The 40,641-nt window shown below is 72.1% G+C and carries 38 protein-coding genes; 21 read left to right on the top strand and 17 right to left on the bottom strand.

What is annotated here, in order from left to right; all coding sequences use genetic code 11:
• The first annotated feature begins 521 nt into the window (after positions 1–521).
• From AB0M52_RS03320 to mshC, 4 genes are all read left to right on the top strand, one after another.
• Positions 522–1,235 (top strand): MSMEG_4193 family putative phosphomutase, encoded by a 714-nt coding sequence (locus AB0M52_RS03320; RefSeq protein WP_363948232.1) that lies wholly within the window; start codon positions 522–524, stop codon positions 1,233–1,235.
• Positions 1,236–1,416: 181 nt separating this feature from the next.
• The gene (locus tag AB0M52_RS03315; protein ID WP_363948230.1) at positions 1,417–1,992 is read left to right on the top strand and encodes a DUF3090 domain-containing protein; all 576 of its coding nucleotides are present in this window, start codon (positions 1,417–1,419) and stop codon (positions 1,990–1,992) included.
• Positions 1,989–2,807 carry an SCO1664 family protein gene (locus AB0M52_RS03310; RefSeq protein WP_363948227.1) on the top strand — a complete coding sequence of 273 codons (819 nt, stop codon included), beginning with the start codon at positions 1,989–1,991 and terminating at the stop codon, positions 2,805–2,807. Before AB0M52_RS03315 ends, AB0M52_RS03310 begins: the two co-directional genes overlap by 4 nt.
• Before the next feature lie 65 nt (positions 2,808–2,872).
• A complete protein-coding gene (mshC, locus tag AB0M52_RS03305) occupies positions 2,873–4,111 on the top strand; it encodes a cysteine--1-D-myo-inosityl 2-amino-2-deoxy-alpha-D-glucopyranoside ligase (protein ID WP_363948224.1) in 1,239 nt (412 codons plus the stop codon).
• A 176-nt stretch (positions 4,112–4,287) separates the two neighbouring features.
• Here the strand turns inward: mshC and AB0M52_RS03300 are convergent, their stop codons facing one another.
• Both AB0M52_RS03300 and AB0M52_RS03295 read right to left on the bottom strand, forming a co-directional pair.
• Entirely contained in the window at positions 4,288–5,079 is a 792-nt protein-coding gene (locus AB0M52_RS03300; RefSeq protein WP_363948222.1) for a GntR family transcriptional regulator, read from the bottom strand.
• Positions 5,080–5,322: 243 nt separating this feature from the next.
• Positions 5,323–6,192, bottom strand: coding sequence for a PAC2 family protein (locus tag AB0M52_RS03295; RefSeq protein ID WP_363948219.1), 870 nt, complete (start codon positions 6,190–6,192; stop codon positions 5,323–5,325).
• A 306-nt stretch (positions 6,193–6,498) separates the two neighbouring features.
• Here AB0M52_RS03295 and metH point away from each other — a divergent pair, with 306 nt between their 5' ends.
• On the top strand, positions 6,499–10,014 hold the full coding sequence (gene metH, locus AB0M52_RS03290; RefSeq protein WP_363948216.1) for a methionine synthase: 3,516 nt from the start codon (positions 6,499–6,501) through the stop codon (positions 10,012–10,014).
• Between the two features lie 550 nt (positions 10,015–10,564).
• On the opposite strand, the gene AB0M52_RS03285 is transcribed toward metH, so the two are convergent.
• The gene (locus AB0M52_RS03285) at positions 10,565–10,861 is read right to left on the bottom strand and encodes a hypothetical protein (protein ID WP_363948213.1); all 297 of its coding nucleotides are present in this window, start codon (positions 10,859–10,861) and stop codon (positions 10,565–10,567) included.
• A 615-nt stretch (positions 10,862–11,476) separates the two neighbouring features.
• On the opposite strand from AB0M52_RS03285, the gene AB0M52_RS03280 reads away from it, so the two are divergent.
• A complete protein-coding gene (locus tag AB0M52_RS03280) occupies positions 11,477–11,707 on the top strand; it encodes a hypothetical protein (protein WP_363948211.1) in 231 nt (76 codons plus the stop codon).
• Positions 11,708–11,756: 49 nt separating this feature from the next.
• On the opposite strand, the gene AB0M52_RS03275 is transcribed toward AB0M52_RS03280, so the two are convergent.
• A complete protein-coding gene (locus AB0M52_RS03275; RefSeq protein ID WP_363948208.1) occupies positions 11,757–12,185 on the bottom strand; it encodes a DUF4362 domain-containing protein in 429 nt (142 codons plus the stop codon).
• 95 nt (positions 12,186–12,280) lie between these two features.
• Complete coding sequence (locus AB0M52_RS03270) at positions 12,281–13,879, bottom strand: phospholipid carrier-dependent glycosyltransferase (RefSeq protein ID WP_363948248.1); 1,599 nt, start codon at positions 13,877–13,879, stop codon at positions 12,281–12,283.
• Positions 13,880–14,018: 139 nt separating this feature from the next.
• On the opposite strand from AB0M52_RS03270, the gene AB0M52_RS03265 reads away from it, so the two are divergent.
• From AB0M52_RS03265 to AB0M52_RS03255, 3 genes are all read left to right on the top strand, one after another.
• Positions 14,019–15,116 carry an ionic transporter y4hA gene (locus AB0M52_RS03265; RefSeq protein WP_363948205.1) on the top strand — a complete coding sequence of 366 codons (1,098 nt, stop codon included), beginning with the start codon at positions 14,019–14,021 and terminating at the stop codon, positions 15,114–15,116.
• A gap of 144 nt (positions 15,117–15,260) precedes the next feature.
• Positions 15,261–15,998, top strand: a complete 738-nt coding sequence (locus AB0M52_RS03260; RefSeq protein WP_363948202.1) for a neutral zinc metallopeptidase — start codon at positions 15,261–15,263, stop codon at positions 15,996–15,998.
• Positions 15,999–16,099: 101 nt separating this feature from the next.
• Positions 16,100–16,747: an HAD family phosphatase gene (locus tag AB0M52_RS03255; protein ID WP_363948245.1), complete on the top strand. Its 648-nt coding sequence runs from the start codon at positions 16,100–16,102 to the stop codon at positions 16,745–16,747.
• A gap of 52 nt (positions 16,748–16,799) precedes the next feature.
• Here AB0M52_RS03255 and AB0M52_RS03250 read toward each other — a convergent pair whose 3' ends face one another.
• The 5 genes from AB0M52_RS03250 to AB0M52_RS03230 all read right to left on the bottom strand — a co-directional run bounded on the left by AB0M52_RS03250 (position 16,800) and on the right by AB0M52_RS03230 (position 23,358).
• On the bottom strand, positions 16,800–19,352 hold the full coding sequence (locus tag AB0M52_RS03250) for an ABC transporter permease (protein ID WP_363948199.1): 2,553 nt from the start codon (positions 19,350–19,352) through the stop codon (positions 16,800–16,802).
• Positions 19,352–20,119 carry an ABC transporter ATP-binding protein gene (locus AB0M52_RS03245; RefSeq protein ID WP_363948196.1) on the bottom strand — a complete coding sequence of 256 codons (768 nt, stop codon included), beginning with the start codon at positions 20,117–20,119 and terminating at the stop codon, positions 19,352–19,354. The genes AB0M52_RS03250 and AB0M52_RS03245 overlap by 1 nt, the downstream gene beginning before the upstream one ends.
• A 282-nt stretch (positions 20,120–20,401) precedes the next feature.
• Positions 20,402–21,088: a response regulator transcription factor gene (locus AB0M52_RS03240; RefSeq protein ID WP_363948242.1), complete on the bottom strand. Its 687-nt coding sequence runs from the start codon at positions 21,086–21,088 to the stop codon at positions 20,402–20,404.
• A 79-nt stretch (positions 21,089–21,167) separates the two neighbouring features.
• Positions 21,168–22,367 carry a sensor histidine kinase gene (locus AB0M52_RS03235; protein WP_363948193.1) on the bottom strand — a complete coding sequence of 400 codons (1,200 nt, stop codon included), beginning with the start codon at positions 22,365–22,367 and terminating at the stop codon, positions 21,168–21,170.
• Between the two features lie 76 nt (positions 22,368–22,443).
• Positions 22,444–23,358, bottom strand: coding sequence for a PD-(D/E)XK nuclease family protein (locus AB0M52_RS03230; RefSeq protein WP_363948190.1), 915 nt, complete (start codon positions 23,356–23,358; stop codon positions 22,444–22,446).
• A 95-nt stretch (positions 23,359–23,453) separates the two neighbouring features.
• Here AB0M52_RS03230 and AB0M52_RS03225 point away from each other — a divergent pair, with 95 nt between their 5' ends.
• From AB0M52_RS03225 to AB0M52_RS03215, 3 genes are all read left to right on the top strand, one after another.
• Complete coding sequence (locus AB0M52_RS03225; RefSeq protein ID WP_363948240.1) at positions 23,454–24,647, top strand: M50 family metallopeptidase; 1,194 nt, start codon at positions 23,454–23,456, stop codon at positions 24,645–24,647.
• Positions 24,648–24,706: 59 nt separating this feature from the next.
• On the top strand, positions 24,707–25,657 hold the full coding sequence (locus AB0M52_RS03220) for a tRNA (adenine-N1)-methyltransferase (protein WP_363948237.1): 951 nt from the start codon (positions 24,707–24,709) through the stop codon (positions 25,655–25,657).
• Between the two features lie 62 nt (positions 25,658–25,719).
• Positions 25,720–26,292, top strand: coding sequence for a hypothetical protein (locus tag AB0M52_RS03215; RefSeq protein WP_363948187.1), 573 nt, complete (start codon positions 25,720–25,722; stop codon positions 26,290–26,292).
• Positions 26,293–26,348: 56 nt separating this feature from the next.
• On the opposite strand, the gene AB0M52_RS03210 is transcribed toward AB0M52_RS03215, so the two are convergent.
• Positions 26,349–26,645: a ferredoxin gene (locus tag AB0M52_RS03210; protein ID WP_363948234.1), complete on the bottom strand. Its 297-nt coding sequence runs from the start codon at positions 26,643–26,645 to the stop codon at positions 26,349–26,351.
• Between the two features lie 178 nt (positions 26,646–26,823).
• On the opposite strand from AB0M52_RS03210, the gene arc reads away from it, so the two are divergent.
• The 9 genes from arc (at position 26,824) to AB0M52_RS03165 (ending at position 35,913) form a co-directional block, all read left to right on the top strand.
• Positions 26,824–28,605: a proteasome ATPase gene (arc, locus tag AB0M52_RS03205; RefSeq protein WP_111218211.1), complete on the top strand. Its 1,782-nt coding sequence runs from the start codon at positions 26,824–26,826 to the stop codon at positions 28,603–28,605.
• 128 nt (positions 28,606–28,733) lie between these two features.
• Positions 28,734–30,713: a hypothetical protein gene (locus AB0M52_RS03200; RefSeq protein WP_363948185.1), complete on the top strand. Its 1,980-nt coding sequence runs from the start codon at positions 28,734–28,736 to the stop codon at positions 30,711–30,713.
• Between the two features lie 110 nt (positions 30,714–30,823).
• The gene (dop, locus tag AB0M52_RS03195; RefSeq protein ID WP_363948182.1) at positions 30,824–32,341 is read left to right on the top strand and encodes a depupylase/deamidase Dop; all 1,518 of its coding nucleotides are present in this window, start codon (positions 30,824–30,826) and stop codon (positions 32,339–32,341) included.
• A 140-nt stretch (positions 32,342–32,481) separates the two neighbouring features.
• The gene (locus tag AB0M52_RS03190; RefSeq protein WP_363948179.1) at positions 32,482–32,697 is read left to right on the top strand and encodes a ubiquitin-like protein Pup; all 216 of its coding nucleotides are present in this window, start codon (positions 32,482–32,484) and stop codon (positions 32,695–32,697) included.
• Positions 32,698–32,853: 156 nt separating this feature from the next.
• Positions 32,854–33,063, top strand: coding sequence for an endonuclease domain-containing protein (locus tag AB0M52_RS03185; protein WP_363948176.1), 210 nt, complete (start codon positions 32,854–32,856; stop codon positions 33,061–33,063).
• The gene (gene prcB, locus AB0M52_RS03180; protein WP_363948173.1) at positions 32,982–33,821 is read left to right on the top strand and encodes a proteasome subunit beta; all 840 of its coding nucleotides are present in this window, start codon (positions 32,982–32,984) and stop codon (positions 33,819–33,821) included. The genes AB0M52_RS03185 and prcB overlap by 82 nt, the downstream gene beginning before the upstream one ends.
• Positions 33,822–33,882: 61 nt before the next feature.
• Positions 33,883–34,722, top strand: a complete 840-nt coding sequence (gene prcA / locus AB0M52_RS03175) for a proteasome subunit alpha (protein WP_363948171.1) — start codon at positions 33,883–33,885, stop codon at positions 34,720–34,722.
• Between the two features lie 188 nt (positions 34,723–34,910).
• Positions 34,911–35,339 (top strand): hypothetical protein, encoded by a 429-nt coding sequence (locus AB0M52_RS03170; RefSeq protein WP_363948168.1) that lies wholly within the window; start codon positions 34,911–34,913, stop codon positions 35,337–35,339.
• A 1-nt stretch (position 35,340) separates the two neighbouring features.
• Positions 35,341–35,913: a WHG domain-containing protein gene (locus tag AB0M52_RS03165; RefSeq protein WP_363948165.1), complete on the top strand. Its 573-nt coding sequence runs from the start codon at positions 35,341–35,343 to the stop codon at positions 35,911–35,913.
• 11 nt (positions 35,914–35,924) lie between these two features.
• On the opposite strand, the gene AB0M52_RS03160 is transcribed toward AB0M52_RS03165, so the two are convergent.
• From AB0M52_RS03160 to AB0M52_RS03135, 6 genes are all read right to left on the bottom strand, one after another.
• Positions 35,925–36,950, bottom strand: coding sequence for a glycosyltransferase family 2 protein (locus tag AB0M52_RS03160; protein ID WP_363948162.1), 1,026 nt, complete (start codon positions 36,948–36,950; stop codon positions 35,925–35,927).
• Entirely contained in the window at positions 36,947–38,248 is a 1,302-nt protein-coding gene (locus AB0M52_RS03155) for a polysaccharide biosynthesis protein (RefSeq protein WP_363948160.1), read from the bottom strand. Before AB0M52_RS03155 ends, AB0M52_RS03160 begins: the two co-directional genes overlap by 4 nt.
• Complete coding sequence (locus AB0M52_RS03150) at positions 38,248–38,949, bottom strand: glycosyltransferase family 2 protein (RefSeq protein WP_363948157.1); 702 nt, start codon at positions 38,947–38,949, stop codon at positions 38,248–38,250. Before AB0M52_RS03150 ends, AB0M52_RS03155 begins: the two co-directional genes overlap by 1 nt.
• The gene (locus AB0M52_RS03145) at positions 38,942–39,322 is read right to left on the bottom strand and encodes a DUF2304 domain-containing protein (protein WP_363948155.1); all 381 of its coding nucleotides are present in this window, start codon (positions 39,320–39,322) and stop codon (positions 38,942–38,944) included. The genes AB0M52_RS03150 and AB0M52_RS03145 overlap by 8 nt, the downstream gene beginning before the upstream one ends.
• Positions 39,319–40,203 carry a dTDP-4-dehydrorhamnose reductase gene (gene rfbD, locus AB0M52_RS03140; RefSeq protein WP_363948153.1) on the bottom strand — a complete coding sequence of 295 codons (885 nt, stop codon included), beginning with the start codon at positions 40,201–40,203 and terminating at the stop codon, positions 39,319–39,321. Before rfbD ends, AB0M52_RS03145 begins: the two co-directional genes overlap by 4 nt.
• The coding region (locus tag AB0M52_RS03135; RefSeq protein ID WP_363948150.1) for a GDP-mannose 4,6-dehydratase at positions 40,200–40,641 on the bottom strand (442 nt) is incomplete at its 5' end. The genes AB0M52_RS03135 and rfbD, both read right to left, overlap by 4 nt.

Here is a 40,641-nt window from a genome sequence, read left to right as displayed (position 1 = left end):
GGGAGGGCCCTTCGCGGCGCCGGGACCATGTACAACGACCGACCGGCCCGGATCATTCCGCCGAACCGCCGGCCACACCCACACCCACGGAGGGCGGGCGGCCCTGCTCGATCAGCCACCCGATACAACGCCGCCCGCCCACCCGAGATTCCGCCAGCGGGCCGCGGCTGACTCGACATGCCGGACAAATGACCCAGTCCGGGCGCTATCTCCGGATGGCGGGGTCCGTTGTTCGCCCGGTCTGGGTACGTTTCTTGTTGCCCGCGCAGCAAGAAACGTACCCACAACTCCAGCCCGGGTCAGCGGCCTCCTCCGGTCTGGGTCGCCAGCCACGGCCTGGGCGGTCGCTCGCCGCGACCCAGACCGGGGTCGAACGGGATTATCCGGGCGTGGTGCCGATTGGTGTCCGCGACCGGCCGAGCCGGGGCACCCCGCCGGCCGATCCAGGTCGCGCGGCGGGGCGTGCCGTGATGGCGGGATCCGTGGTGGGACGGCCGAGATGGGCGGTACGAGGGCCTAGGGTGGTCCGCGTGGCGACACTTCTGCTCCTGCGGCACGGACGTACCACCGCCAACGCCGATGGCGGCCTGGCCGGCCGGCAACCGGTCGAGCTGGACGAGACCGGCCGGGGCCAGGCCGCCGCAGTGGGTGAGCGGCTGCGCGCCGTGCCGCTGGCGGCCGTCGTGACCAGCCCGCTGATCCGCTGCCGGCAGACCCTCGAACTGGCCCTGCCGCAGGCGTCGCCGGTGGTCGAGGAGGGGCTGATCGAGTGCGGGTACGGCAGCTGGGAGGGGCAGCCGCTGAAGAAGCTGGCCAAGGAGCCGCTCTGGTCGGTGGTGCAACAGCATCCCAGCGCGGTGGTCTTCCCCGAGGGCGAGGCGATGGCGCAGATGGCGGCCCGCGCGGTCGCGGCGGTACGCGCCTGGGACGCCCGGGTCACCGCCGAGCACGGGCCCGAGGCGGTCTGGCTGGCATGCAGCCACGGCGACGTGATCAAGGCGATCGTCGCGGACGCGCTCGGCGTACACCTGGATCTCTTTCAGCGGATCGTGGTGGACCCGGCGTCGGTGACCGCGATCCGCTACACCCCGTTGCGTCCCTTCCTGGTCCGGCTCAACGACATCGGGGGCGACCTGAGTGGGCTGGTCCCGCCGCCGCGCAAGCGGCGTCGGCGGGCCAGCCGGCCGGCCGACTCGGACGCTGCGGTCGGCGGCGGCGCGGGGGCGTCCCGGTGAGGCACCCGGACCCGGCCGGCGGATGGGCCGCCACCCCGGCGGGCGGATGGGCCGCCACCCCGGCGGGCGGATGGGCCGCCACCCCGGCGGGCGGATGGGCCGCCACCCCGGCCGGCGGGCGGGCCGCGATTCGGGTCGGTGGGGTGCGCGGTGCGTGGGGCCGCCGGATAGGGTCGTGGGTATGACCCACCAGGTGCACGCCTTCGAGCCGCCGGAGCGGTTCGTTGCCGGGACCGTCGGGCCGCCGGGGGAGCGCACGTTCTTTCTCCAGGCGCGCGGCGGCGGCCGGCTGGTCAGCGTCGCGCTGGAGAAGGTCCAGGTCTCCCTGCTCGCCGAGAAGCTGGAGGAACTGCTCACCGAGGCGCAGCGCCGGTTCGGTGTGGACCTGCCCGAGGCCCCCGTCTCGCTCGGTGACAACGAGCCGCTGGACACGCCGGTCGACGAGGAGTTTCGGGTCGGCACGCTGGGCCTGGCCTTCGACGCGGACACCGCGACCGTGGTGATCGAGGCGATCGCGGTCGGCGAGGCGGAGACGGAGATCGAGCTGGGCGAGTCGGAGGACGACGAGGCCGACGACGTCGAACCCGACGAGGACCTTGACCGGCTCCGGGTGCGACTGACACCCGAGGCGACCCGCGCGTTCATCGAGCGGGCCCGGCGAGTGGTCAACGCCGGCCGTCCCCCCTGCCCACTGTGCGGCCAGCCGCTCGACCCGGCCGGTCACCTCTGCCCCCGGCACAACGGCTACCACCGGTGACCTCGTCCGGCCTGGCACCCCGGCAGGACGGTGGTGCCGCGCTGCGCCTGTTGCACGACGGCGAACTGACCGTCGAGGGGCGGCTGGTCGACGCGTCGAACACCACCCTGCGCGGCATCCTCACCCTGGACGGGGCGGCCGCGCGGTGTGTGTACAAGCCGGTCCGGGGGGAGCGGCCGTTGTGGGATTTCCCGGACGGCACCCTGGCCGGCCGCGAGGTCGCCGCCTACCTGGTTTCCGCGGCCACCGGCTGGGACCTGGTACCGCCGACGGTGCTGCGCGAGGGACCGTTCGGCCCGGGCTCGTGCCAGCTGTGGATCGACGAGCCGGAGGACGCCGAACCGCTGGTCGGGTTCGTGCCGGCAGACGCGTTGCCGCCCCGGTGGTTTCCGGTCGCGGCGGCGCGCGACGACGACGGCACCCCGTACGCCCTGGCGCACGCCGACGACCCGCGGCTGGCCCGGCTCGCGGTGCTCGACGCGGTGATCAACAACGCCGACCGCAAGGGCGGCCACGTCCTGCTCGGCCCGGACGACCGGGTCCACGGGGTCGACCACGGGGTGAGCTTCCACGTGGAGGAGAAGCTGCGGACGGTGCTCTGGGGCTGGGCCGGCCGGCCGCTGCCCGCCGACGCCGTCGAGACGCTCGACTGCCTCGCCCGTCAGGTCGCCGGCCCGCTCGGCGAGGAACTGGCCGAGCACCTCACCCTCGGCGAGATCACCGAGCTGGCGGCCCGGATCGACCGGCTGCGCGAGGGCGGCCGCTTCCCGCAGCCGTCGCGGGACTGGCCGGCCGTGCCGTGGCCGCCCCTGTGAGCCTGTCGCGTTGATCACCCCCGGCTCGCCCTGCCGGCGACCCGGTGCTGGTTAGGCTGATCGTCATGGACTCTTGGATGGGGCACGAGGTGCCGCGGCTGCCGGGCAGGAGCGGGCCGCTGAGGTTGTTCGACTCGGCGCGGCAGGATGTGCACCCGTCCGACCCGTCCGGCCCGGCGACCATGTACGTCTGCGGCATCACCCCCTACGACGCCACCCACCTGGGCCACGCCGCCACCATGATCACGTTTGACCTGGTGCAGCGGATGTGGCGCGACGCGGGCCACGAGGTGCGGTACGTGCAGAACGTCACCGACATCGACGATCCGCTGCTGGAACGGGCCGACCGCGACGGCGAGGACTGGAAGGTCCTGGCGATGCGGGAGACGGCGCTGTTCCGGGAGGACATGGAGGCGCTGCGGATCATCCCGCCGGCGCACTACGTCGGTGCGGTCGAGTCGATCCCGGACATCGCCGAGAAGGTGCTGGTGCTGCTCAAGGACGGTGCCGCGTACCGTCTGGAGGACGGCACCGGGGACGTCTACTTCGACATCTCGACCGCGCCGCGGTTCGGCTACGAGTCCAACCTCTCCCGGGACGAGATGCTGGAGATCTTCCCCGAGCGGGGTGGCGACCCGGACCGGGCCGGCAAACGCGACCCGCTGGACCCGCTGCTGTGGCGGGGCGCCCGCGATGGCGAGCCGTCCTGGCCCGGCGGCGAACTCGGCCCGGGCCGGCCGGGCTGGCACATCGAGTGCGCGGTGATCGCGCTGGGCCTGCTCGGGTCCACCATCGACGTGCAGGGCGGCGGCAACGACCTGCTCTTCCCGCACCACGAGTGTTCCGCCGCGCACGCCGAGCGGCTGACCGGTGCGGCGCCCTTCGCCGAGCACTACGTGCACGCCGGGATGATCGGCCTGGACGGCGAGAAGATGTCCAAGTCCCGGGGCAACCTGGTCTTCGTCTCCCGGCTGCGCGCCGACCGGGTGGACCCGATGGCGGTCCGGCTGGCGCTCCTCTCGGGCCACTACCGCGCCGACCGGTCCTGGACCGAGGACCTGCTGACCGCCGCCGAGGAGCGCCTGCGCCGCTGGCGCCGGGCCGCCGTCGCGCCCGCCGGGCCGTCCGGGCCGGCGTTCCTGGCCGGCGTACGCGACCGCCTCAACGACGACCTCGACTCGCCGGGCGCCCTGCGGCTGGCGGACGAGTGGGCCGAGCAGACCCTCGCCGGCACCGGCGACGACCCGACCGCACCGGCCCTGTTCGCCGACGCCCTCGACGCCCTCCTCGGCATCCGCCTCTGACGCCCCAGCGCCGGGGCGATCCGGCCTGCCCACCTCCGGCACTGCCGGCCCGGGGTCTGCCGGCTTCCGGGTCTGCCCGGCGTCGGGCCGCCTCACCGGCCCCGGAGCGGTGGCGCGGCGGGGTCAGTCGCGCGGCGGGGAATGGCGATCGGCCCCGGGGGCGGGGCGAGGTGCGGTCAGCCGAGGACCAGGCCGGGGTCGGGGTGGGGGGCCTCGGCGGGAGCGGGGATCTTGTACTCCTCGGTGAGGGTGGTGACCGGGCCGGGCCAGGTGGCCTGAGCGACCTCGATCGGCTTGCGGTGCGGGTCGTACGCCACGTGCAGCAGGTGCAGCACGGGGGTGTCCGGACGGATCTGGAGGGTCTCCGCCTCCTCCCGGCTGGGCTGGCGTGCGGTGATCGTGTCGGTGGCCGTCGCGTACCGCCGACCGATGGCCTCCTCGGCCTCCTGGTAGAGCGGACGGCCGAACGCCTCGGCGCGCTCCAGCGAGGTTCCGGCGGTGTCGGCGGGCAGGAACCAGGAAGCCCCCACCTCCACCGGTGAGTCCTCGGTACGCACCAGGTGCCGGCGGCAGAGCAACTCGGTGCCGTCCGGTACGCCGAACGCGTCGGCCACCTCGGGCGGCGCGGGGGAGCGGCCGACGGCGACGAGCTGCTGACGGTACCGGGCGGCCAGGTCGGTGTGGTAGCCGCGGAAGCCGCCGTAGCGGCCCCGGGAGAGCCGGTTGAGCCGCCGGCGGGTGCCTCGCACGTACGTACCGGAGCCGGGTTTGGTGATCAGTACGCCCTCGACCCGCAGCTGGTCGACGGCGCGCTGCACGGTCTGCTTCGCCACCCCGAACATCTCGGCGATGGCCGGGATCGACGGCAGCCGCTCGCCAGGACCCCAGTCGCCGCGGCGGATCTGCGCCTTGAGCTGCGTGGCGATCTGCCGGTGCGGAAACTCTGCCGCGCCCGGATTGATCTGCATACCACCCTCCCATCAGCTAGGTTCCTAGGATGCCGTAGGCGGGGTGATCCGCGCCACCCCGACACGCGCCGAACCCCGCTCGCATCGGCGCGGGGAGGCGCACCCGCGTCGACCCGGGCAGCGCTGCCATGCGCGCGACCGGCCGTCGCCGGCCACCGGCCGCCCCAGCATGCAGCGGCCCGGGAGACGGCCGAGGCCCGGGGCGGCTACGCGCCCGGGGCCTCGGAAGGAGCGGGGGTGGGGTTACCAGGAACCGGCGGTGGGGCCGGCGGAGCCGCCGCGGCGGCGCAGGTACTTCTCGAACTCCTGGGCGATCTCGTCCCCGGTCAACGGGGTGATGCCCGCGTCGCCGACGCGCTCCTCCAACTCCCGAACGTACTCGCCGAGTTCGGCGTCCTGCTCGGCGGCGCTGCGTACCCGCTGCTCCCACTCGGCCGCCTCCTCGGCCAGGTCGGCCATCGGCACCGGCAGGTCGAGCACCTCCTCGACCCGGTGCAGCAGGGCGAGGGTCGCCTTCGGGCAGGGCGGGTTGTTGGCGTAGTGCGGTACGTGCACCCAGAACGAGACGGCGTCGACCTCGGCGCGGGTGCAGGCGTCGTGCAGTACGCCGACGATGCCGGTCGGCCCGTCGTAGCGGGTGGGGGTGAGCTGGTAGCGCTTGGCCGCGTCGGCGTCCGAGGCGCTGCCGCTGATCGGCAGCGGCCGGGTGTACGGCACGTCGGCCAGCAGTGCGCCGAGCAGCACCACCCGCTCGACCTCCAGGCTGTGGCAGATCTCCAGCACCTGTTCGCAGAAGGTGCGCCAGCGCATGCTCGGCTCGATGCCGCGGATCAGCACCACGTCCCGGTCGGTGCCGGCCGGGCTGGCCACGGTGAACCGGGTGGTCGGCCACTCGACCCGTCGGGTGGCGCCGTCGGACATGGCGATGGTGGGCCGGCTGACCTGGAAGTCGTAGAAGTCCTCCGGGTCCAGCTCGGTGATCGGCCGGGCCTGCCACACCTGTTCCAGGTGCTCGACGGCGGCGGTCGAGGCGTCGGCGGCGTCGTTCCAGCCCTCGAAGGCGGCGATGGCGACCGGGGACCGCAGCACCGGCAGCCCGTCGAACTCGGTCACGCCGTCACCTCACCCTGCTCGTCACCGGCGACCCCGGGGTCGGCCCCGGTCGTCCGCCCGCCGTGCATGGTGGTGTCGCTGTAGTCCCTCACATCAGCCAGCCTACGTGCCGCGCCCGGACAGGGCCCGTCGGCCGCGCCGGTTCGGGCGGGTGCCGGTGACGGCTTCCCGGCCGACCACCGACGTGCGGCAACACCAGACAACCGGCATAACTGGTGAAAGCGGTCAGCGTGATCCCGGCGACACAATGTGGGAAGGGGCGGCGCGCGGGGATGCGGGACCACCGCACCGCACTAACCTGAGACCGTGCGGACTTCGTTGCTCGATGCGCTGGCAGACCGGATCCTCGTCACCGACGGGGCGATGGGGACGATGCTGCAGGCCGCGGACCTGACCATCGACGACTTCGACGGTCTGGAGGGGTGCAACGAGATTCTCAACGTCACCCGCCCGGACGTCGTACGTGGGGTGCACGAGGCGTACCTCGCCGCCGGCGCCGACTGCGTGGAGACGAACACCTTCGGCGCCAACCTGCCGAACCTCGCCGAGTACGGCATCGCCGACCGGATCTGGGAACTGTCCGAGGTGGGGGCGCGGCTGGCCCGCGAGGCCGCCGACGCGTACGAGACGCCGGAGCGGCCCCGCTGGGTGCTCGGCTCGATCGGCCCCGGCACGAAGCTGCCGACCCTCGGCCACGCCGACTACGCCAGTCTGCGGGACGCGTCCCAGCGCAACGCCGGCGGCCTGATCGCCGGCGGGGTGGACGCGCTGATCATCGAGACCTGCCAGGATCTGCTCCAGGTCAAGGCCGCGGTGGTCGGGTCGCAGCGGGCGATGGCCGAGGCGGGCCGCCAGGTGCCGATCATCGTCCACGTGGCGGTCGAGACCACCGGCACGATGCTGCTGGGCAGCGAGATCGGTGCGGCGCTGACCGCGATCGAGCCGCTGGGCGTCGATCTGATCGGCCTCAACTGTTCGACCGGCCCGGCCGAGATGGGCGAGCACCTGCGCTACCTGTCCCAGCACTCCCGTATCCCGGTGTCGGTGATGCCCAACGCCGGGCTGCCCGTGCTCACCCCGGACGGGGCGTACTTCCCGCTGAGCCCGGTGGAGCTGGCCGACGCCCTGGAACGGTTCGTCCTCGACTACGGTGTCGCGCTGGTCGGCGGCTGTTGCGGCACCACTCCCGAGCACATCCGGGTGCTCGCCGAGCGGCTGCGCGACGTCCGGCCGGTGACCCGTGCGCCCCGTACCGACCCGGGTGTCTCCTCGATCTACCACCACGTGCCGTTCGCCCAGGACGCCAGCGTGCTGATGGTGGGGGAGCGGACCAACGCCAACGGCTCCAAGGCGTTCCGGGAGGCGATGCTCGCCGCCGACTGGCAGTCCTGCGTGGAGATCGCCCGCGGGCAGGCCCGCGACGGCTCGCACCTGCTGGACCTCTGCGTCGACTACGTCGGCCGGGATGGCACCACCGACATGCGCGAGCTGGCCGGTCGGTTCGCCACCGCCTCCACCCTGCCGATCATGCTCGACTCGACCGAGCCCGCGGTCATCGAGGCCGGGCTGGAGATGCTCGGCGGCCGGTGCGTGGTCAACTCGGTGAACTTCGAGGACGGCGACGGCCCCGAGTCCCGGTACGCGCGGGTGATGCCGGTGGTCGCCGAGCACGGCGCCGCCGTGGTCGCGCTGCTCATCGACGAGGAGGGCCAGGCGCGTACGGCGGAATGGAAGGTACGCGTCGCCGAGCGGCTGATCGAAGACCTCACCGGCCAGTGGGGGATGCACCGCTCCGACATCCTCATCGACGCGCTGACCTTCCCGATCGCCACCGGCCAGGAGGAGACCCGCCGCGACGGCATCGAGACCATCGAGGCGATCCGCGAGATCGCCCGCCGCTGGCCGGGGGTGAACTTCACTCTGGGCATCTCGAACGTCTCCTTCGGGCTCAACCCGGCGGCCCGGCAGGTGCTCAACTCGGTCTTCCTGCACGAGTGCGTGCAGGCCGGGCTCACCTCGGCGATCGTGCACGCCAGCAAGATCCTGCCGATGTCGAAGATCCCCGACGAGCAGCGTGAGATCGCCCTCGACCTGGTCTACGACCGCCGCCGCGAGGGCTACGACCCGGTGCAGCGGTTCATCGAGATCTTCGAGGGCGTCGACGCGGCCTCCGCGCGGGCCACCCGCGCCGAGGAACTGGCCGCGCTGCCGCTCAACGAGCGGCTCAAGCGGCGGATCATCGACGGCGAGCGCAACGGCCTGGAGGCCGACCTCGACACGGCGATGGCCGCCGGCACGGCACCGCTGGTCATCATCAACGACATCCTGCTGGACGGGATGAAGGTCGTCGGTGAGCTGTTCGGCTCCGGGCAGATGCAGCTGCCGTTCGTGCTCCAGTCCGCCGAGGTGATGAAGACCGCGGTGGCGCACCTCGAACCGCACATGGAGAAGGCCGACGACGGCGGCAAGGGCCGCATCGTGCTCGCCACGGTCAAGGGCGACGTGCACGACATCGGCAAGAACCTGGTCGACATCATCCTGTCCAACAACGGCTACGAGGTGGTGAACATCGGCATCAAGCAGCCGATCTCCGCCATCCTGGACGCCGCCGAGCAGCACCGCGCCGACGCCATCGGCATGTCCGGCCTGCTGGTCAAGAGCACGGTCATCATGAAGGAGAACCTCGCCGAGATGGCTTCGCGCGGGGTCGCGGAGCGCTGGCCGGTCCTGCTCGGCGGCGCGGCGCTGACCCGGGCGTACGTCGAGGACGACCTGCGGTCGATGTTCCCCGGGCAGGTGCACTACGCCCGGGACGCCTTCGAGGGGCTGTCCCTGATGGACCGGGTGATGACCGCCAAGCGCGGTGGTGCGCCGGTGATCGACGCCGAGCGGGAGGCGGCCCTGGCGGCCCGGCGGGCTCGCCGCGAACGGCAGCGCGCGGTGGTCGCCGAGTCCCTCCCGGAGCTGGACGACGCCTCGGTGCGCTCCGACGTGGCCACCGACGTGCTGGTGCCGGCCGCGCCGTTCCACGGCACCCGGGTGGTCAAGGGTGTGCCGCTGGCCGACTACGCGGCGCTGCTGGACGAGCGGGCCACCTTCATGGGCCAGTGGGGGCTGCGCGGTGCGCGCGGCGGCAAGGGCCCGTCGTACGAGGAACTGGTGGAGACCGAGGGCCGGCCCCGGCTGCGCTACTGGCTGGACCGGTTGATCGCCGACCAGGTGCTGGAGGCTGCCGTGGTGTACGGCTACTTCCCGGCCTACTCCGAGGGCAACGACCTGGTGGTGCTGGACGAGAACGGCCACGCCGAGCGGGCCCGGTTCTCCTTCCCCCGGCAGCGGCAGGAGCGGCGGCTGTGCCTGGCCGACTTCTTCCGGCCGCGCGGCGAGGAACTCGACGTGGTCGCGTTGCAGCTGGTCACCGTCGGCCAGCCGGTCAGCGAGTACGCGGCCAAGCTGTTCGCCCGCAACGAGTACCGCGACTACCTGGAGGTGCACGGCCTGTCCGTGCAGCTGACCGAGGCGCTCGCCGAATACTGGCACCAGCGGGTCCGGGCTGAGCTGACCCTGCCCGACGGGCGTACCGTCGCCGACGACGACCCGGCCGACCTGGCCGGCCTGCTGCGCACCGACTACCGGGGCTGCCGGTACGCGTTCGGCTACCCGGCCTGCCCCGACCTGGAGGACCGGGCGAAGATCGTGGAGTTGCTCGGCGCCGAGCGGATCGGCGTGCAGCTGTCCGAGGAGTTCCAGCTCATGCCCGAGCAGGCCACCGACGCCATCGTCGTCCACCACCCCGAGGCCAGCTACTTCAACGCCAAATAGTCGGGGCAAGTGCTCTGACCTGTACTGTTGCCCACAATGTCTCGGAGCCGTCCCACCCTGATCACTGGTGGCTTCATGGTGATCGCGGCGACCGTGGTTGGGTGCTGCGTTCCTGTCGTCCTGCAACCGCAACCTCCTTGGGAGGATGTTGTCGCTCAACAGGCGGCCTGGGACAGGGTCATGGGTTGGCTTGTCGTCGTCGCCAGCGGCCTCTTGCTCGGCGCGTTTCCCTTCCTGGCTTACGGTCTCGTTCGATGGCGGATGGAGCGCCGTGTGGCGCGGGCCCAGGCAGCCGCAGGGCGTGCCAGATCCGTGCCAGGTCGACAGGTAGCGGCGGGAGATTGACGGGGACTGGCGGCGGGGAGAGTGACCGCTTGGCCGCAGGTCCATGCCTCGCCGTGTCAATCAAGGTCGTAGGGATCGGTTCCCGCGAACACCCGCACATCTCGAAACCCTCGTAGCGCAGCCCCGCCCCGAGAACCGCCGCAACCGCCGCCCACCCGGAGTCGTTCCGCCAGCGCGGTGCCGCGAAGTCGTGCCCGGCAAAGGTCTAGGCGGCCATCCGCACCGGCAGAAGTACAAGGACAACGGTCGCAACGACGGCGAGCAGAACGCGCAGCGTGCGAAGACCTCGCCACCACGGGATAACCCAGAGCAGCAACCAGATGGCGCCTGAGATCACCACATGCCCGCCGATCACCCCGAGGGTGGTCTCCTCGCACATGTTGTCGGCCACGGCCTTCGCGCACAGAGCCGGCGTGCGAGTGGCGTTGTTACCGAGGCTTGCCAACACCCCAGCGATGCAGGCCAACACTGGAGCCGCCACCAGGGTGAACAGCGGCGTCACCAACCAACCGGCGATGTCCCGGCGCCGGTCCACTAGCCGTCCCACGGGCTGGAGGCTACCGCCGGACATCGACACTTCCCAAACAACAGCGGTCAACTCCTGACGTGGGTGGCTGGCCAGGCGGCGTAGGTCAGGCCGACAACCCATTCCGCTTCACCGTCTGACACCCGGGCTGGGTGACCAACTGGGGGACGACCGTGCCGGCCGATGACCGACACCCACGGACGACGGCTAAGTACCACGCGCTGGTAGCCTGACGCGTCTCGCGCGAGAGGTGGCGTCTGCCCGGTGCTCAGGATGGTGCTGCGTAGGTTAGTCGCGGTGGTGGCCGTCTGCCTGGTGACCGGGTGCGGTTCTTCAACGGCTCATCCAACGGATCGGTCAGTCGGCGAGACGATCCCCTCCACGGCGCAGGCGACGGGCTCGGCCCCAGCTACGACGCCAGCTTCCCCAGCAGTTCCGGCGACCGGCGGATCCGGCTACTCCGCGACGCTGTCCGCACGCTTGCTGTCCACGGACTCAGTGCCGCCCGGATTCACTGTGGAGATCGCGACAGTCATGCCGCGGGATGCTGGGGATCAACCCTTAGGTGTCGACCTATCCTGTTCGGACAGCATGATCCCGCTGCTGTCGGCCGCGCGGCTAACCGGAACTCCGACAGCGATGGCCGCCGCCACCCTCAGCTATGACGCGGATCCCGATTGGCTCTGGGTGGGAAGCGAGGTCCTCAGGACCTACACCAATGACGGCGCACAACAAGCATTGACCGACCTGCGAACCTTCATCGGCCGTTGCCCCACCGTCGTCGTGTCGTCCGGCCTTGGCGTCGGCGACCGGGTGCCCTGACCTGAACTGCGCGTCCGGCCGTTGCGGCGGTTGCAGGGTGGCGGGTGCCTCAGACCAGCTTCGGGCTGGAGCAGGTGGCGAAGCCTAGCCAGCGGTCGTCCTGTACGGCCGGCTCGGTGCAGGTCTGGCGTTCCACTTTTCCGGAGCCGAGCCGGTCAGCCCGGGCGTCGGTGGTGACCTCCACGCGCCCGTCGCCCGCGACCGCATAGCTGGTGGTGATGGGATCGCCTTCCACCGTGGGATTTGTGACGACCAGTCGGGCCGACTGCCGGGCCCCGGCGGCCTGGATGAGGCACTGCATTACATCGACCGGCACCCCCTGGCCCTGGCCGAGGATGAACGTGCCGCAGTCTCGCGTGCCCGGCTCCACCGAGGGTTCGGACGGCGGGGGCGGAGGTCCAGCCGCAGGCGTCGGCTGGGCCGCGCAGCCGGCCAGAAGCAGTGTGACGGCCAGCGCCGCGATTCCTCGTCTTCTCATGGTGGGTCGGACGTTGGCCTGGCCGGCGCGGTTCCGCAGACCGTTCGGCCAGCTCAAACGCCAAGAGTAACCGGGCAGTGAGGCGAGATCCGGACTCAGATCCAGCGGCTGCCCAACCACATCCGGGCGGCCCATTCGGTGTACGGCAGGGCCTTGCCGACGTAGAGCGGATAGAAGTACGCGAAGCAAGCGGCGACCAGCAGCACGTACGCCCCGGCGACGACGGCGCCGATCAGGCGTCGGTCGTGATCGGACAGTGTGCTGCCGGTGGTGGTTGACGGGAACGGACGAGCCGAGGCCATGATCGCGCCGAGGACGTAGACGACGGCGAGGACCAGGAACGGCTCCGCGGGAAGGGCGTAGAAGTAGAACATCGTCCGCTGGTCGGCGGCGGCGAAGTAGAACCAGGGCAGCAGACCGGCGAGTACGCCGGCCCAGATGGGGACGGCCCGCCAGTCCCGCCTCGCGATCCCGAACCAGGTCAACGCGGCCAGCGCCGGGATGAAGGACCACCACAGTACGGGCGTCCCCAGCAGCAGCACCTCTCGGACGGCGGTTGATCCGCCGCAGGTTCCGTCGCACCACCAGTCGAAGGCGACCGGCCGGCCGAGCAGCAGCCACTGCCACGGCCAGGACTGGTACGGATGCCCTTTTGCCAGCGTGGTGTGGAACCGCAACGCCTCCACGTGGTAGTGCCAGAGGTTTTGCAGCGCGCCCACCACCGGCAGTTCGTCGTGGCCGGTGTCGCGCAGCCAGTGCCGCAGGTATCCGCCGTCGGTGAGCAGCCACCCCGACCAGCTCGCCAGGTAGACCACGAGGAGGAGCGCGCCGCCGAGGGCCAGCCAGCCGATGTCACCGACCAGACCGGCCCGCCATGGTCGCGGTACGCCTGCGGAGCGGCGTGCCTGGATCTCCCAGTAGAGCATCAGCACCGTGAGGACGAGCACGTACCAGACGCCGCTCCATTTGACCGCGCACGCACAGCCGAGCAGCACGAAGGTGGCCAGACGCCACCAGGGCACCGCGAACGGCGGGCGGCCGGCCGGTCCCGGCGCGGTGGGGTCGAGGCCGGCTTCGAGCGCCCGTAGCCAGCGTCGCCGGCGGTCGTCGCGGTCGAGCAGCAGGGTGCCGAACGCGGCGAGGATGAAGAACATCAGGAAGATGTCGAGCAGCGCTACCCGGGACATCACCAGGTGCATGCCGTCCAGCGCCATCAGCAGCCCCGCCGCGCAGCCCAACACGGTGGACCGGAACATCCGCCGCGCCACGCGTACCAGGATCAGCACCGACAGGGTGCCGACGACCGCGGCGGAGACGCGCCAGCCGATCTCGTGGTAGCCGAAGACCAGCTCGCCGAGCCCGATCATCCACTTGCCCAGCGGCGGGTGGACGACGTACGCGGCGGTGTTGTTCTTCTCGTCCCACTCGAAGCCGCGCTGCAATAGATGGTGCGCCTCGGTGGCGTAGTAACGCTCGTCGAAGATCTTGCCGGGTGGACTGCCCAGATTGACCAGCCGCAACACGCCGGCGATGGCGACGACCAGCATGGTGGCCAACCAGGAGTAGACGCTGCCGCTCGCCTCGAACGGTGACAGGCGTCGCCGGACGATTTCCGGGGCTTCGTGGCGGAGGGTGCCGGAGGAATCGGCGACGGCTGCCGTACCGGCGGCTTGTTCTTCCCTGTGGGTCGCCATCACCGGCAGATCGTAGGTGAGTGACTCCGCTTCTCGCAGGCCCACCGGGCCGTGCCGATGCCGGCGAGCGGGCAGCGCCGATGGGGGACTCCTGGGCGGGATCGCCGCTCATGATCATGTCTGCTGGCAGGATGAGGCCATGCTCGCGTTGCGCCGGACCATGACCACCTGGACTGTCTCCGTGCCGATCGCGGCGCTCGTGGTGTTGGCGCTGACCTGGAACCGGAAACTCAGCGGCGTCATGGTGATCGTGGTCGGCCTGTTCCTGGCCGGGGCGGTGCTCGCCGCCGTCCACCACGCCGAGGTCGTGGCCCACAAGGTCGGCGAGCCGTACGGATCACTCGTCCTCGCGGTCGCGGTCACCGTCATCGAGGTCGCCCTGATCGTCACCCTGATGATCAGCGGCGGGCCGAAAACCCAGTCACTGGCCCGGGACACCGTCTTCGCCGCCGTGATGATCACCTGCAACGGCATCCTCGGCCTGTCCCTGCTGATCGGCGCGCTACGCCGACGCCTGGCCGTGTTCAACCCCGAAGGCACCGGCGGCGCCCTGGCCACCGTGGCCACCCTCGCCACCCTGAGCCTGGTCGTGCCGACCTTCACCATCGGCCGGGCCGGCCCGGAGTTCAGCCCCGCCCAGCTCACCTTCGCCGCGGTCGTCTCACTGGCCCTGTACCTCCTGTTCGTCATGGTCCAGACCGGACGCCACCGCGACTACTTCCTCCCCGTCAACCGCAAGGGCGAGATCCTCCCGGAAGAGGTGCACGCGGACCCACCCACCACCCGACGCGCGCTGATCAGCCTCGGTCTGCTCCTCGTGGCCCTCGTCGCCGTCGTCGGCGACGCCAAGTCGGTCTCCCCGGCCATCGAATCCGGCGTGGCCGCGGTGAACCTGCCCCCGGCGTTCGTCGGCGTCATCATCGCCCTGCTCGTCCTCCTGCCCGAAACCCTCGCCGCGGCTCGCGCCGCCCGTCGCGACCGGGTGCAGATCAGCCTCAACCTCTCCCTCGGCTCCGCCATGGCCAGCATCGGCCTCACCATCCCGGCCATCGCGATCGCCTCCATCTGGCTGGAGGGGCCGCTGCTGCTCGGCCTCGGCGGCACCCAGGTCACCCTGCTCGCGCTGACCGTCATCACCGGCGTGCTGACCGTGGTGCCGGGCCGGGCCACCCTGTTGCAGGGCGGCGTACACCTCGTCCTGCTCGCCGCCTTCGTCTTCCTCGCCGCCAGTCCCTGACCAAGAGTGCGGTGCCCCCCGGTTGGTGATCTGAGGCGCGCCGACTGAACCGGATGGGCAGGGCAGGCGTAACAGACGGCGACGGGCGTGCCGGTCGTACCGTCGGGGTACTGGAACCGGCATCACCGAGGTGGGAGGGATGCGGTGGCGGAAGGTGGGCGAGGGCAGCGCCGGGGAAGGCTCGCCGGCCTGGCGGTGGCGTTGGTGGCGGCGGCCGCGTGCATGGTGGAACCGGTGGGCGAGCCGGAGCAGCCGACCGGGCCACGGGAGCCGGCGTCGCCGAGCGCCGAGGTGACCCGGGCCGACGGCACCGACACGGTCGAGGAGTTCGAGCAGGACCTGGCCGCCGCCCAGCACGTCGCCGAGCAGTACTGGGCCGAGCAGTTCCAGGCCTCGGGGCAGTCGTTCCGGCCGATCCGGAGGATCATCCCGTACCAGCGCGACGGTGAGGTCTCCTGCGGCGGGCAGGAGGTGCCCCGCAACAACGCGGTCTACTGCACGGTCAGTGACTTCATCGCGTACGACATCAACTGGTCCTTCGGCGCGTTCCGGCAGATCGGCGACGCGTTCGTGTTCTACCTGCTCGGCCACGAGTACGCGCACGGCATCCAGACCCGGCTGGGAATCCGCTACGACTTCACCATCCAGCAGGAGTTGCAGGCCGACTGCATGGCCGGGGCGTACCTCGGTGACTCTGTGCGCGCCGGCCGGCTCACCCTCGAAGACGGTGACCTCGACGAGTTCAACGAGGGACTGCTGGCCGTCGGCGACGACCCGGGCCAGCCGTGGTTCGCCGAGGGGTCGCACGGCACCCCGGAGCAGCGGGCCGAGGCGTTCTTCCGCGGGTACGAACGGTCGCTGTCCGTCTGCGATCTGGGTTGAGAAAGGTCACTGTCTCGGGCGCGCCGCGGCGGCGGGCTGACAGGATCCACCGGGTACCCGCACCAGAGGAGGATCCGGTGACCAGCCGCCACCCCGCCGCCGTGCTCTTCGACATGGACGGCACCCTGGTCGACAGCGAGCGGCTGTGGGACGTCGCGTTGCAGGAACTCGCGCAGACGTACGGCGGCACCCTCTCCGTCGCGGCCCGTCGCGCCATCGTCGGCACCGGCATGGCCGACTCGATGCGCATCCTGCACGACGACCTGGGCCAGCCGCACCGGGACCCGGCGGCCAGCGCGGCGTGGATCAACGCCCGGATCCTGGAGTTGTTCCGCACCGGCCTGCAGTGGCGGCCGGGGGCGCTGGCGTTGCTGGCGGCGGTCCGCGCGGCGCGGATCCCGACCGCCCTGGTCACTTCGAGTGGCCGGGCCCTCGTCGAGATCGCCCTGGACACCCTCGGCCGGGACAGCTTCGACGTGGTGGTCTGCGGCGACGAGGTCGACTCGACCAAGCCGCACCCGGAGCCCTACCTGACGGCCGCGCGGCTGCTCGGCGTGCCGATCGCCCGTTGCGTGGCGATCGAGGACTCGGCGACCGGGGTGGCCAGCGCGGTCGCCGCCGGGGCGGCGGTGCTGGCCGTGCCGGCGGAGGTGCCGCTGACGCCCCGCGACGGCGTGCACCAGCTGGAGAGCCTGCTCGCGGCGGACCTGGAACTGCTCGCCGCGCTGCTCACCCGCTCCGCGCGTTAAGAAGGGCCCCCTGTACAACGCCAGGCGTTAACAGGGGGCCCTTCCTTGCATCTCAGTCGTGGGCGATGGCGCCCAGGACGTTGATCCGGGCGGCCCGGATCGAGGGCAGGACCGCGGCGACCACACCGATGATCGCGGCCAGGCCGAGGAAGACGCCCATCTGGCCCCAGGGCAGGACCAGCTTGGTGATCCCCTCGTCGCGGAGCGCCTCCACCACCGCGGCGCCGAGGCCGGCGCCGACGGCCACGCCGAGCAGCGCGCCGAACACCGAGATCACCACCGCCTCTACGGTGATCATGCCCATGGTCTGCGACCGGCGCAGGCCGATGGCGCGCAGCAGGCCCAGCTCGCGGGTCCGCTCCAGCACCGACAGGGCCAAGGTGTTGACGATGCCGAGTACGGCGATCACGATGGCCAGCGCCAGCAGGATCTGGATCATCTGGAGCAGCCCGTCGAGTTGGCTGGCCTGCTGGTCGATGAACCCGTCGAGGTCGATCACCGAGACCTCCGGGCTGTTCGCGAGCAGCGCCTCGACGCGCGGCTGCACGTCCGCCACCCGGGTGCCGGGTTCGAGCTGGATGAAGCCCTGGATCGGTTGCTGGATGCTGAAGTCGCGGGCCGCCTCGGTCGGCAGCACCGCCTGCGTGCCGAACAGTGGCGTGCTCTGGAAGACGCCGCTGATCGTGTACGTCCGCTCCGCACCGCGTGCCAACTGCACCGCCAGCGTCGAGCCGACCGACAGGCCGCGCGACTCCGCCGCGTCCGAGCTGACCAGCATCTGGTCCGGCGCCAGCCGGTCGATGTCACCGGCGGTGGCCGTCACCCCGTAGACCTGCCGCAGCGCCGACGGTTCCGTCAGGGCTCCCACCCAGGTCTGCTCGCCGCCGATCTCGGCCATGTCGCCGTAGAGGCCGTCGGCGATTCGCACCCCGGGAATCGCCTTCGCCTCGGCCAGCACCGCCGGGTCGAAGCTGGGCGGGCGGGGGCCGCTCTGCGCCCCGGCGATCACCAGCTCGGCCTTGATGGTGTCCTGGGCGAGGCCGCTGATGCTGCTCTTGGCCGAGTCGAGGATCACCGTGATGCCGGTGACCAGGGCGATGCCGACCATCAGCGCGGCGGCGGTGATGGCCGTCCGGCGCGGGTTGCGCCCGGAGTTGAGCCGGCCCAGCTTGCCCGGAGTCCAGCCGGAGAAGACCGCGCCGAGCGCGGCCACCACCGGCCGGCTGATCAGCGGCGTGAGCAGGGCCACGCCGATGAAGGCGAACAGCACGCCGCCGAGGATGGTGGCCAGGGTGTTGCCGCCCGCGTGGCCGCCCAGCCCGAGGAAGAGCAGGGTGGCGCCGAGGGCGGTCACCACCGCCCCGGCCACGGTCACCTTGGTCAGCGGCCGGTCCGGGGTGGCGACATCCTGCATCGCCGCGATCGGGGGGATCCGCGCGGCGCGCAGCGCCGGCAGCAGCGCCGCCAGCACGGTGATCACCAGGCCGACCGCGAACGCGCCGATCACCGCCGCCGCGGGCATGCCCAGCGTGGCCAGGGTCAGCCCACCGGCGACGTTGCTGAATGCGTACGCCAGCAGCGCGCCGACACCGAAGCCGGCGGCCAGGCCGAGCACCGAGGCGACCAGACCGATGGCGATGGCCTCCAGCACCACCGAGCCGATGATCTGCTTGCCGCTGGCACCGACGGCCCGCAGCAACGCCAGTTCCCGGGTGCGCTGCGCCACGATGATCGAGAAGGTGTTCAGGATCAGGAACGTGCCGACCAGCAGCGCCACCGCGGCGAAGCCGAGCAGGATCCGGTTGAAGAAGGTCAGTCCTTCCTTCAGTCCGGCGGCGGCGTCGGCGGAGAGCTGTTCACCGGTCTTGACCACGTAGTCGTCGCCCAATGCGGCGGCCACCGAGTCGCGCAGCGAGTCGTCGGAGACCCCCGACGCCGACTTGATCACGATGTTGTTGAAGACGTCCGGCTCACCGAGCATCAGCCGCTGGGCGGCCGGGGTGGTGAACATGACCTCGTTGACGCCGCCGAGGGAGTCCCGGTCACCGCTGTAACCGAAGACACCGACGATGGTGAACTCTTCCTTCGGCGCCAGGGTCAGCACGCCCACCCGGTCGCCGACGGCGACCTTGCCCGCGTTGGCCAACGCCTTGTTGATCACGATCTCGTCGTCGGCGCGTGGCTCCCGGCCCTCGCGCAGCTGCACCAGGTCGCTCTCGCCGACCCAGTTGCCGCCCAACTGCGGCGGCCCGAACGAGGTGATCACTTTGCCGTTGCTGCCGATCATTCGGGCCCCGTCGGCGACCACCGTGCCGGTGGCCTCGGCCACCCCGGGTACCGACCGCACGGTCTCGATGGTGGCCGCCGGGAAGGGCGTCTGGATCTGCTCGCCCTCGAACTCGTTGACCGCGAGCTTCGGCTTGGCGGCCACGTTGACGTCGACCTCGGCGTACGCGTCGGCGAAGATCTGGTCGAAGGAACGGCCCAGGGTGTCGGTGAGCACGAAGGCGCCGGAGACGAACATGACGCCGAGCACCACCGCCAGGCCGGACAGCACCAGCCGGACCTTGCGGGCCAGCAGGCTCTTCAGAGTCGCCCGGAACATCAGCCGGCCACCTCGGCGGGAGTGTCCAGCTTCTTCATCGTGTCCAGCACCGTGTCGGCGGTCGGCTCGATCAGCTCCGAGACGATCTGCCCGTCGGCGAGGAAGACCACCCGGTCGGCGTATGCCGCCGCCGTCGGGTCGTGGGTGACCATGACGATGGTCTGGCCGTGCTCGCGTACCGAGTTGCGCAGGAAGTTGAGCACCTCCGCGCCGGAGCGCGAGTCCAGGTTGCCGGTCGGCTCGTCGGCGAAGATCACCTCGGGGCGGGCCACCAGCGCCCGGGCGCACGCCACCCGCTGCTGCTGGCCGCCGGACAGCTGCGCCGGCCGGTGGTCCAGCCGGTCCCGCAGCCCGACCGTGTCGATCACGACGTCGTACCAGGCCGGGTCCGCCTTGCGTCCGGCGATCGACAGCGGCAGCAGGATGTTCTCCTTGGCCGTCAGGGTGGGCAGCAGGTTGAACTGCTGGAAGATGAAGCCGACCTTGTCCCGCCGCAGCTTCGTCAGCCCGGCGTCGCCGAGACCGGTGACCGTGGTGTCACCGACGTGCACCGTCCCCCGGGTCACCGTGTCCAGCCCGGCCAGGCAGTGCATCAGCGTCGACTTGCCGGACCCGGACGGGCCCATGATCGCCGTGAACCGGCCGCGCTCGAACTCGGCACTGACCCCCCGCAGCGCGATGACCTGCGCCTCACCGCTGCCGTATACCTTCCACACGTCGCTCGCCCGGGCTGCGGCCGGGGCCGGCTGGCCTGTCGTAGCGGTCACGTCTAACCCTCTCCGTCGCTGTCAAATCGCGCCGCCCCCGCTGGTCCGGCACGAGTTCCATCATCTGTGCTGCCCGGCGCGGATCCGTCCGACTCCGGGCGGAGCCGAGGCGGATTTCCGGGTGCGGGTACCCCCCACGCGGAGTCAGGGTTGTCCCCGACTCCGCACCGGCCGGCCACGTCGCCGGGCTGGTGCACGATCATCGTGAGCGTTGCCGCCACGTGAGGGTCAACCACTTTACGCCGCTGATCGTCACGGTAGGTGACGAATGCAACGGGCGCGTTACGCGCCGGGTCGGACCAGACCCGACTCGTACGCCAGCACCACCGCCTGCACCCGGTCGCGCAGCCCGAGCTTGGTCAGCACGTGCCCGACGTGGGTCTTGATGGTGGTCTCGCTGACCGACAGCGCTCGGGCGATCTCCGCGTTGGACAGCCCCCGGGCGACCTGCACGAGCACCTCCCGTTCGCGGTCGGTGAGTGCGCTGAGAGCCTTCGGCGGCGACGCCGCCGGGTCGGGCAGCGCGTCGGCGAAGCGGTCCAGCAGCCGCCGCAGGATCCGCGGCGCCACCACCGCGTCACCGCCCGCCACCGTGTGGATCGCGGTGACCAGGTCCTCGGCCGGTACGTCCTTGGCCAGGAATCCGCTCGCCCCGGCCCGCAGCGCACCCACCACGTACTCGTCGAGGTCGAAGGTGGTCAGGATGAGCACCCGCACCGGCAGCCGGGCGTCGACGATGGCCCGGGTGGCGGTCACCCCGTCCATCCGCGGCATCCGGATGTCCATCAGCACCACGTCGGGCAGCAGCCGCCGGGACAGCTCCACCGCCTCCACCCCGTCGCCGGCCTCGGCCACGATGTCCAGGTCCGGCTCCGCGCCGAGCACCATCCGGAAGCCGGTACGCAGCAGCGGCTGGTCGTCGGCGAGCAGGATGCGCACCGGCCGGTTCGGCGCCGTCGGGTCCGCCATGTCGTCCTCCACCTTCGCTGTCACGCTGCTCCGCACGGGTGCGCCGTCGCCCTGGCGCACACCAGGTTCGCTGCCGTCGTCACCGCCTGCTCCCGCCGTCGACCAGTGGCTCGACCGGGATCCGCGCGTACACCCGGTAGCCGCCGCCGGGACGCGGCCCGGTGCGCAGGACACCACCGTAGAGGCCGACCCGCTCCCGCATCCCGACCAGGCCGTGTCCGATCCGGTGAGTGTCCGGCGCCGGCCCCCGGCCGGTGTCGGTGACCTCGACCTCGACGGCGTCGCCGGCGAAGCTCACCCGTACCTGCGCGGTGGCCGTGCCGGCGTGCTTGAGCGCGTTGGTCAACGCCTCCTGCACGATCCGGTACACGGTCAGCGCCTCCCCCTCCTCCAACGCCCCCGGGGTGCCCGCCACGGTCAGCGTCACCGGCAGCCCGGCCTCCCGGACCTGCTCGGTCAGCGCCTCGATGCCGGCGATCCCCGGCTGCGGTGCCAGCTCCGCCGCCGGCTCGGCCTCGGTACGCAGCACGTCCAGCAGCCGGCGCAGCTCCCGCAGGGTCGCCCGGCTGGTCTCCTCGATGGTGCCGATCGCCTCGTCGGCGGCGTCCGGGTCGCGGCGCAGCACCCGGCGTACTCCGGTGGCGAGCACCCCCATCACGCTGACGTGGTGGGCCACCACGTCGTGCAGCTCCCGGGCGATACGCCGCCGCTCGTCGGCGACCGCCTGCTCGGCCAGGGCCCGCTGGGTGGCCTCGGCGACCCGGGCCCGCTCCCGCAGCGCTGCCGTGCTGGACCGCCGGGCGTGCACCGTCCGGCCCACCGAGAACGACACGATCCCCACCAGGAGGTTGTTCGCCACCAGGTAGGCGGCGCTGATCTGCGGGACGACCTCGGGTGGCATCATGGCGGCCACCACCGCCACCGGCAGCCACAGCACCACCGCCGCCACCACCGCCGGACGCACCGCGCGGTACGCGGCCATCGTGTAGGCGAGCACCACGAAGGTGAGGCTCTGCGTGGTCGGCGCCACCTCGAGCGTGAGGGGCAGGGCCAGGGTCGCCAGCGCGATCAGCACCGCCGGCCACGGCGCCACCCGGCGCAGCGTCACCGGCGCCGCGCACAGCACGCCCCAGGCCAGCGCCGCCGGCAGCGGCCGGGGCCAGAACTCCCGGGGGGTCAGCAGGGTCAACAGGACCTCCGCCAGGACCAGCCCGGCGGCCAGCAGCGTGTCACCGGCCAGCGGACGCCGGCGCAGCCACTCCCTCAGATCCGTACCCACGCCACGACGCTAACCGCCCTCGCCGGCGAAAGATCGTCTTGCGCGGTGACGTGGCCATCCTCCCTGGGGAGGAGAGCTACTCGTCGGCGCCCGGCGGCGCCGGACGGGTGCGGGCGTCGCGCAGCGGATCCGGCGTCGGCAGCTGCTCGGGGAAGGGCGGCGGGGTGCCGCCCTTGCTGGGGCACAGTGCCTGGTGGTTGCACCAGTCGCACAGCCGGCTCGGCCGGGGGCGGAAGTCCCGCGCGGCGGTGGCGTGCTCGATCGCCCGCCACAACGCCACCACTGTGCGCTCGAACCGGGTCAACTCCTCCTCGTCGGGGGTGTAGTCGCACACCTCGGCGTCGCGCAGGTAGAGCAGGCGCAGCACCCGGGGGACCACGCCCCGGGTGCGCCACAGCACCAACGCGTAGAACTTCAGCTGGAACAGGGCCCGGGCCTCGAACGCCTCGCGCGGCGCGCCGCCGGTCTTGTAATCCACCACCCGCAGCGCGCCGTCCGGGGCGACGTCGAGCCGGTCGAGGTAGCCCCGGATCAGCAACTCGTCGTCGACCACCGCGGAGATCAGACTCTCCCGCTCGGCGGGCTCCAGCCGGCGCGGATCCTCCACCGCGAAGTAGCCCTCCAGCAGGGCCGCCGCCGAGCGCAGGAACTCCGCTGCGGTGAGCGGGCCGTCCCCCTCGAACAGCCCGGTCAGCTCCGGCTGCTCGGTGACCAGGCGGTCCCACTGCGGGGCGACGAGGTCACCGGCGGCGTCCGGGGTGCGGCCGCCCGGCGGCAGGTCGAACAGCCGCTCCAGCACCGCGTGCACCAGCGTGCCGCGGGCCTGCTCGACGGTGGGCCGCTCGGGCAGCCGGTCGATGCTGCGGAACCGGTAGAGCAGCGGGCAGGTCTTGAAATCCGCCGCCCGCGACGGTGACAGCGAGGCCCGCACCGTCGCAGGCAGCTGCGTCGGAGTCGGAACCTGCTGGGTGATCACCGGATCCGCCGTCATGCCCCGGAACACTAGGGCACCGGTGTGACAGGCGGGCCGCCGCCGCACCGGTAGGTGATCACCCGCCGCGTAGCATCAGGCCGATGGAGCAGTCGATGGAGCAGAGGAGGCGACCGCGGGCGGGCCGGCGTTCCGGCTTGCGGGTGGGTCGGGTCTTCGGGGTGCCGCTGTACCTGAACGCCTCGATCCTGCTGCTCGCCCTGCTGATCACCGTTTTGTACGGCGAACTGGCCGGCCAGCGGCTGCAGCTCTCACCGCTCGGCGGCTACCTGGTCGGCGCCGGGTTCGTCGTCTCGCTGCTCGGCTCGGTGCTGGCCCACGAACTCGGCCACGCCCTCACCGCCCGCCACTTCGGCATCGGTGTGCGAGGGATCACCCTGGAACTGCTCGGCGGGTACACCGAGATGGACCGCGACGCCCCGTCGCCCCGGGTGGACCTGCTGGTGTCGCTGGCCGGGCCGGCGGTCTCCGCGGTGCTCGGCGTGGCCGCGGTGGCCGCGACGCTGGCCCTGCCCGACGGCACCGTCGCCGACCAGCTCGCCTTCCAGTTGGCGGCGAGCAACGTCATCGTCGCGGTGTTCAACATCCTGCCCGGGTTGCCGCTGGACGGCGGTCGGGCGCTGCGGGCGGCGGTTTGGGCGGTCTCCCGGGACCGGCACCTGGCCACCGAGGTGGCCGGCTGGGCCGGCCGGGTCGTCGCGGTCGGCACCGCGCTGCTGGTGGCGCTGCTCTACGCGGCCGACGTGCTGAGTCTGGTGGCGCTGCCGCTGACCGCGCTCGTCGCGCTCACCCTCTGGCACGGCGCCGGGCAGGCGATCAGGCTGTCCCGCATCAGCCGGCGGCTCCCGCTGGTCGACCTGGCCCGACTGGCCCGGCCGGTGTTCGCCGTGCCCACCGGCACCCCGCTGGCCGAGGCGCAGCGCCGGGCCGCGGCGGCGCCGCGTGGGGGCCCGGAGACGGAGCCGGAACACCGGGCCGCAGCGCCGGAGCGGTTCGCCGCGCTGCTGGTGACCGACTCCGCGGGCCGGCCGGTGGCCGTGGTCGACCCGGCCGCCGCGGCGGCCGTGCCGGAGGCCCGTCGGCCCTGGCTGGCCGTCGACGCGGTGGCCCGCTCGCTCGCCGACCTGCCGACCATGCCGGTGGCCACCGACGGGGAGCGGGTGCTGGAGACCGTGCAGGCCCACCCGGGCGCGCAGTACGTGGTGACGGCAGGCGAAGATGTCGTCGGCATTCTGCACATCGCGGATCTAGCTCAACTGCTCGAACCTCACCGGAAGATGAATACGTGACCGTCACCCACTCCACCCCGGCCGCCCCGGGCGCCGACGCGCCCGCCGAGAAGCCGGAGCTGCCCGCCGTGAACCGTGGGCCGTTCCGGCCCGGCGACCGGGTGCAGCTGACCGACCCCAAGGGGCGGATGCACACGGTCACCCTGGAACCGGGCAAGGCGTTCCACACCCACCGGGGCATCCTCCAGCACGACGCGCTGATCGGCCTGCCCGACGGCAGTGTGGTCACCACCGCCGGCGGCGGCACCACCTTCCTGGCGCTGCGTCCGCTGCTGTCGGACTACGTGCTGTCCATGCCCCGCGGCGCCCAGGTGATCTACCCCAAGGACGCGGCGCAGATCGTCGCCATGGGCGACATCTTCCCCGGCGCGAAGGTCCTGGAGGCCGGCGCCGGCTCCGGGGCGTTGAGCTGCTCGCTGCTGCGCGCGGTCGGCACTGGCGGGGAGCTGCACTCGTACGAGCTGCGTGACGACTTCGCCCAGATCGCCCGGCGCAACGTCGAGGCGTTCTTCAACGGGCCGCACCCGGCCTGGCACCTGCACGTCGGGGACGTCGCCGAGTGCGCGGAGACCGGTTTCGACCGGATCATCCTGGACATGCTGACGCCGTGGGAGAACCTCGACATGGTCGAGCGCGCGCTGCTGCCCGGCGGCGTGTTCATCGGGTACGTGGCCACCACCCCACAGCTGTCCGAGCTGGTCGAGGCGCTGCGTGAGCGCGGCGGCTGGACCGAGCCGCGGGCCTGGGAGTCGCTGGTGCGGGACTGGCACGCCGAAGGGCTTGCGGTCCGGCCCGACCATCGGATGATCGCCCACACCGCTTTCCTGGTCTCCGCGCGTAAGCTCGCCCCCGGAGTCACCGCACCGCCGCGACGTCGCAAGCCCAGCAAGGGCACCGAGGCGTACGCGCAACGCCGGCAGGCGCTGCGTGAGGCGGAGGCGGCCCGGCAGGCGGCGGCGCAGGCCGACGGGGCGCAGCCGGACGCGACGCAGGAGGCGGGCAGGTCGTGACGGCGGAGGTGGCGGCATGAGTGAGCGCAGCGAGCGAATCGTCGGCTCGGTGAGGTGACGGCATGAGCCGTCCCGGTTTCGGCGGCGGTGACCTGCCGGCGGTCTTCCCCGACTGGTCGCCCTACACCGACCTGGAGTCGGCGGCGCGGGCCTACCTGCGGGACCCGGACGTCGCTCTGGAGGCTCTCGGCGGGGTGCTGCGCGGGGCGTCGGTGCTCGGCTTCACCCTGGAACGCTTCGTCAACGAGGTCAACGGGGTGTGGCAGGAGGTCGTCGTCTGTGACGGCAGCCGCCTGGTGCTCTGGCACGGCGAGGACGTGCCGCCGGGGGAGGGGCCAGCGGGCTCGATGACCTCGTCGCTGCGGGTGGTGCCGGTCTCCTCGGTCACCGAGGTCGGCTGCCGCCGCCGGTTGTTCCGTCACGAGAACGGCGAGATCCGGGTCGACAGCATCGACGTCTACCTGCTGCTGACCTCGCTGGACGAGACCCCGCCCAGCGAGGAGGCCGCCGGTGGGCCGCGCCACGACGCGTTGCGTTTCGGCAAGACCCTCGACGACGGTGGGGCCGGGCAGATCGCCCGGCTGGAGGAGTTCGCCCGGCTGGTCGCCTCGGTGGTCGGCCGACCGCTGCTGTAGCCGAGCCGCCGCGGTCGCCGGCTGTCAGTCGGCTGAGCCGCCGCGGTCGCCGGCTGTCAGTCGGCCTCGGCGTCCGGCCCGGCCACCTCGACGCCGTCGCTGCCGCGCACGACGTGGATGCACTCGCCCGGGCACTCCTTCGCCGAGTCGATCACCTCGAGGCGCAGGTGCTCCGGCACGTCCACCCGGGTGCCCGGGGTCAGCCGAAGCTCGCCGTCGGGACCCTTGACGTACGCCAGGCCGTCGACGTCGAACTCGAAGACCTCCGGCGCGTACTGGACGCACAGCCCGTCGCCCGTGCACAGGTCCTGGTCCACCCAGACCTGCAGTTGGTCGGTCGCGACCTCGGCCACCGGCGCACCCCCCATGTTCTCCCGTCCCACCCCCCGACGGTACCCGAATGCCGGTACCCGCCCGCCGGCCCACCCTTGGCGATCAAGCTTCGGTGACGGGCGCGTTGCGGAGGACCGAATCGGGCTCATAGCGGCTAGTGTTAGCTCAGAACGTTCGAGCCCCCCGGGGAGGTGGGACGTGGCACGCAGCGACGACGCGGACTCGCGCGCCGCACGGTGGGAGAAGGAGGCCCACGATCTCTCCACGCAGGTCGCGTTCCTTCAAGAGGAACTCGCTCTGGTGCGGCGCAAGTTGACCGAAAGCCCCCGACACGTCCGGCAGCTCGAAGAGCGGCTGGCAGCCACCCAGGCGCAGTTGGCGCGGCTGACCGAGAACAACGAACGGCTCGTGAGCACCCTGAAGGAAGCTCGCGCGCAGATCGTGACGCTCAAGGAGGAGATCGACCGTCTCGCCCAGCCCCCCAGTGGCTACGGCGTCTTCCTGGCCCGGCACGACGACGGCACGGTCGACGTCTTCACCGGCGGGCGCAAGCTGCGCGTGGCCGTCTCCCCCTCGCTGGACGTGGGCGAGCTGCGGCGCGGCCAGGAGGTCCTGCTCAACGACGCGCTCAACATCGTCGACGCGTTCGGCTACGAGCGGGTCGGCGAGGTGGTCATGCTCAAGGAGGTGCTGGCGGGCCCCGACGGTGCCCCGGGTGACCGGGCGCTGGTGGTCTCGCACTCCGACGAGGAGCGGATCGTGCACCTGGCCGAGACCCTGATCGGCAGCGCGATCCGGGCCGGCGACTCGCTCATGATCGAACCGCGGTCGGCGTACGCGTACGAGCGGATCCCCAAGAGCGAGGTCGAGGAACTGGTCCTGGAGGAGGTGCCGGACGTCGGCTACACCGACATCGGCGGCCTCCACTCGCAGATCGAGCAGATCCGGGACGCGGTGGAACTGCCGTTCCTGCACGCCGACCTGTTCCGGGAGCACCAGCTGCGCCCGCCGAAGGGGATCCTGCTCTACGGCCCGCCCGGTTGCGGCAAGACGCTGATCGCGAAGGCGGTCGCCAACTCGCTGGCGAAGAAGATCGCCGAGCGGCGGGGCGAGGAGAAGCACACCAGCTTCTTCCTCAACATCAAGGGCCCCGAGCTGCTCAACAAGTACGTCGGCGAGACCGAGCGGCACATCCGGCTGATCTTCCAGCGGGCCCGGGAGAAGGCCGGCGAGGGCACCCCGGTCATCGTCTTCTTCGACGAGATGGACTCGGTCTTCCGTACCCGCGGCTCCGGTGTCTCCTCCGACGTGGAGAACACCATCGTTCCGCAGCTGCTCAGCGAGATCGACGGCGTGGAGGGGCTGGAGAACGTCATCGTCATCGGCGCCTCCAACCGGGAGGACATGATCGACCCGGCCATCCTGCGCCCGGGCCGGCTCGACGTGAAGATCAAGATCGAGCGTCCGGACGCCGAGGCGGCCAAGGACATCTTCTCCAAGTACATCCTCGCCGGGTTGCCGCTGCACCCCGACGACCTCACCGAGCACGGCGGCAGCGCCGATGCCACGGTCGCCGCCATGATCGACGCGGTGGTGCTCCGGATGTACTCGGAGACCGAGGAGAACCGCTTCCTGGAGGTCACCTACGCCAACGGTGACAAGGAAGTGCTCTACTTCAAGGACTTCAACTCCGGCGCGATGATCCAGAACATCGTCGACCGGGGCAAGAAGATGGCCATCAAGGAGTTCCTCACCTCCGGCCGCAAGGGGCTGCGCCTGCAGCACCTGCTCGACGCCTGCGTCGACGAGTTCCGCGAGAACGAGGACCTGCCCAACACCACGAACCCGGACGACTGGGCCCGCATCTCCGGTAAGAAGGGCGAGCGGATCGTCTACATCCGTACGCTCGTCTCCGGCGGCAAGGGCGCCGAGGCCGGCCGCTCCATCGAGACCGCGAGCAACACCGGCCAGTACCTCTGACCGTACGCGCCACCAGGGCCCGTGACGCCATGCGTCACGGGCCCTGCGCGTACACTCCACATTGGCCGCGAGGCCGGTCTCTGCCGGCAACTGCGGAGCCTCTCCGCCTACTTCGCCAAGGATCCCGCGTGTCCGTCGAGCAGAGCGCAGTCGCGCCGCCGGTCACCTCGACCCCGACCACCAGCCCCGCCCCGCCGGACTACCGGCGCCGGTGGATCGTCGCGCTGGCCGGGCTGGCCGCAGCCTGGCTCCTGCCGCTCGCCGCGGTCGCCGCCGACGCCCGCTGGGTGCTTCCCCCGCTGGTGCTGCTCGCCACCGCCAGCCTGCTGCGCGGCGGCCGTACCCTGCTGGACCGCCTGCTGCTCGCCACCGTCCTGCTGGTCGGCCTCACCACCGCCGCCGGCCTGCTCTTCGCCGTCTGGCCCTGGGGGATGGCCCCGGTTCCGGTCACCGGCACCGGCCTGACCATCCTCGTGCTGGCCGCCCTGGCCACCGGCCGGCGCCCCACCCTGCCGCGCCCCGCCTGGGCCGACCTGTTTCCCGTCCTGGGCACCGCCGCGCTCGTCGGGTACCTCGCCCAGCCCCTGCTGCGCGCCGGCGACCTCGCCGGTCGGCTCACCATCCTTACCCGCGGCGAGGACTACCTGCGCCACCTCAGCCTGGTCGACGTCATCGGCCGGCACGGCGGCTACGTCTTCCTCGATTCGGACGCCGTCCGCGACCAGCTGCTCTCCCTGCTCGTCCACTACCCGCAGGGCTGGCACCTGCTGGTCGCCCTGCTCGACGGCCACCTCACCCCGGCCGGCACCGCGCCGGGCGGCCCCGACGCGGTGCAGCCCTTCCTCTGGTGGAACATCGCCGGCTTCGGCCTGTTCGTGCTCACCCTGCTCTGGGCCGCCCACCGTCTGCCCGGCCCGCTGCACCCGCTGAGCCGGGGGGTGCTCACCGTCGTCGTCGGCGCCCTCGTCCTCGGCAGCCAGCTGCCCCGGCTGCTGTGGTCCGGCTACCCCACCGAGACGATCGGGCTGGCCCTCACCGTCGTGCTCGCCGCCATCGTCGCCCGGCCGCTCCCCGCGCCACGAGAGCACCTCCTGCTGCTCGGCGTCCTGCTCGTCGGCATCGGCTACACCTACTACCTGTTCCTGCCCGCCGCGGTCGTGCTCGTGCTCGGTGCCCTGCTGGTGCACCGGCACGCGATGGTCCGGGCCCGCCGCACCGCGCTGGCCGTCGGCCTGGCCACCGTCGTCCTCGCCCCGGTGCCGATCCTGCTCGGCGTGTTCCGCGCCAACCAGACCGAGGCGCTCACCGCCACCGTCGGACCGGACCTCACCGAGACCTGGCTCGCCTTCGGTGGCCTCGGTGCCCTCGTCGTACCGGCCCTGCTCTGGCACGCCGTACGCATCGGCCGCCGTGACCCCGCCTGGCGACGCTGGCTGTTCGTCCTACTGGTCAGCGGGTTGTTCACCGCGGCCGTCGGGCAGGCCAGCGTCGGCCTCGGCGGCGAACTCGGCTACTACTTCAACAAGGCCGGCCACCTCACCACCGTGCTGCTCATCGGGGGCGCCGGCGCCGTGGTGCGGCTGCTGCCCGCGCCGCGCCGTGGCCGTCCGATCCGTACCCTCACGGCCGGCCTCACCGCCGTGACCGTGGCCGCCGCGATCGTGCTGTTCGGCGGTGTCACCGGCTGGCACCGCAGCCTGCTCGTCGTCGGACCGCAGACCTGGGCGCAGCGCTGGGTGCACCAGCAGGTCGACCAGCCCAACCGGGCGGCCGTAGTGTGCGACCAGGTCAACCGCGCGTACCCGGCCGTCGACGGGGTCACCACGCTCGTCCTCGACTACGCCAGCACGTACCGCTCCTACCTGGAGAACATCTGCGTCTCGACGTTGCAGGGCACCACCGCCCAGACCGAGGCCGCCATCTACGGGCTGATCTTCGCCGAGCCGGGTCGGACCTGGCAGATGCTGCACGCGGTGCCCGGCGAGATCCGGCTGGTCGTCGTCGATCCCGCCGCGCGCAGCCGGGTCAACAAGCTGCTGCGTTCCACCCCGGAAGTGCGCGACCGGGTCACCATCGTGACCATGTTCGTCGACCAGCCGCGAGACTGACCGGCGCGACCCGCCAGCTCCGACCGCACCGCCACGCCCCCTCTGGGCCCGACCGCCGACTACGCTCGACGTGACGGGGGACCGGTCGGGCAAGCGAAGCGGGTAGGTCGATGAGCGTAAGACGGATCATGGGCACCGAGGTCGAGTACGGCATCTCCGTGCCGGGCCAGGCCGGAGCCAACCCGATGGTCACCTCGTCCCAGGTGGTGAACGCCTACGGCGCCCGCCCGGAACTGAACCGCGGTGGTCGGGCGCGCTGGGACTACGAGGAAGAGTCGCCACTGCGCGACGCCCGGGGCTTCACCTACTCCGGAGCCGCGTACGACCCGGCCGAGGCGCTCGCCGACGAGGATCTCGGGCTGGCCAACGTGATCCTGACCAACGGGGCGCGGCTCTACGTCGACCACGCCCACCCCGAATACTCCACCCCTGAGGTGACCAACCCGCGGGACCTCGTCCGCTGGGACAAGGCGGGGGAGCGGGTGATGGCGGAGGCGGCGCGGCGGGCCGCCACCATTCCCGGCACGGCGCCGATCCACCTCTACAAGAACAACACCGACAACAAGGGCGCCAGCTACGGCGCGCACGAGAACTACCTGATGCGCCGGCAGACGCCGTTCGCCGACATCGTGGCGTACCTGACCCCGTTCTTCGTGACCCGGCAGATCGTCTGCGGCGCCGGGCGGGTCGGCATCGGCCAGGACGGCGGCCAGAGCGGCTTCCAGATTTCTCAGCGGGCCGACTTCTTCGAGGTCGAGGTCGGTCTGGAGACCACCCTCAAGCGGCCGATCATCAACACCCGCGACGAGCCGCACGCCGACGCGGACAAGTACCGCCGGCTGCACGTCATCATCGGCGACGCCAACCTGTCGGAGATCTCCACCTATCTGAAGGTGGGCACCACCGCACTGATCCTCACCATGATCGAGGAGAAGGCGCTCGGCTCTGACCTCGGTATCGCCGACCCGGTCGGCGAGTTGCGCGCGGTCAGCCACGACCCGTCCCTGACCCACCGGATGCGGCTGCGCGACGGGCGGCGGTTGACCGCGCTGGACGTGCAGTGGGCGTACCTGGAACGGGTGCGGGCGTTCGTGGACGACCGCTACGGTAGCGACGTCGACGAGCAGACCGCCGACGTGCTGGACCGGTGGGAGGCCGTACTGGACCGGCTCGGGCGCGATGTCATGCTCTGCGCCGACGAGCTGGACTGGGTGGCCAAGCTGCGGCTGCTGGAGGGCTACCGGGACCGGGAGAAGCTCGGCTGGGGCTCGCACAAGCTCCAGCTGGTCGACCTGCAGTACTCCGACGTACGTCCGGAGAAGGGCCTCTACCACCGGCTGGTCTCCCGCGGCGCGATGAAGACGCTGCTGTCCGACGACGAGACGCGTACCGCGATGACCGAGCCGCCCGAGGACACCCGCGCCTACTTCCGGGGCCGCTGCCTGGCGCAGTACGCCTCCGAGGTGGTCGCCGCCAGCTGGGACTCGGTCATCTTCGACGTCGGCCGCGAGTCGCTGGTTCGGGTGCCGATGATGGAGCCGGAGCGCGGCACCAAGCGGCACGTCGGGATGCTGTTCGACCGCTGTGCCAGCGCCAAGGATCTGCTGGAGACGCTGACCGGCGGCTGAGCCGGCAGTCGGGTGCCGCCCGGCAGCTGACCCGTGCCGAAATCTGCCGCCGCGCGCCGGTCCTGGTACGGGCGCGCGGCGGGCGATTCGTCGCCCCCGCGAGGTAAGTTCATCGCAGGGAGATCGTGGAGGAGGCAACAGTGGCCACTCGTGACAGCGGCGGTCAGTCGCAGACGGGCAAGTCCCGTCAGGGCGAGGAAGTCGAGGACGTCACCGTCGAGGCGAACCCGGAGGTCGCCGAGCGGCACGCCGAGATCACCGAGGATGTGGACGATCTGCTCGACGAGATCGACTCCGTCCTGGAGGAGAACGCCGAAGAGTTTGTCAGAGGCTATGTCCAGAAAGGTGGAGAGTAGGGTATATGTCCGTTTCGCCCCCTTGGGGGTGGGCGCGGCATGCCCGCAGTGCCAGCACGGACTGCCCCACCGAATTTCACCTGACCGCCGCCGGCAGGACAGGTCCGTCCACGACCACAAGCGGATCGGGTCTGCGGTGACCCCGATCCGGAACATGTGGACCACGATCATCGCACCGGGTGGGTGCGCGGGATAATCTGCTTCAACTGCAACGGTGGTCTTGGCCAGTTCCGCGACAGTCCAACGAGGCTGGCCAGGGCCATCACGTACCTGAGAGGAACCACGTGGCAGCGGGCTTTGATCCATCCGGGCGTCTACCAGATGTGTTCACCAACGCGGGGACGTCCTCCTTCACCACGTTCCTGAGCAAGGTGGCCCCCGAGATGCTGCCCGGCCGCCGGCCGCTGCCTCCGGGCCTGGCCGCCGACCTGGCCCCGCACGCCACCACGATCGTGGCCATCTCCGCCGCCGGCGGCGTGGTGATGGCCGGCGACCGGCGGGCCACCATGGGCAACCTGATCGCCCAGCGGGACATCGAGAAGGTGCACCCGGCCGACGCGTACTCGTTGGTGGGCATCGCCGGCACCGCCGGCATCGGCATCGAGCTGATGCGACTGTTCCAGGTGGAGCTGGAGCATTACGAGAAGATGGAAGGCGCGATGCTCTCGCTCGACGCCAAGGCCAACCGGCTCGCCTCGATGGTGCGGGGCAACCTCGGCGCGGCGATGCAGGGGCTGGCGGTGATCCCGCTGTTCGCCGGCTTCGACCTGGCCGCGAGGGACCCGGCGCGGGCCGGGCGGATCTTCAGCTTCGACGTCACCGGCGGCCCCTACGAGGAGACCGGCTACGACGCGATCGGCTCCGGCTCGCTGTTCGCCAAGTCGGCGCTGAAGAAGCGGTTCCGGGCCGGGCTGTCCGTCGACGACGCGGTGCGGCTGGCGGTGGAGGCGCTCTACGACGCGGCCGACGACGACACGGCGACCGGTGGGCCCGACCTGAGCCGGCGGATCTTCCCGGTGGTGATGGCCGCGACCGCGGAGGGGACGTACCGGCTGACCGACGCGGAGACGGCCGCGATCGGCGAGAGCGTGGTCGCCGGCCGGATGGAGAACCCGGGCGGCTGAGCCGCCCCGCCCGCACCTGACCGCAGTTCCCCAGCACAGCGCCCGAAGGAGAGCCGCCGCCGTGGCCATGCAGTTCTACGCCTCGCCCGAACAGATCATGCGCGACCGTTCCGAGTTGGCCCGCAAGGGCATCGCCCGGGGGCGCAGCGCGGTGGTCCTGAGCTACGCCGGCGGGGTCCTCTTCGTCGCGGAGAACCTCTCCAGCACCCTGCACAAGGTCAGTGAGATCTACGACCGGATCGGCTTCGCCGGGGTGGGGCGGTACAACGAGTTCGAGAACCTGCGCCGGGCCGGGGTGCGGATGGCCGACCTGAACGGCCTTAGCTACGACCGGCGGGACGTCACCGGTCTGGCGCTGGCCAACGCGTTCGCGCAGACCCTCGGCGCCATCTTCACCGAGCAGTCGAAGCCGTTCGAGGTGGAGATCTGCTTGGCCGAGGTGGGCGCGTCGCCGGAGGAGGACGCGCTGTACCGCCTCACCTACGACGGGTCGGTGAACGACGAGCCGGGCCGGATGGCGATGGGTGGCCAGGCCGACGCCATCGCCGGGGTGCTCAAGTCGAACCACCGGCCGGACATGTCGCTCGGCGACGCGGTGAAGGTGGCGGTGCAGGCGCTGGGCAGCGTTGGCGGGGAGGGTGGCGCCGCCCGGGCGATCGCCGCGAACCAGATGGAGGTGGCGATCCTGGACCGCAACCGGGTCGGTCGTAGCTTCCGGCGGATCACCGGGGCGGCGCTGACCGCGCTGCTCGACGGCGGCGCGGCGGGTGAGGCCGAGGCGGAGGCGGAGGGTGACCGGGCGAGGACCCCGACCACGCCGACCGAGGAGGCGCACAAGCCGACCACCTCGGCCGGTTCTGCCGACCTGGAGGACAAGCCGGGCGACAAGCCCGAGGCCTGACCTTCCGCCGCCCGGGATCGACGGCCCGGGAGTCATCCGGCGCCCGACAGCTGCTGCTGTCGGGCGCCCGCGTCTTTCTCCGACGCCGGCTGCGACCTTCGCCACTGTCGGGGGTGGCGCTTGCCGGCTAACGCTGTTAGCCTTCGGTGGAGGCTAACGGCGTTAGCTGCGAGAGGATGGTCATCGGGATGAGCAGTACGACGGTTTCCGGCACCGGCCAGGTGGTCGCTTCGTCGACGGCGGGGCGGATCGGGCGGGTACTGATGTGGGTGGCGGCTGCCAGCGCCGCCGCGGCCGCGGCGAGCGCCGTCGGCGTCGTGGTCGAGTCCGAGGCCGCGGTACGGGTGGTCGAGACCTGGCGGGCGTACGGGCTGGTGGTCTTCGCCGGGCTGTTCGCGCTGCTCGCCTGGCGTCCGCAGGCTTACCGGGGGGTGTGGGAGCTGGTGATCTTCCACAAGCTGGCGTTGACGGTCACCGCGGTCGGGTACGCCGTGGCCGGGGACGTGCCGGGTGCCGGCCAGATCCTGGTCTGGGACGGTGGCCTGTCGGTGCTGCTGGTCGTGGCCTACCTGCTCTGTCGCGGGTGGCGGTCCGGAGCGCGCGGGTCGCGAGCGTGACGTGAATCGGCGCGAGGAGATCATCGACGTGGCGCAGCGGCTGCTGGAGGCCGAGGGGCCGGAGAGCCTCACCATGCGCCGGCTCGCCGACGAACTCGGGATTCAGGCGCCGTCGTTGTACAAGCACGTGGCGGGCAAGCCGGAGATCGAGGCGGCGCTGCAACAACGCGCGCTCCGGCGGCTCGCCGAGGCGCTGGCCGGGACGACCGACCTGGCCACGCTGGCGGCGGGGTACCGGCGGTGGGCGCTGGCGCATCCCCGGCTCTACGAGCTCAGCACCCGGCAGCCCCTCGCGCGGGACCGGCTGGAGGCGGGCGTCGAGGCGGAGGCCGCCGCCGCCCTCCTTCGGTTGACCGACGGAGACCTGCCCACCGCGCGGGCGATCTGGGGCATGGCGCACGGCCTGGTCGACCTCGAACTCGCCGGCCGTTTCCCGCCCGGCGCCGACCTGGACGCGGTGTGGCAGCAGGCCGTCGCCACCTTCGCCACGGCGCCGGCCTCCCGGGCGCGGCACGCGTCGGGCGCGGCCGGCCGCACCGACCCGGGTGCGCCCGAGGGCCGGGCGAGCGGGTAGCGCGGCTCCGGTCAGCGGCGCGCCAGCAGCGGCCGGACCAGGGCCCACCAACCGGCGGCGACGGCGTTGAACACGCCCATGCCGGGGGGTGTGTCCACGTTCGACGGGGCCACCCGGGCGGTCATCAGGTGGGCGAGGGCCGCGTCGCCGACGGTGCGTTCGGCCTGCAACCGCCGGCGGCGGGCCCGCACCCAGCCCCGGTTGCGCCACAGCCAGGCCCAGCCGCGCGCCTTCTGCCGCCCCCAGCCGCCGGCCAACGCGGCGGCGAGCATGGCGGCCTCGGTGAGCAGCAGCATCGGCGCCAGCAGCGCCAGCGTCCGGCCCTGATACGCGGTGAGCAAGGTGATCAGGCGATTGCGCTCGACCAGGTAGAGCTTGAGGTCGTTGCGGGAGAACTCGTAGTGGTGGCGCACCACGGCGTCCGGCACGTACGCCAGCCGTAGCCCGCGCTGCCACAGCCGCAGGCTGAGTTCGGTGTCCTCGTGGTAGGCGAAGTACTCGGCCGGGAAGCCGCCGAGTTCCGTCCAGCGCTGCCGGCTGATCACGAAACAGCAACCGCTCAGCGACGGCACGTCGGTGCGCCGGGCGTGGGCGCTGGCCGGCTCGCCGTTGCCGCCGGCCCAGGACAGGCCGGTGAAGTGCAGCGGGTTGCCGGATGTGTTGATCAGGTCGGAGTCGTGGGCGAGCCGGATGGAGGCCATCGCGGCGCCGACGCCCGGTTCGGCGGCCACCGTGACGACCTTCGCCAGGGCGTCGGGGGTCACGATCGCGTCGGAGTTGACGAAGGCCAGCCAGTCGCCGGTGGCCTCGGTGGCCCCGAGGTTGCAGCCGCCGGAGTAGCCCGTGTTCTCCTCCGGCCGGATCACCCGTACGCCGGGCAGACCCTTGACCACGTCGATGCCGTCGCCGGTGCAGCCGTTGTCGACCACGACCAGTTCGATGTCGACGCCGGTGCTGGCCAGCACGGCCTGCGCGGCGTCGACCAGCCAGGGCTCGGTGCCGTAGGCGAGCATGACCGCGGTCAGGCGTGGGCTCATCGGGTCCCTCCGGGGGCGGCCGCGGGCACGGTGGCCGCGACGGGCGGGGTCGGCGCGGCAGTGCGGCGGCGGCGCAGCAGGGCGGCCATGACCGCGGCCACCACCAGGGAGCCCACGGTGTAGCCGAGTTCGACCCGCAGCGCGACGGGCAGCGGGGCCAGGGTCGCGACGGCCAGCGCGGCGACGCCGGCGGTCCAGGCCACCGCCTGCGCGTGGTGCCGGTCGCGGGCCAGCAGCGACTGGCCGAGGACCATCGCCCACAGGTACGCCAGGGTGGCCAGGGCGAGCCAGGCGAAGTCGCCGTGGCCGAGAACGTCGGGGGCGTCGAAGAGGGCCCGGACGAGCCATGGACCGAGCAGGACGGCCAGCAGCCCGCCGCCGGCACCCAGTGCGGTGACGACCGCCAGGGCCCGGCGCAGCAGGGCGCCGAAGGCCGTGTCGTCGCCGGTGGCGGCGGCGGTGGACAGGCCGGGCAGCAGCGCGGCCTGCATCGACCCGAAGACGAACAGCGGGATGCGGACCAGCACGAGCGCGGACAGCAACGCCCCGGCGGTGGCGACGTCGGACGGGGCGAGCAGCCGTACGTTGATCACGCCGACGTTGACCACGACCTGCGAGAGCAGGCTGGAGACGGTGAGCAGCGCCAGCCCGCGCAGCAGCGACGGCCAGGGCACCGCCACCCCGCCGCCGGCCGACCGGGCCACCGGCGTGGCGGTCAGCGCGACGGCCAGCAGGGGCGCGACGACCAGCACCAGCGCGTACGCCACGGGTGAGTCGACGCCGGCGATGGCGAGCGCGGCGACCAGGCCGATGCGCAGCCCGCCGTCGATGCCGAGTTGACTGCCGTACCAGCCGAACAGTCGCAGCCCGGAGAGCACTCCGCGGGTGGTGTGCGCCACGGCCAGCGCGGCCAGCGCCCCGGCGAGCACCGCCACCATGGCGCGGTCGCCGTCGAAGAGGCGGTCGGCGAGGATGTCGGCGGTGCCGACGGTGACCAGCAGGAGCAGGCCCAGCACGACGGCGGCGACGGCGGCGCTGCGAGCCAGCACCGGGCCGGGCGGCAGCCCGCGGGTACGGCGGGCCGCGACCAGCCGGGCCACCTCCTGCTCGACCGGGAGGAACACGCCGATGCCGACGGTGAACACGACGGACCACAGCACCGACAGCGACGAGTAGTCGCCGGCGTCGAGGCTGTGCCCGGCGACCGCGAGGTGGACGTACGAGGCCAGCCCGACCAGGGCCAGCCCCGCGCCGACCACGAGGGTGCCGGGCGGGACGAGGCGGAGCAGGCGGCGCATCACCGGCGGATGAGCGCCAGGGTGAGCACGGCCAGCGCGCGGCCCAGGTAGATCATCGCCTTGGCGGGGGAGTGGCTGGGGGTGCCCGCCATCCGGCGCCGCATCGCCACCGGGACCTGCTGGATCCGGTAACCGCGGCGGGCGGCGTGCACCAGCGTCTCGACCGTGTCGCCGAGGTACTCGGCGGGGTACCAGCGGGCGAACATCTCGATCATGCGCCGGTTGGCGGCACGGAAGCCGGAGGTGGTGTCGGTCAGCGTGGTGCCGGCCAGGCCGGACAGCACCATCGACAGCATCCCCATCGCCCAGCGGCGTGGCCCGCGTACGGCGTACTCGCCCTCGCCGGCGAAGCGGGCCCCGATGACCAGGTCGTAGTCGTCGAGCAGGTCGACCAGCTTCGGCAGGTACCGGGGGTCGTGCTGCCCGTCGGCGTCGATCTGCACCGCGACGTCGTAGTCGTGGTCGTACGCGTAGCGGTAGCCCAGCCGCATCGCCCCGCCGACGCCGAGGTTGTACGGCAGGCGGGCGACCCGGGCGCCGGCGGCGACGGCGACGGCCGCGGTGCGGTCGGTGGAGCCGTCGTCGACGACCAGCACGTCCACGCCGGGCAGCTCGCCCCGGATCTCGCCGACCACGTCGGCGATGGAGCCGGCCTCGTTGAGCGCCGGGATGATGACCAGGAGTCGTTTGCCGTTAACCATCGCGGGACACCAGTTCCTGCCGCTCCGCCCGCTCCGCGCGATCCGCCTCGACCTCGGCGCGCAGCAGGGCGAACTCCTCGGCCAGCGTCCGGGTCTCCTCCTCCAGCCTGCTGACCTCCCAGCTGAGGTGGATGCAGACCAGCAGGAGGAAGACGATGCCGAGGAAGAGGACGAGACTGACCCCGGAGGCCACGCCGAGCAGGTCGGCGACGCCGTCGAGCAGCGTGGGGAACAGCGACAGCGGGATCACCACGAACAGCAGCCCGAGCCAGAGCATGCCGTACTTCTCCCGGAGCTGCCGCCGACGCAGCAGCTCGACGATCGTGGCCAGCAGGACCAGTCCGGTCAGGCCGGTGACGAGGGTGAGCTTCATGCGACCTTCCACGGGGAGGGTGGAGCGGCGGGGGCGAACGCGTCGACCAGCGTGTCGTGCCAGTCCGGCAGGGGCGACAGCCCGGCGGCGGCCCATCGGCCGTGCCCTAGCACACTGTACGCCGGTCGGTGGGCAGGACTCGGAAATCGGTCGCTGGTGGTTGGTCGGATCCGGTCCGGGTCGAGCCCGTGCAGGGCGAACACCGCCCGGGCAAGCCCGTACCAGGTGGTCTCGCCGGAGCAGGTGCCGTGGTAGACGCCGGGCGCGGCGCGTCCGGCCAGGGCCGCCTCGGCGAGCGCGACCAGCTGGTGGGCCAGCGCGTACGACCAGGTGGGCTGGCCGCGCTGGTCGTCGACGACGTCGAGGAACTCGCGCCGGTCGGCCAGGCCGATCATGGTGCTGACGAAGTTGCGGCCGTGGGCGCCGTAGAGCCAGGCGGTGCGCACCACGTACCCGGCGTCGGGCAGCAGCCGGGCCACGGCCTGTTCTCCGACGAGCTTGCCGCGGCCGTACGCGTTGACCGGCGCGGTCGGCGCGTCCTCGCGGTACGGGGCGGTGGCGTCGCCGGGCAGGACGTAGTCGGTGGAGAGCTGGATCAGCCGGGCGCCGTGGGTGGCGCAGGCCTGGGCGAGGTTCGCCACCGCCTCGCCGTTGACCGCGGTGGCGGCGGCCTCGTGCTGCTCGGCGCCGTCGACGTCGGTCCACGCGGCGGCGTTGACCACCACGTCGTGGCCGGCGACGGCGGCATGCGCGGCGGCGGCATCGGTGATGTCGACCTCGGCCCGGGCAGCGGCGGTCACCGCGTGCTCCGGCTGCCCGGCGAGCACGTCGACCAGGTCGCGTCCGAGCATCCCGCCGGCCCCGGTCACCAGCACCTTCATCGGGCCGACTCCGCCTTGAGCGGCTGCCACCAGGCCCGGTTGTCCCGGTACCAGCGGACGGTGTCGGCCAGGCCGTCGTCGAGGGTGATGCTGGGGGTGTACCCCAGTTCCTGACTGATCTTCGTGATGTCCAGCGAGTAGCGGCGGTCGTGGCCCTTGCGGTCGGCCACCGGCACGACCTGCTCCCAGCCGACGCCGCACGCGCCGAGCAGCCGGGCGGTCAGTTCCTTGTTGGTCAGTTCGGTGCCGCCGCCGATGTGGTAGACCTCGCCGGCCCGGCCCTTCTGCTGCACCAGGGCGACGCCCCGGCAGTGGTCGTGCACGTGCAGCCAGTCCCGCACGTTGCCGCCGTCGCCGTAGAGCGGCACTGTGCCGCCGTCGAGCAGGTTGGTGACGAACAGCCCGGTCGCCACGGCAGACGGGCGACCCGGGGTCGAC

Source organism: Micromonospora sp. NPDC051296 (genome assembly GCF_040682255.1).
GTDB lineage: Bacteria > Actinomycetota > Actinomycetes > Mycobacteriales > Micromonosporaceae > Micromonospora > Micromonospora craterilacus.
The sequence above is the reverse complement of the archived record's forward strand: the minus strand, read 5'-3'. Positions and strand labels throughout refer to the sequence as shown.

What these genes read in the sequence shown, in the direction of transcription:
- AB0M52_RS03315 (WP_363948230.1), top strand. Translation starts at nt 1,417, where the DNA reads ATGACCCACCAGGTGCACGCCTTCGAGCCGCCGGAGCGGTTCGTTGCC.
- mshC (WP_363948224.1), top strand. Translation starts at nt 2,873, where the DNA reads ATGGACTCTTGGATGGGGCACGAGGTGCCGCGGCTGCCGGGCAGGAGC.
- AB0M52_RS03300 (WP_363948222.1), bottom strand. Translation starts at nt 5,079, where the DNA reads ATGCAGATCAATCCGGGCGCGGCAGAGTTTCCGCACCGGCAGATCGCC.
- AB0M52_RS03280 (WP_363948211.1), top strand. Translation starts at nt 11,477, where the DNA reads ATGATCCCGCTGCTGTCGGCCGCGCGGCTAACCGGAACTCCGACAGCG.
- AB0M52_RS03275 (WP_363948208.1), bottom strand. Translation starts at nt 12,185, where the DNA reads ATGAGAAGACGAGGAATCGCGGCGCTGGCCGTCACACTGCTTCTGGCC.
- AB0M52_RS03270 (WP_363948248.1), bottom strand. Translation starts at nt 13,879, where the DNA reads ATGGCGACCCACAGGGAAGAACAAGCCGCCGGTACGGCAGCCGTCGCC.
- AB0M52_RS03265 (WP_363948205.1), top strand. Translation starts at nt 14,019, where the DNA reads ATGCTCGCGTTGCGCCGGACCATGACCACCTGGACTGTCTCCGTGCCG.
- AB0M52_RS03250 (WP_363948199.1), bottom strand. Translation starts at nt 19,352, where the DNA reads ATGTTCCGGGCGACTCTGAAGAGCCTGCTGGCCCGCAAGGTCCGGCTG.
- AB0M52_RS03240 (WP_363948242.1), bottom strand. Translation starts at nt 21,088, where the DNA reads ATGGCGGACCCGACGGCGCCGAACCGGCCGGTGCGCATCCTGCTCGCC.
- AB0M52_RS03230 (WP_363948190.1), bottom strand. Translation starts at nt 23,358, where the DNA reads ATGACGGCGGATCCGGTGATCACCCAGCAGGTTCCGACTCCGACGCAG.
- AB0M52_RS03225 (WP_363948240.1), top strand. Translation starts at nt 23,454, where the DNA reads ATGGAGCAGAGGAGGCGACCGCGGGCGGGCCGGCGTTCCGGCTTGCGG.
- AB0M52_RS03215 (WP_363948187.1), top strand. Translation starts at nt 25,720, where the DNA reads ATGAGCCGTCCCGGTTTCGGCGGCGGTGACCTGCCGGCGGTCTTCCCC.
- dop (WP_363948182.1), top strand. Translation starts at nt 30,824, where the DNA reads ATGAGCGTAAGACGGATCATGGGCACCGAGGTCGAGTACGGCATCTCC.
- AB0M52_RS03170 (WP_363948168.1), top strand. Translation starts at nt 34,911, where the DNA reads ATGAGCAGTACGACGGTTTCCGGCACCGGCCAGGTGGTCGCTTCGTCG.
- AB0M52_RS03160 (WP_363948162.1), bottom strand. Translation starts at nt 36,950, where the DNA reads ATGAGCCCACGCCTGACCGCGGTCATGCTCGCCTACGGCACCGAGCCC.
- AB0M52_RS03155 (WP_363948160.1), bottom strand. Translation starts at nt 38,248, where the DNA reads ATGCGCCGCCTGCTCCGCCTCGTCCCGCCCGGCACCCTCGTGGTCGGC.
- AB0M52_RS03150 (WP_363948157.1), bottom strand. Translation starts at nt 38,949, where the DNA reads ATGGTTAACGGCAAACGACTCCTGGTCATCATCCCGGCGCTCAACGAG.
- AB0M52_RS03145 (WP_363948155.1), bottom strand. Translation starts at nt 39,322, where the DNA reads ATGAAGCTCACCCTCGTCACCGGCCTGACCGGACTGGTCCTGCTGGCC.
- rfbD (WP_363948153.1), bottom strand. Translation starts at nt 40,203, where the DNA reads ATGAAGGTGCTGGTGACCGGGGCCGGCGGGATGCTCGGACGCGACCTG.